This is a genomic window from Dokdonella sp. (assembly GCF_017744955.1).
In the GTDB taxonomy this organism is placed as follows: Bacteria; Pseudomonadota; Gammaproteobacteria; order Xanthomonadales; family Rhodanobacteraceae; genus Dokdonella_A.
Genome location: NZ_JAGIAG010000002.1, coordinates 456,599 through 511,745, shown reverse-complemented (window position 1 = coordinate 511,745; position 55,147 = coordinate 456,599). Strand labels below are relative to the sequence as shown.

General features: G+C 68.8%; 54 protein-coding genes and 1 tRNA gene (2 of these 55 cut by a window edge). 24 read left to right on the top strand and 31 right to left on the bottom strand.

The window, feature by feature from the left end:
• From J7520_RS07330 to J7520_RS07260, 15 genes are all read right to left on the bottom strand, one after another.
• Window positions 1–364, bottom strand: partial view of a PilZ domain-containing protein gene (locus tag J7520_RS07330; RefSeq protein WP_291186010.1) — the 5' portion only. It extends 2 nt beyond the left edge of the window; 364 of the gene's 366 nt are visible here — the first part of the coding sequence; the start codon lies at window positions 362–364; only part of the stop codon is in view: it crosses the left edge, with 1 base visible at window position 1.
• Between the two features lie 3 nt (window positions 365–367).
• Window positions 368–1,342, bottom strand: coding sequence for a DNA polymerase III subunit delta' (holB, locus tag J7520_RS07325; protein ID WP_291186007.1), 975 nt, complete (start codon window positions 1,340–1,342; stop codon window positions 368–370).
• Window positions 1,339–1,989: a dTMP kinase gene (tmk, locus tag J7520_RS07320; protein WP_291186004.1), complete on the bottom strand. Its 651-nt coding sequence runs from the start codon at window positions 1,987–1,989 to the stop codon at window positions 1,339–1,341. The genes holB and tmk overlap by 4 nt, the downstream gene beginning before the upstream one ends.
• Complete coding sequence (gene mltG, locus J7520_RS07315) at window positions 1,986–3,008, bottom strand: endolytic transglycosylase MltG (RefSeq protein ID WP_291186001.1); 1,023 nt, start codon at window positions 3,006–3,008, stop codon at window positions 1,986–1,988. Before mltG ends, tmk begins: the two co-directional genes overlap by 4 nt.
• 224 nt (window positions 3,009–3,232) lie before the next feature.
• Entirely contained in the window at window positions 3,233–4,579 is a 1,347-nt protein-coding gene (locus tag J7520_RS07310; protein ID WP_291185998.1) for an aminodeoxychorismate synthase component I, read from the bottom strand.
• Window positions 4,580–4,688: 109 nt separating this feature from the next.
• Window positions 4,689–5,927, bottom strand: coding sequence for a beta-ketoacyl-ACP synthase II (gene fabF / locus J7520_RS07305; protein WP_291185995.1), 1,239 nt, complete (start codon window positions 5,925–5,927; stop codon window positions 4,689–4,691).
• Between the two features lie 151 nt (window positions 5,928–6,078).
• Entirely contained in the window at window positions 6,079–6,318 is a 240-nt protein-coding gene (gene acpP, locus J7520_RS07300) for an acyl carrier protein (RefSeq protein WP_291185991.1), read from the bottom strand.
• Between the two features lie 202 nt (window positions 6,319–6,520).
• On the bottom strand, window positions 6,521–7,264 hold the full coding sequence (fabG, locus tag J7520_RS07295) for a 3-oxoacyl-ACP reductase FabG (protein ID WP_291186549.1): 744 nt from the start codon (window positions 7,262–7,264) through the stop codon (window positions 6,521–6,523).
• 98 nt (window positions 7,265–7,362) lie between these two features.
• Window positions 7,363–7,794 carry an SRPBCC domain-containing protein gene (locus J7520_RS07290; RefSeq protein ID WP_291185989.1) on the bottom strand — a complete coding sequence of 144 codons (432 nt, stop codon included), beginning with the start codon at window positions 7,792–7,794 and terminating at the stop codon, window positions 7,363–7,365.
• A complete protein-coding gene (locus J7520_RS07285) occupies window positions 7,787–8,125 on the bottom strand; it encodes a metalloregulator ArsR/SmtB family transcription factor (protein WP_291185986.1) in 339 nt (112 codons plus the stop codon). Before J7520_RS07285 ends, J7520_RS07290 begins: the two co-directional genes overlap by 8 nt.
• 119 nt (window positions 8,126–8,244) lie before the next feature.
• Window positions 8,245–9,195, bottom strand: coding sequence for an ACP S-malonyltransferase (fabD, locus tag J7520_RS07280; RefSeq protein WP_291185983.1), 951 nt, complete (start codon window positions 9,193–9,195; stop codon window positions 8,245–8,247).
• A gap of 1 nt (window position 9,196) precedes the next feature.
• On the bottom strand, window positions 9,197–9,442 hold the full coding sequence (locus J7520_RS07275; protein ID WP_291185980.1) for a hypothetical protein: 246 nt from the start codon (window positions 9,440–9,442) through the stop codon (window positions 9,197–9,199).
• 11 nt (window positions 9,443–9,453) lie between these two features.
• Window positions 9,454–10,467 (bottom strand): beta-ketoacyl-ACP synthase III, encoded by a 1,014-nt coding sequence (locus tag J7520_RS07270; RefSeq protein WP_291185977.1) that lies wholly within the window; start codon window positions 10,465–10,467, stop codon window positions 9,454–9,456.
• 66 nt (window positions 10,468–10,533) lie between these two features.
• Complete coding sequence (gene rpmF / locus J7520_RS07265) at window positions 10,534–10,728, bottom strand: 50S ribosomal protein L32 (protein ID WP_291185974.1); 195 nt, start codon at window positions 10,726–10,728, stop codon at window positions 10,534–10,536.
• Between the two features lie 67 nt (window positions 10,729–10,795).
• Window positions 10,796–11,299: a YceD family protein gene (locus J7520_RS07260; protein ID WP_291185971.1), complete on the bottom strand. Its 504-nt coding sequence runs from the start codon at window positions 11,297–11,299 to the stop codon at window positions 10,796–10,798.
• 121 nt (window positions 11,300–11,420) lie between these two features.
• Here J7520_RS07260 and J7520_RS07255 point away from each other — a divergent pair, with 121 nt between their 5' ends.
• The 6 genes from J7520_RS07255 to yeiP all read left to right on the top strand — a co-directional run bounded on the left by J7520_RS07255 (window position 11,421) and on the right by yeiP (window position 17,355).
• Window positions 11,421–12,011: a Maf family nucleotide pyrophosphatase gene (locus J7520_RS07255; protein WP_291185968.1), complete on the top strand. Its 591-nt coding sequence runs from the start codon at window positions 11,421–11,423 to the stop codon at window positions 12,009–12,011.
• A gap of 145 nt (window positions 12,012–12,156) precedes the next feature.
• A complete protein-coding gene (locus tag J7520_RS07250) occupies window positions 12,157–13,107 on the top strand; it encodes a MoxR family ATPase (RefSeq protein ID WP_291185965.1) in 951 nt (316 codons plus the stop codon).
• The gene (locus J7520_RS07245; RefSeq protein ID WP_291185962.1) at window positions 13,107–14,078 is read left to right on the top strand and encodes a DUF58 domain-containing protein; all 972 of its coding nucleotides are present in this window, start codon (window positions 13,107–13,109) and stop codon (window positions 14,076–14,078) included. The genes J7520_RS07250 and J7520_RS07245 overlap by 1 nt, the downstream gene beginning before the upstream one ends.
• Window positions 14,075–16,054 carry a DUF3488 and transglutaminase-like domain-containing protein gene (locus J7520_RS07240; RefSeq protein ID WP_291185959.1) on the top strand — a complete coding sequence of 660 codons (1,980 nt, stop codon included), beginning with the start codon at window positions 14,075–14,077 and terminating at the stop codon, window positions 16,052–16,054. The genes J7520_RS07245 and J7520_RS07240 overlap by 4 nt, the downstream gene beginning before the upstream one ends.
• Window positions 16,055–16,119: 65 nt before the next feature.
• Window positions 16,120–16,695 (top strand): Slp family lipoprotein, encoded by a 576-nt coding sequence (locus J7520_RS07235; RefSeq protein WP_291185956.1) that lies wholly within the window; start codon window positions 16,120–16,122, stop codon window positions 16,693–16,695.
• A 96-nt stretch (window positions 16,696–16,791) separates the two neighbouring features.
• Complete coding sequence (gene yeiP, locus J7520_RS07230; RefSeq protein ID WP_291185953.1) at window positions 16,792–17,355, top strand: elongation factor P-like protein YeiP; 564 nt, start codon at window positions 16,792–16,794, stop codon at window positions 17,353–17,355.
• Window positions 17,356–17,372: 17 nt separating this feature from the next.
• On the opposite strand, the gene J7520_RS07225 is transcribed toward yeiP, so the two are convergent.
• Together J7520_RS07225 and J7520_RS07220 are read right to left on the bottom strand one after the other, a co-directional pair.
• The gene (locus tag J7520_RS07225; protein ID WP_291185951.1) at window positions 17,373–19,934 is read right to left on the bottom strand and encodes a prolyl oligopeptidase family serine peptidase; all 2,562 of its coding nucleotides are present in this window, start codon (window positions 19,932–19,934) and stop codon (window positions 17,373–17,375) included.
• Window positions 19,935–20,053: 119 nt separating this feature from the next.
• Window positions 20,054–20,512, bottom strand: a complete 459-nt coding sequence (locus J7520_RS07220; RefSeq protein WP_291186546.1) for an NUDIX hydrolase — start codon at window positions 20,510–20,512, stop codon at window positions 20,054–20,056.
• A gap of 283 nt (window positions 20,513–20,795) precedes the next feature.
• On the opposite strand from J7520_RS07220, the gene J7520_RS07215 reads away from it, so the two are divergent.
• The 3 genes from J7520_RS07215 (at window position 20,796) to J7520_RS07205 (ending at window position 24,668) form a co-directional block, all read left to right on the top strand.
• Entirely contained in the window at window positions 20,796–22,304 is a 1,509-nt protein-coding gene (locus tag J7520_RS07215) for an amino acid permease (RefSeq protein ID WP_291185948.1), read from the top strand.
• A gap of 88 nt (window positions 22,305–22,392) precedes the next feature.
• Window positions 22,393–23,835 (top strand): amino acid permease, encoded by a 1,443-nt coding sequence (locus J7520_RS07210; protein ID WP_291185945.1) that lies wholly within the window; start codon window positions 22,393–22,395, stop codon window positions 23,833–23,835.
• Between the two features lie 5 nt (window positions 23,836–23,840).
• Entirely contained in the window at window positions 23,841–24,668 is an 828-nt protein-coding gene (locus tag J7520_RS07205; RefSeq protein WP_291185942.1) for a trypsin-like serine protease, read from the top strand.
• A 15-nt stretch (window positions 24,669–24,683) separates the two neighbouring features.
• On the opposite strand, the gene J7520_RS07200 is transcribed toward J7520_RS07205, so the two are convergent.
• Window positions 24,684–26,117 (bottom strand): M20/M25/M40 family metallo-hydrolase, encoded by a 1,434-nt coding sequence (locus J7520_RS07200; protein ID WP_291185939.1) that lies wholly within the window; start codon window positions 26,115–26,117, stop codon window positions 24,684–24,686.
• Between the two features lie 182 nt (window positions 26,118–26,299).
• Here J7520_RS07200 and J7520_RS07195 point away from each other — a divergent pair, with 182 nt between their 5' ends.
• Window positions 26,300–26,800, top strand: a complete 501-nt coding sequence (locus J7520_RS07195) for a Rid family hydrolase (protein ID WP_291185937.1) — start codon at window positions 26,300–26,302, stop codon at window positions 26,798–26,800.
• A 70-nt stretch (window positions 26,801–26,870) separates the two neighbouring features.
• Here J7520_RS07195 and J7520_RS07190 read toward each other — a convergent pair whose 3' ends face one another.
• From J7520_RS07190 to J7520_RS07180, 3 genes are all read right to left on the bottom strand, one after another.
• The gene (locus J7520_RS07190) at window positions 26,871–27,938 is read right to left on the bottom strand and encodes a hypothetical protein (protein WP_291185934.1); all 1,068 of its coding nucleotides are present in this window, start codon (window positions 27,936–27,938) and stop codon (window positions 26,871–26,873) included.
• 35 nt (window positions 27,939–27,973) lie between these two features.
• Window positions 27,974–28,687, bottom strand: a complete 714-nt coding sequence (locus J7520_RS07185) for a helix-turn-helix domain-containing protein (RefSeq protein WP_291185932.1) — start codon at window positions 28,685–28,687, stop codon at window positions 27,974–27,976.
• Between the two features lie 72 nt (window positions 28,688–28,759).
• Window positions 28,760–29,473 carry a pseudouridine synthase gene (locus J7520_RS07180; protein WP_291185930.1) on the bottom strand — a complete coding sequence of 238 codons (714 nt, stop codon included), beginning with the start codon at window positions 29,471–29,473 and terminating at the stop codon, window positions 28,760–28,762.
• A gap of 140 nt (window positions 29,474–29,613) precedes the next feature.
• On the opposite strand from J7520_RS07180, the gene J7520_RS07175 reads away from it, so the two are divergent.
• Window positions 29,614–30,036 carry a YbaY family lipoprotein gene (locus tag J7520_RS07175; protein WP_291185928.1) on the top strand — a complete coding sequence of 141 codons (423 nt, stop codon included), beginning with the start codon at window positions 29,614–29,616 and terminating at the stop codon, window positions 30,034–30,036.
• Between the two features lie 12 nt (window positions 30,037–30,048).
• Here J7520_RS07175 and J7520_RS07170 read toward each other — a convergent pair whose 3' ends face one another.
• Both J7520_RS07170 and J7520_RS07165 read right to left on the bottom strand, forming a co-directional pair.
• Window positions 30,049–30,525 (bottom strand): glycine zipper 2TM domain-containing protein, encoded by a 477-nt coding sequence (locus J7520_RS07170; RefSeq protein WP_291185926.1) that lies wholly within the window; start codon window positions 30,523–30,525, stop codon window positions 30,049–30,051.
• Between the two features lie 111 nt (window positions 30,526–30,636).
• Window positions 30,637–31,308, bottom strand: coding sequence for a hypothetical protein (locus tag J7520_RS07165; protein ID WP_291185923.1), 672 nt, complete (start codon window positions 31,306–31,308; stop codon window positions 30,637–30,639).
• Window positions 31,309–31,681: 373 nt separating this feature from the next.
• Here J7520_RS07165 and J7520_RS07160 point away from each other — a divergent pair, with 373 nt between their 5' ends.
• From J7520_RS07160 to phoU, 8 genes are all read left to right on the top strand, one after another.
• Window positions 31,682–34,174, top strand: coding sequence for a winged helix-turn-helix domain-containing protein (locus J7520_RS07160; RefSeq protein WP_291185921.1), 2,493 nt, complete (start codon window positions 31,682–31,684; stop codon window positions 34,172–34,174).
• 186 nt (window positions 34,175–34,360) lie between these two features.
• Entirely contained in the window at window positions 34,361–35,959 is a 1,599-nt protein-coding gene (locus J7520_RS07155) for a hypothetical protein (RefSeq protein WP_291185918.1), read from the top strand.
• Between the two features lie 249 nt (window positions 35,960–36,208).
• Entirely contained in the window at window positions 36,209–39,181 is a 2,973-nt protein-coding gene (locus J7520_RS07150) for a hypothetical protein (RefSeq protein ID WP_291185915.1), read from the top strand.
• 443 nt (window positions 39,182–39,624) lie between these two features.
• A complete protein-coding gene (gene pstS, locus J7520_RS07145) occupies window positions 39,625–40,608 on the top strand; it encodes a phosphate ABC transporter substrate-binding protein PstS (protein ID WP_291186543.1) in 984 nt (327 codons plus the stop codon).
• An 89-nt stretch (window positions 40,609–40,697) separates the two neighbouring features.
• Complete coding sequence (gene pstC, locus J7520_RS07140) at window positions 40,698–41,687, top strand: phosphate ABC transporter permease subunit PstC (protein ID WP_291185912.1); 990 nt, start codon at window positions 40,698–40,700, stop codon at window positions 41,685–41,687.
• Window positions 41,684–42,580: a phosphate ABC transporter permease PstA gene (gene pstA, locus J7520_RS07135; protein WP_291185910.1), complete on the top strand. Its 897-nt coding sequence runs from the start codon at window positions 41,684–41,686 to the stop codon at window positions 42,578–42,580. Before pstC ends, pstA begins: the two co-directional genes overlap by 4 nt.
• 73 nt (window positions 42,581–42,653) lie before the next feature.
• Window positions 42,654–43,397: a phosphate ABC transporter ATP-binding protein PstB gene (pstB, locus tag J7520_RS07130; RefSeq protein WP_291186540.1), complete on the top strand. Its 744-nt coding sequence runs from the start codon at window positions 42,654–42,656 to the stop codon at window positions 43,395–43,397.
• Between the two features lie 88 nt (window positions 43,398–43,485).
• A complete protein-coding gene (gene phoU, locus J7520_RS07125; RefSeq protein ID WP_291185908.1) occupies window positions 43,486–44,217 on the top strand; it encodes a phosphate signaling complex protein PhoU in 732 nt (243 codons plus the stop codon).
• Between the two features lie 177 nt (window positions 44,218–44,394).
• Here the strand turns inward: phoU and J7520_RS07120 are convergent, their stop codons facing one another.
• The 5 genes from J7520_RS07120 to rlmB form a co-directional block, all read right to left on the bottom strand.
• Window positions 44,395–44,961, bottom strand: coding sequence for a hypothetical protein (locus J7520_RS07120; protein ID WP_291185906.1), 567 nt, complete (start codon window positions 44,959–44,961; stop codon window positions 44,395–44,397).
• Between the two features lie 36 nt (window positions 44,962–44,997).
• Window positions 44,998–45,354, bottom strand: coding sequence for a hypothetical protein (locus tag J7520_RS07115; protein WP_291185903.1), 357 nt, complete (start codon window positions 45,352–45,354; stop codon window positions 44,998–45,000).
• Window positions 45,351–46,028 carry a sigma-70 family RNA polymerase sigma factor gene (locus tag J7520_RS07110; protein ID WP_291185901.1) on the bottom strand — a complete coding sequence of 226 codons (678 nt, stop codon included), beginning with the start codon at window positions 46,026–46,028 and terminating at the stop codon, window positions 45,351–45,353. Before J7520_RS07110 ends, J7520_RS07115 begins: the two co-directional genes overlap by 4 nt.
• A 90-nt stretch (window positions 46,029–46,118) precedes the next feature.
• Window positions 46,119–47,216 (bottom strand): acyltransferase, encoded by a 1,098-nt coding sequence (locus J7520_RS07105; protein ID WP_291185898.1) that lies wholly within the window; start codon window positions 47,214–47,216, stop codon window positions 46,119–46,121.
• Window positions 47,217–47,241: 25 nt separating this feature from the next.
• Window positions 47,242–47,979: a 23S rRNA (guanosine(2251)-2'-O)-methyltransferase RlmB gene (rlmB, locus tag J7520_RS07100; protein WP_291185896.1), complete on the bottom strand. Its 738-nt coding sequence runs from the start codon at window positions 47,977–47,979 to the stop codon at window positions 47,242–47,244.
• Between the two features lie 218 nt (window positions 47,980–48,197).
• Here rlmB and J7520_RS07095 point away from each other — a divergent pair, with 218 nt between their 5' ends.
• Window positions 48,198–49,034 carry a sterol desaturase family protein gene (locus J7520_RS07095; RefSeq protein WP_291185892.1) on the top strand — a complete coding sequence of 279 codons (837 nt, stop codon included), beginning with the start codon at window positions 48,198–48,200 and terminating at the stop codon, window positions 49,032–49,034.
• A 67-nt stretch (window positions 49,035–49,101) separates the two neighbouring features.
• On the opposite strand, the gene rnr is transcribed toward J7520_RS07095, so the two are convergent.
• Window positions 49,102–51,264 carry a ribonuclease R gene (rnr, locus tag J7520_RS07090; protein ID WP_291186537.1) on the bottom strand — a complete coding sequence of 721 codons (2,163 nt, stop codon included), beginning with the start codon at window positions 51,262–51,264 and terminating at the stop codon, window positions 49,102–49,104.
• Window positions 51,265–51,541: 277 nt separating this feature from the next.
• Here rnr and J7520_RS07085 point away from each other — a divergent pair.
• From J7520_RS07085 to J7520_RS07075, 3 genes are all read left to right on the top strand, one after another.
• A tRNA-Leu gene (locus tag J7520_RS07085) sits at window positions 51,542–51,626 on the top strand.
• Window positions 51,627–51,990: 364 nt separating this feature from the next.
• Entirely contained in the window at window positions 51,991–52,995 is a 1,005-nt protein-coding gene (locus J7520_RS07080) for an RNA polymerase subunit sigma-70 (protein ID WP_291185890.1), read from the top strand.
• A 105-nt stretch (window positions 52,996–53,100) separates the two neighbouring features.
• On the top strand, window positions 53,101–53,685 hold the full coding sequence (locus tag J7520_RS07075; RefSeq protein ID WP_291185887.1) for a dihydrofolate reductase family protein: 585 nt from the start codon (window positions 53,101–53,103) through the stop codon (window positions 53,683–53,685).
• Window positions 53,686–54,132: 447 nt separating this feature from the next.
• Here J7520_RS07075 and J7520_RS07070 read toward each other — a convergent pair whose 3' ends face one another.
• Together J7520_RS07070 and J7520_RS07065 are read right to left on the bottom strand one after the other, a co-directional pair.
• On the bottom strand, window positions 54,133–54,507 hold the full coding sequence (locus tag J7520_RS07070; RefSeq protein WP_291185884.1) for a GFA family protein: 375 nt from the start codon (window positions 54,505–54,507) through the stop codon (window positions 54,133–54,135).
• A gap of 52 nt (window positions 54,508–54,559) precedes the next feature.
• Window positions 54,560–54,877, bottom strand: coding sequence for a putative quinol monooxygenase (locus tag J7520_RS07065; protein WP_291185882.1), 318 nt, complete (start codon window positions 54,875–54,877; stop codon window positions 54,560–54,562).
• A gap of 107 nt (window positions 54,878–54,984) precedes the next feature.
• Here J7520_RS07065 and gcvA point away from each other — a divergent pair, with 107 nt between their 5' ends.
• Window positions 54,985–55,147 carry the 5' end (the start) of a transcriptional regulator GcvA gene (gene gcvA, locus J7520_RS07060; protein ID WP_291185880.1) on the top strand. The gene runs 734 nt beyond the window's last position, so the window shows 163 of its 897 coding nt (coding positions 1–163); it begins with the start codon at window positions 54,985–54,987; its stop codon lies off the right edge, out of view.

The window sequence follows — 55,147 nt, the reverse complement described above, 5'->3', positions numbered from 1 at the left end:
ACATCGTATGCGTCGGCCGTTCCTGGGTCAGGATGCCGGCCAGGATGGATTCGATCTTGGTGCGCGCAGTGTCGCCGTCGGAGGAATCGTTGAACTGCACGCCGATGCCGGCGAGGCGATTGCCTTGCGCGCCGCTCGGGGTGATCCAGACCACCTTGCCGGCGACCGGCAGGCGATCCTTCTCGTCCATCAGCGAGAGCAGGATGAAGACCTCGTCGCCGAGGCTGTAGCGCTTGGTCGTCGGCACGAACAGGCCGCCGCCGCGCACGAACGGCATGTAGGCGTTGAACAGCGCGCCCTTGTCCTTGATCGCCAGCGACAGGATGCCCTGCCGCGGTGCGCCGCTCGATGCCGGTGTCGCCATCTCTCACCCTCTCCCCGGATTCGCCCGCATCGGCCAGGTGCGCAACAGGTCCAGCAGGACCAGTTCCGGACGCAGCGGCGTCGCGAGTAGGCCGCGCGCACGATTCGCGCGGCCGAACCACGCGGCAAGCTTGGGGATTTCGCCGCGTGCGGTCAAGCCGAACGCGCCGGTTTCGCCACGTGCGAGGCGGTTCGCTTCGTCGCGCGCCAGCGCGGCGGCGAACCACAGGCGTAACTCCGGCCGATCGGCCGTCCAGCGCTCGGCGATCTCGTAAGCCGTGCGCCGCCCGCGCGCCAGCGCGGCGAGATCCTCGGCGCAGCCTTCGCGCAGATCGAGCGTCGCGTCGGCGAGCCATTCCAGCGCCAGCCCGGGGTTGCCGAGGCTCGCCTCCAGCGCGGCCTGCGCACGCCCGGCGTCGACGCGCTGCGCGTGCAGCCACGCCAGCGCCTCCTCGCGCGACGGCGGACGCACGTCGATGCGCTGACAGCGGCTGCGGATCGTCGCCGGCAGGCGTGCCGCCTCGTCGGCGACGAGCACGATCACCGTCGCCGGCGTCGGCTCTTCCAATGTCTTCAGCAGCGCGTTCGCCGCCGCGGCGTTGAGGCGATCGGCCGGATCGATCAACGCGATCTGCAAGCCGCCGAACTGGCTCGACATCGCCAGCCGCTGCGACAGCGCGCGGATCTGGTCGACGGTGATCTCGGTACGGGTCTTGCCGTCGTCGCGCAGCTCGAGCGCGACACGCACGAAATCCGGATGCGAGCCGGCGGCGAGCAGCTGGCAGCCGCGGCAGCGGCCGCAGGCCCGGCCTTCCGCGTCGCGCTGCGTGCACAGCGCCGCGGCGGCGAACGCCTCGGCCAGCGCGCGCTTGCCGTAGCCGGCCGGCGCGACGATCAGCAAGCCGTGATGCAGGCGCTGCGCGGCGAGCGCACCGGCGAGCACGCGCCAGCTGTCCCCGAGCCACGGCTGCAAGCTCATCGGAATTCCCCGGCGCGATCGACGAAGGCGTCGACCGCCGCACAGGCCGCCACGCGCACGACGTCGACCGGCTGGCTCGAATCGATCACGCGGAAACGTTCCGGATCGGCGGCAGCGCGCGCGCGATAGGCGTTGCGTACGCGCTCGAAGAAATCCTCCGTCTCGCGCTCGATGCGATCGGCCTCGCTGCGCGCGCCGGCGCGCGCGAGACCGTCGGCGACCGGCAGATCGAGCAGCAAGGTCAGTCCGGGCTTGATCGGCGCGGCCCAGCTTTCCAGTTCGGCGATGCGCGCCAGCGGCTGGCCGCGGCCGCCGCCCTGGTAGGCGTAGCTCGCGTCGGTGTAGCGGTCGGACAACACCCAGCGGCCGGCCGCGAGCGCCGGCTCGATCACCTCGCGCACGTGTTGCGCGCGCGCGGCGAACATCAGCAGCAGCTCGCTCTCGGCGCATAGTTCGCCGCGCGCCGGATCGAGCACCAGTGCGCGCACCGCCTCGCCGAACGGAGTGCCGCCGGGCTCGCGCGTGACGACCACGTCGATGCCGCGCTCGACCAGGCGCGCGCGCAGCGCCGCGAGCACCGTGCTCTTGCCGGCGCCCTCGCCGCCTTCGAGCGTGATCAACGTTCCTCGGCGAGTCCGCGCGTTCATGGATTTCGACGCAACTGGTACTTCTGCACGGCGCGGTTGTGCTCGTCGAGCGTCGGCGTGAATTCGTGGCTGCCGTCGCCGCGCGCGACGAAGTACAACGCGTCTCCCGGCGTCGGGTGCATCGCCGCTTCCAGCGCCGGCACGCCGGGCAAGGCGATCGGCGTCGGCGGCAGGCCGTCGCGCGTGTAGGTGTTGTACGGCGTGTCGGTTTCGAGGTCGCGCTTGCGGATGTTGCCGTCGTAGCTCGCGCCGAGACCGTAGATCACGGTCGGATCGGTCTGCAGGCGCATGCGGAATTGGAGCCTGCGCAGGAACACGCCGGCGATCAGCGGCCGCTCGTCGGGACGGCCGGTTTCCTTCTCGACGATCGAGGCCAGGATCAGCGCCTGGTACGGACTGTCGAGCTTCACGCTGCCGGCGTCGCGCCCGGCCCAGGCCTTGTCCAGCGCCTTCTTCATCGCGGCATGCGCGCGGTTGAGCACGTCGACGTCCGCTTCGCCCTTCACGAAGGAATAGGTTTCCGGCAGGAACCAGCCTTCGGGATTGCCTTCGGCGACGGCGAATTTCTTCGCGATGTCCTCGTCCGACAGCGTCGGCAGCGTCTGCGCCAGGCCGGTCTCGTTCGCCAAGGCGACGCGCAGCTGCTTGAACGTCCAGCCGTCGATGATCGTGAAGCGGTGCTGCACGACCTGCCCCGCCTCCATGCGGCGCAGCAGCTCGCGCGGCGTCAGCCCTTGCGGCAAGGCGTACTCGCCGGCGTGCAGGCGGCCGGCGACGCCGAGTTCGCGGCCGAGCGCACGCCAACGCAGGTCGTCGAGCGTACCGGAGCCGGCCAGGCCCTCGCGCCGCAACTGGGCGAGAATGTCGCGATAGCTGGCGCCGCGGGCGACGTCGATGGTCGCGTCGGCGCGCGCGATCGGCAGCGGCGAATCGGTGAAGCGGCGGTAGTCGTACCAGCCCACCGCGGCTGCTGCGGCGAGGAGGCCGAGCAGGACCAGCGCGAGCAGCAGCCACAGCATCGCGCCGCCGCGAACGGCGCGTCTGTCGGGAAGGAATGTCGAGATCGGCATGACGCGCCAGCTTAGCCGGATTCGGTGTCGCAACCCATCGGGGAACTGCGAAAACCCGTCTTCCCGGCGATTTTCCGATCGCCGGGCGCGAACCGCGTTCGAGTGCCGCTCCCGCGACCGGCCGCTTCCTCGCGGACACCGCGGAGCGTTCGAAGCGTCCGCGCCGCGCATCGTCATGCGTCGGCCCCGAGCGCGCGCAACAGCCCGCGCGCCTTGGCGCGCGTCTCGTCGAGCTCGTGCAGCGCGTCCGAGTCGGCGACGATGCCGGCGCCGGCGCGGAAGCGAACGCCGGCGCCGTGCAGGGTCAGCGTGCGGATCAGGATGTTCAGATCCAGGTCGCCGTCACGGTTGAGGTAGCCGAGCGAACCGGTGTAGGCGCCGCGGCCGACGCCTTCCAGATCGGCGATGATCTGCATGCAGCGCACCTTCGGGCAGCCGGTGATCGTGCCGCCCGGAAACACCGCGCGGATCGCCTGTCCCGGCGTGACGCCGGCGCGCAGGCGGCCGCGCACGTTCGAGACGATGTGGTGGACGTGCGCGTAGCTCTCGACCGACATGATCTCGTCGGCGACGACGCTGCCGGGCGCGCAGACGCGGCCGAGATCGTTGCGTTCGAGATCGATCAGCATGACGTGCTCGGCGCGTTCCTTCGGATGGCCGACCAGCTCGCGCACGCGCGCCGCGTCGTCGTCGCCGGCGAAGCGCGCCCGCGTGCCGGCGATCGGGCGCGTCTGCGCGTGCTCGCCGTGGACTTCGATCAGGCGCTCGGGCGAGGAACTCGCGATCGCCCAGTCCTCGTATTGCAGTAGGCCGGCGAACGGCGCCGGGTTGGCGCGGCGCAATGCGTCGTACAACGCCGCCGGCGCCGGCGGTCCGGCGCAGCGCGCGCGCCATTCGCGCGACAGGTTGACCTGGAACACGTCGCCGGCGCGCAGATGCGCGTGCACGCGTGCGACGCCGTCGACGAAATCCTGCGGCGCGTCCTCCTCGAGCGCATCGACGACGAGCGGCCGCGGCGAGAACCGCGCCGCCGTGTCGAGGTCGGCCTGCATCGCATCGAGCAGGGACTCGCAGCCGGGCTCCGCGACGAGCAGAGTGCGATCGCGCTCGTGGTCGAGCAGGATCGCCGCGGGGCAGCGCAATGCGAGCGCAGTCGGCAACGCCGCGTCACGCGGCGGCGGCAGACGCAGGCTCGGTTCGACTTGCCGGGCGAGTTCGTAGCCCAGGTAGAGCAGCCAGCCGCCGCGGAACGGCGGTGCGTCGTCGTCGCTGCGTGCGCAGGATTCCGCGCGCCAGGCCACGTCGAGCGCGTCGAGGAAATCCGCGGCGGGACGATTGCCGTCCAGTCCGCCCTCGTCCAACCGCAGCGCCTGCTGCGGAAACGCGAACAGGATGTCGAAGCGCGCGCGCGCATTGCCGCGCGCGGCGCTTTCGAGCAATCCGGGATAGCGCTGCGGATGGGCGGCGGCGAGCGCCAACAGGTCGCGGCTGCCGGCGAGTTCGCGAACGATGCAGCTCATGGGAAAGGAGCCGGACGCGGATCAAGGCGGATGAACACCGATAAAGCTTTTCTGTATTTATCCGTGTCGATCCGCGTCCAAAGTCTTCCACGCTCGGCGGCAGCCGAACTCACATGCCGCGGAAGACCAGGGTGCCGTTGGTGCCGCCGAAGCCGAACGAATTCGACAGCGCGACGTCGATCTTCGCCTCGCGCGCCGTATGCGGCACGAAATCGAGATCGCAGCCTTCGCTCGGCTCGTCGAGGTTGATCGTCGGCGGCAGCACGCCGTCGCGCATGGCGAGGATCGAGAAGATCGCCTCCACGCCGCCGGCCGCACCGAGCAGATGGCCGGTCATCGACTTGGTCGAGCTGACCGGAATCTTCTTCGCCGCGTCGCCGAAGCAGGCCTTGATCGCCTGCACTTCGGCGATGTCGCCGACGCCGGTCGAGGTCGCATGCGCGTTGATGTAGCCGACCTGGTCCGCGTTGAGCTTGGCGTCGGCCAGCGCGGCCGCCATCGAGCGGCGCGCACCGTCGCCGTTCTCCGACGGTGCCGTCATGTGGTAGGCGTCGCCACTCATGCCGAAGCCGGCCAGCTCGCAGTAGATGCGCGCGCCGCGCTTGACGGCGTGGTCGTAGTCTTCGATGACCAGCACGCCGGCGCCGTCGGACAGCACGAAGCCGTCGCGGTCCTTGTCCCAGGGACGGCTCGCCTTTTCCGGCTCGTCGTTGCGCGTGGACATCGCGCGCGCGGAGCAGAAGCCGCCCATCGCGGTGCCGACCGTAGCGTATTCGGCGCCGCCGGCGATCATCACGTCGGCGTCGCCGTACTGGATCATGCGCATGGCGAGACCGATGTTGTGCGCGCCGGTGGTGCAGGCGGTCACGCAGGCGATGTTCGGCCCCTTCAGGCCGAGCATGATCGACAGCTGCCCGGATGCCATGTTGATGATCGAGCTGGGCACGAAGAACGGCGAGATCTTGCGCTGGCCCGACTCGTGATACGTGATCGCGGTCTTCTCGATCGTGTAGATGCCGCCGATGCCGGCGCCGACCGCCACGCCGATGCGTTCCTCGTCGTGCTCGTGCGGATGCAGTCCCGCGTCCGCCAGCGCCTGCACCGAGGCGGCGATGCCGTAGTGGATGAACGGGTCCATCTTCTTGACGTCTTTCGCGGCGACGAACTGCGCCGGATCGAAATCGCGGACTTCGCCGGCGATGCGCGTCGGGAACGAGGACGCGTCGAAATGCGTGACCGGGCCGATGCCGCTCTTGCCGGCGGTGATGGCGGCCCATGCGGTGGCGATATCGTTGCCGACGGGGCTGACGATGCCGAGACCGGTGACGACGACGCGACGTTTGGTCATGAGTGAAACCTGCCTGTTCTGTTCCGATCGTCTGATGAGAATGCTACCCCGCCCCGCGGGCGGCGATCGCATACGCCGGCGTGTGTTGCCGATCGCAAAAACGAAAGCTGCGCCTCTTGGGCGCAGCTTCGTACAAAGCTTGGAACGCGGATCAGACCTTGACGTGAGCCTTCACGTAGTCGATCGCCTGCTGCACCGTGGTGATCTTCTCGGCCTCTTCGTCCGGAATCTCGCACTCGAATTCCTCTTCCAGCGCCATCACCAGCTCGACCGTGTCCAGCGAGTCGGCGCCGAGATCGTCGACGAACGAGGCGTTCGGCGTCACTTCCTCTTCCTTCACGCCGAGCTGCTCGACGACGATTTTCTTGACGCGTTCTTCGATAGTGCTCATGTGTCTCTCTTGCCTCCCGATGGGAATTCGTGCGGTACGCGGAGTGCAGCGCGGCCCGCGGCGGGCGCCGTGCCCGAAGCCGCGGCATTGTAGTGGAAGCCGGGGCCGGGAACTACTGCGGCGGTCCCGATCCGCTTTCGACGGCCGCGGCACCCGAGCCGGCGCGTTCGCGGCCGGCGCGGGCGCGACGGCAACGCCCGCCTCAGGGCATGTACATGCCGCCGTTGACGTGCAGCGTCTCGCCGGTGACGTAGGCCGCCGACGGCGAGGCCAGGAACGCGACGGCCTTGGCGATGTCCTCGGGCGCACCGAGGCGCCCGAGCGCGATCTGGCCGAGCAGCGCGTTGCGCTGTTCTTCGGGCAGCGCGCGCGTCATGTCGGTGTCGATGAAGCCCGGCGCGACCACGTTGACGGTGATGCCGCGCGAGCCGATCTCGCGCGCCAGCGATTTGGAGAACGCGATGATGCCGGCCTTCGCCGCGGCGTAGTTGGCCTGTCCCGGATTGCCGACCAGGCCGATCACCGAGGCGATCGAAATGATGCGGCCCTTGCGCGCCTTCATCATGCCGCGCAGCACCGCCTTGCTCGTGCGGTAGACCGAACTCAGGTTGGTGTCGAGGATCGCCTGCCAGTCCTCGTCCTTCATGCGCATCAGCAACTGGTCGCGCGTGATGCCGGCGTTGTTGACGAGGATCGAGACGGCGCCGAACTCCTTCGCGATAGCGTCGATCAGGGCCTCGACCGCGGCGCCGTCGGTCACGTTCAACTCGCGCCCGACGCCGCCGTTCGCCGCCAGGCGCTCGCCGATCGCCTGCGCGCCGGCCGCCGTCGTCGCCGTGCCGATCACCTTCGCGCCGAGCGCGGCGAGTTCGTCCGCGATCGCAGCGCCGATGCCGCGGCTCGCGCCGGTGACCAGCGCGACCTCACCTTCCAGGAGCTTGCCCATCTGTCCGCCCGTGTATTTGCGATCGTCCATGATCGCAGAAGACCGGACGGCCATCCACGACGACGCCCCGAATCGAGAGCGGCGCTCCGACGGAGCGGCTACAAACGTTCGACCAGCAAGTCGAGAAAGCCGGACCAGCCTCCATTGTGGCTCTTCGCCCATTCCTCGGTCGGCAGGCCCTCGTGACGCAGCAGCAGCTCGGTCCGCTCACCGCGCGGCGTGAGCTCGATCGTCACCACCGATTCCTTGCCGAGCGTGCCCTCGCTGACCCAGGTGAATTCGAGCAAGGTCGGGCGCTCGATGCGCAGGTAGCGGCCGTAGTGCGGGTAGAAGCGTCCCTCGTGCGGCATCTCGATGTAGAACAGGCCGCCTTCGCGCGCGTCGACGCTGGCATTGCCGTCGTGCGCCAGCCAGGCCTTGACGCTGGCCGGCTCGATCCAGGCGTCGAACACGCGCTCGACGCTGGCGTCGAGCGTCCTCGGTACCTTGGTGTGGAACGGCCCCATCGCGGCCGTATTGCGCTCAATCATCGGATTTCTCCTCGTCGGCGGCCGTCCCGGCCAGAAAAACCTCCAGCGCGTCGAGGCGCTGGTTCCAGAACCGTTCGTATTGAGATGCCCAGCGCACGATGTCGCGCAGCGGCAGCGCGCGCAGCTGCAGATAGTGTTCGCGGCCGTGGCGATGCCGGCGCACGAGCCCCGCGCGTTCGAGCACCTTCACGTGCTTGGACACCGCGTTCAGCGACATCTGGAACGGCAGCGCGAGATCGGTCACGCGGACCTCGCCGCGCGTCAGCCGCGCGACGATGCGGCGGCGGGTCGGATCGGCAAGGGCGGCGAAGGCGAGATCGAGTGTCGACACGGCGATCCAGATCCAATCGGTTAAATTCAACCAGATGGTTGAATGATACGCCAGCGAACGGGCGCGTCAAGCGCGCCCGTCCACTCCTGGTTCAGTCCTCGGCGACGCGAAACCGGGCGTCAGTGGCGCCAATCGGCCAGCGCCGACTCCAGTTCGCCCGGCGTGCCGAGCGCGCGCCCGTCGATGGACTTGTCGATGCGCTTGACCAGCCCGATCAGCACCTTGCCCGGACCGCATTCGGCGACGCGCGTCGCGCCGGCCTTGGCCAGCGCCTGCACGCATTCGGTCCAGCGCACCGGCAGGTACAGCTGGCGCACCAGCGCCTCGCGGATTTCGGCCAGACCCGCATGCGCGCGCGCATCGACGTTCTGGATCACCGGAATCGCCGGCTCGCTCCAGTGATACGCCTTGATCGCTTCGGCCAGCCGCGTCGCCGCCTCGCGCATCAACGGCGTGTGCGAAGGCACGCTGACGGCAAGCTTGACCGCCTTGCGCGCGCCGCGTTCGGCGAGCTTCGCCAGTGCGGCGTCGACCGCCTGTGCATGGCCGCCGATCACGATCTGCCCCGGCGAGTTGTAGTTCGCCGGCGCGACCACCTGCTCGCCGGAGACCTCGCGGCAGACCTCTTCGACCACGGCGTCGTCCGCGCCGAGCACGGCGGCCATCGCGCCGACGCCTTCGGGCGCGGCGTCCTGCATCGCCTGGCCGCGAATGCGCACCAGGTGCGCGGCGTCGCGCAAGGCGATCGCGCCGGCCGCGACCAGGGCGGTGTATTCGCCGAGGCTGTGCCCGGCCAGATGCGACGGCTTCGCCCCGCCCTGCTGCTGCCAGACGCGCCAGGCGGCGACGCCGGCGGCGAGCAGCGCCGGCTGCGTGTACTCGGTGCGATTGAGCATCGCCTCGGGCCCACCCTGCGACAACGCCCACAGATCCGCGCCGGCGCCTTCCGACGCCTCGGCGAACGTGTCGCGCACGCCCGGATGCAGTTCGGCGAGTTCGGCCAGCATGCCGACCGACTGCGAACCCTGGCCGGGAAAGACGAAAGCGAGCGCGGAAGAGGACGTATTCATCTCAGGCGGTTCCCGTTGCGAAATGGTTGTGAAGTGCGATGCCGCACCAGATCAGCACCAACACCAGAATGCCGGCCGCGCTGATGCGGCCGGCGTGTGCCTGCAGGGAGCGCCCGCGCGGATAGCGGCCGGCGGTCGCCAGCAGCAGCGCGGCGCGCCCGAGGTGGAAGAGTACGAAATCCCAGACGAACGCGACGAAAACGTTGCGCAGAACTCCGAAGGCAAGATCGGAGAGCTCCGGCAGCACGCGCGCCCGGATCAGTACTTCAGCAGCGCCGACGACCAGGTGAACCCGCCGCCGAAAGCCTCCAGCAGCAGGGTCTGCCCGCGCTGCACCTTGCCCGAGCGCACGGCCTCGTCGAGCGCCAGCGGCACCGAGCCGGAGGAGGTATTGCCGTGGCGATCGACGGTGACGATGACGCGGTCCATCGACAGCTTCAGGCGCTTGGCCGTCGCCTCGATGATGCGCAGGTTGGCCTGGTGCGGGATCAGCCAGTCGACGTCGGACTCGTGCATGCCGGCCGCTTCGAGCGTCTCGCCGACGATGCGGTCGAGCGTCTTCACCGCGACCTTGAACACCTCGTTGCCGGTCATCATCACGCGGATGCCGTGGTTCGGCTCCTGCTCGTTGAAGCCGGCCGAGACGCCGACCGGGTTGTACAGCAGGTGCTTGTACGCGCCGTCGGCGTGCAGCTTGGTGGTCAGGATGCCGGGCTCGTTCGACGCCTCGAGCACGACGGCGCCGGCGCCGTCGCCGAACAGCACGCAGGTCGAGCGATCGGACCAGTCGAGCATGCGCGACAGGGTTTCCGAGCCGACCACCAGTGCCTTCTTGACCTGGCCGCTGCGGATGAACTGGTCGGCCACGCCGAGCGCGTACATGAAACCGGAGCACGCCGCGTTGACGTCGAAGGCGGCGCAGCCGTTCGCGCCGAGGCGATGCTGCAGCAGGCAGGCGGTCGACGGAAAGATGATGTCCGGCGTGGTCGTGCCCAGCACGATCAGGTCGATCTCGCTGGCCTTCACGCCGGCGGCCTCGAGCGCGTGCGTGGCCGCGTAGAAGGCCAGGTCGCCGGTGGTCTCGCCGTCGGCGGCGCGGCGACGCTCGCGGATGCCGGTGCGCGAGGAAATCCACTCGTCGGTGGTGTCGACGACCTTTTCCAGGTCGGCGTTGGTGACGATCTTTTCCGGCAGATAGCTGCCGGTGCCGGCGATGCGTGAGTAGATCAGAACCGTTCTCCCGGCAATGTCGTCAATGCCGCCGCGCGGCATCGGCCGCGGCGGCGATCACGAAGAGAGGCCGCGCGCCATGCGCCGCGGCCCCGCCTGCGAGGAAGATCAGTCTTCTTCGCGAACCGGCGTCTTCGAGTCGATGACCTTCTTGCCGCGGTAGTAGCCGTCCTTGGTCACGTGGTGACGGATGTGCACCTCGCCCGAGGTCGGGTCGGTGGCGAGCTGCTTGGCGCTCAGCGCATCGTGCGAACGACGCATGCCACGGGTGGACGGGGTTTTGCGACTCTTGGCAACTGCCATGACACTCTCCAATGATGATTCGTAACGGCACGCTTTTCGTTCGTGCCCGGCGGTCCAGCGGACCGCCTCAGTGCTTCTTCAACGTGCCCAGCACCGCGAACGGATTCGGGCGTTGCTCCTCGACCGCCTCGTCGGCGGCGTCGCTCCATTCGAGCGGCGCACCGGGCTTCAGCGGCACCACCGGCAGGGCGAGGATCAGCTCGTCCTCGATCACGTCGGCGAGATCGAGCTGTCCGTCCACCACCAGCAGCGGCTCGTAGCCTTCCGGCAGCGAGGCCTCTTCTTCTTCCCGCGCGATCAGGCCGAGGCGCTGATCGACCGCCACCCGATGCACGAAGATGTCCAGCGTGCGCTGGCAGACCAGCGGCAAGCCGGCCTCGACGCGCAACTCGAGGTAGGCGACGCCCAATCCGTCCTTGCCGAATTCGATCGTGTAGCGCGCCTCGCCTTCGGTGCTGGCGAGACTGCCCCGCAGGCGCCGCATCGACGCCAGCGGCAGCGTGCCCTCGAACACCCGCCTCGCCTGCACCTGGCGCGCTACATCCACGCGATCTGGCAGGGCTGCTGACATGGGCGCGCGATGGTAGGTGCGGACCCCTGCCCTGTCAACCGGAATCGGCTCCAGGCTGCCGTTTCGCCGCCTCCCGAGGGCGCCGGCTGACGGCCGCGCACGAACGTGCTATCCACCGTCCATGAACGCTCCCGTCGACCTCGTCCTCGCCTCCACCTCGCGCTACCGGCGCGAACTGCTGTCGCGCCTCGGCCTGCCGTTCCGCGCCGTCGCACCCGAGGTCGACGAAGCGTCGCATCCCGGCGAAACGCCACGCGCACTGGCGTGCCGGCTGGCGCAGGCGAAGGCGGAAGCGGTCGCCGCGCGCTGCCCGGGCGCGCTGGTCATCGGCAGCGACCAGGTCGCCGAACTCGACGGTCGCGCGCTCGGCAAACCCGGCTCGGTCGCCGCCGCCGAGGCCCAGCTCACGGCCAGCGCCGGCCGCAGCGTACTGTTCCACACCGCGCTGTGCCTGGTCGACACGCGCACCGCGGCCGCCGTCCCGGCGCTCGCCTGCGACCTGACGCGGGTCGTGTTCCGCCCGCTGGCGCACGCGGAGATCGCGCGCTACGTCGCCGCCGAACGGCCGCTCGACTGCGCCGGCAGCTTCAAGGCCGAGGGTCTCGGCATCGGCCTGTTCGAGCGCATCGAGAACGAAGATCCGACCGCGCTGATCGGCCTGCCGCTGATCGCGCTGGCGCGGATGCTGCGCGCGGCCGGCGTCGCGGCCTGAGCCGTCGCGGAACCTTGCCGGCGGCGGGCGCTCCAATCGCAGACCGCGTCGCGGTCGGCGGCCGATGGTCGCCGCTACACTCGAAATTCAGCGGGCTGACCGCCACATCCAGCCTCCCGTCGCCTCGCCAGCCTGCAGGGCTTCCATGATCGAATCGCCGAAGACCGCCGTCCCGAACGAACTGCGCGACTCGCTCGCGCGCGCGATCGCGCAGGTCAACACCGTCGTGCTCGGCAAGCGCCGCGAAATCCGCCTCGCCTTCGTCTGCCTGCTCGCCGGCGGGCACCTCCTGATCGAGGACCTGCCCGGCGTCGGCAAGACCACGCTCGCGCACGCGCTCGCCGCGACCCTGGGCCTCGGCTTCCAGCGCGTGCAGTTCACCTCGGACCTGCTGCCCTCGGACATCATCGGCGTCGGCATCTACGAGCGCGAGGCGAACCGCTTCAAGTTCCATCCCGGCCCGCTGTTCACGCAGCTGCTGCTGGCCGACGAGATCAATCGCGCGATGCCGAAGACGCAGAGCGCGCTGCTCGAAGCGATGGCCGAGGAGCAGGTCACCGTCGACGGCACCACGCACCGGCTGGCGCCGCCGTTCTTCGTCGTCGCCACGCAGAATCCGCTCGACTTCGCCGGCACCTATCCGCTGCCCGATTCGCAGCTCGACCGCTTCATGCTGCGCATGAGCCTCGGCTATCCGGACCGCGAAGCCGAACGCGCGATGCTGGCCGCGGCCGACCGCCGTGGCGTGCTCGAAGCGCTGTCGCCGTGCCTGACGCCGGAGCAGATCCTCGAACTGCGCCACGCCTGCACGTCGGTCTTCGCCAGCCCCGCCCTGATCGGCTACGTGCAGGCGCTGCTCGACGCCAGCCGCCAGCACGCCGATATCCGCATCGGCCTGTCGCCGCGCGCCGGCCTCGCCTTGCTCGCCGCTTCGCGCGCGCACGCCTTGCTGGCCGGGCGCGCGCACGTGATGCCGGAAGACGTACAGGCGGTGTTCGCCTCCGTCGCCGCGCACCGCCTCGGTCTGGGCGCGAGCGCGCGCGTCGATCGCGACAAGCTCGCGCTGCAACTGCTCGAATCGACGCCGGTGAGCTGATGAGCGCGGCCGCCACGCTGCGCGCCCGCCTGCTCGCCGAGGCTGAACGGCGGCTGCCGGCGTTGACCCGCCTGCGCCGCGCCGAAGCCTTGCCGGTCGCGCTCGATCGCCGCCGCATCTACGTGCTGCCGACCGGTTTCGGCGCCGCGTTCACGCTGCTGCTGTTCGTGATGCTGCTCGGCGCGCTGAACTACTCCAACAATCCGGCCCTGCTGCTGACCTGCCTGCTCGGCGCGGCCGCCGGCGCGAGCCTGTTCTTCGGCTTCCGCATGCTGAGCGGGCTGGCCCTGGTGCAGGTCCGCGCGGACGAGGCGCACGCGGAGCAGCCGCTCGATCTGCATCTGCGCTTCGCGCCGGGCGGGCGCCCGCGCGCCAGCCTGCGCCTGCGTCGCGAAACGGCCGAGACCGCGTTCGTCCTGCCCGCCGGCGGCGAGCAGGAGATCGCGCTGCGCATCGAGGGCACGCACCGCGGCTGGTTCCGGCCGGGCCGGCTGCGCGTGTGGACCGAGTATCCATTGGGACTTTTCCAGATGTGGAGCTGGCTGCATCCGCGCGCGGAGTTCCTGATCTACCCGGCGCTCGAATCGCCGCCACCGCCGCTGCCGGCCGGCGACGGCCGCCTCGGCGAACAGGCCAGCGCCGGCGCCAGCGAGGAACACGCCGGCCTGCGCGAGTACCGCGCCAGCGATCCGTCGCGGCTGATCGCCTGGAAGCCATCGGTGCGCCACGACACCTTGCTCGTACGCGACGTCGAGCGCCGCGCCGGCGAGGCGCTGACGCTGGATTGGTTCGCCCTGCGCGACCTCGACACCGAAGCGCGCATCCGCCGCCTCGCCGCCTGGGTCTGCGCTGCCGAAGCCGCGCAGCGCGGCTACACGTTGCGCCTGCCCGGCGAGACCATCGGCCCCGGACTCGGCGCCTCGCAGCGCCAGGCCTGCCTGCGCGCGCTCGCCCTGCTGCCGAGCGCATGAGCGACCGTCTCACCACACGCCAGTTCGATCTGCTCGCGCTGACCGTCGCGGCGACGCTGGCGACGCACCTCGCGCATCTGCCGGCGTGGTTGTCGCTGTCGCTGGCGTTGATCGTGCCGCTGCGCGTATGGACGCGTCGGCGCGGCGCCCCGCCGGTCGGCGTGTGGATCCGCCTGCCGTTGACCGCGGTGCTGCTCGCGCTGGTGATCGCGAACTTCGGCAACGTGTTCGGCCGCGAACCCGGCAGCGTGCTCGGCGCCGGCTTGCTCGGCCTGAAGCTGCTCGAAACCGAACGCGTGCGCGATGCGCGCGTCGCGCTCGGCTTCGCCGCCTTCGTGCTGATGAGCGCGCTCCTGTTCGCGCAATCGCTGCCGTTCACGCTGGCGATCTGCGCGGTGCTGGTGCTGCTGCTGGCGAGCCTCGCTTCGCTGCAGCCGGCACCACTGCCGGCGCGCAAACCGTTGCGTGCGCAGCTGCGCATCGCCGCGGCACTGCTCGGTGCCGGCCTTCCGCTCGCCGCGGCCGCCTTCGTGCTGGTGCCGCGGCTCGGTTCGCCGCTGTGGGGCGCGCCCGGCAACGACGCCAGCGCGCGCTCGGGACTCAGCGAGCGCATGGCGCCGGGCGAGTTCGGCGAACTGCTGCTCGACGACACGCCGGCGTTCCGCGTCGACTTCGGCGGCGCCGTACCGCCGCCGTCGCAACGCTACTTCCGTACGATCGTGCTGTGGGATTTCGACGGCACCGCCTGGACGCGCGAATGGCGCCGCGGCGCGCGCGAGATCGAAGTCCTGCAGGAGCAAGGTCCGACGCTCGACTACCGCGTGACGCTCGAACCGACCCAGCGTCCCTGGCTGCCGATGCTGGACCTGCCGCTGGACGCTCCGACGAACGCGCGGCTGGGCTCCGACCGCGTCGCGGTCGCGCTCGCGTCCGTCGCGCAAGCGCGCGAATACCGCGGCCAGTCGGTCACCCGCTATCGCCTCGCACCGACGCTCGACGGAGCGATGCGCGCCCGCGCGCTGGCGCTGCCGGACGGCTTCAACCCGCGCACGCGCGCGCTGGCCGAGCGCTGGCGCGGCGAAGGGCGCGACGACCAGGCCGTCGTGCGCGCGGCGCTCGACCTGTTCCACGCCAGCTTCAGCTACACCCTCAGCCCTCCGCTGCTCGGTCGCGACTCGGTCGACGATTTCCTGTTCGACACGCAAAAGGGATTCTGCGAACACTATTCGTCGGCCTTCGTATTCCTGATGCGCGCCGCCGGCATTCCGGCGCGGGTCGTCACCGGCTACCAGGGCGGCTGGTGGAACGCCGCCAGTTCGTACCTGCTGGTGCGCCAGTCCGACGCGCACGCCTGGGCCGAGGTCTGGCTGCCGCAGCAAGGCTGGCTGCGCGTCGATCCGACCGCCGCGGTCAGCCCGGCGCGGATCGAGCGCGGCGCGGCCGCCGCGCACGAGGCGACCGGCTGGATGCAGGCGGACTGGCTGCGCGAGCTGCGCAACCAGCTCGACGTCGTCAACCGGCTCTGGTCGGAGGGCGTCATCGGATTCAACGCGCTGCGTCAGAAAGGCCTGCTGACGACCTTCGGAGTGCCGGAAGCCAACCCCGGCGACCTGGTGCTGGTGCTGTCGGCCGCGCTCGGCATCGCCATGCTGATTGCCACCTTGTGGGCGATGCGCGGCAGCGCGCCGACGCGCGGCGACGCGCTCGATCGGGCCTGGAGCCGCCTGCGCCGCCGCGTCGAGCACGCCGGCTTTCCGGCCCAGCCGCAACACGGCCCGCTGGATTGGCTGCGGCAGATCCGGCTGCGCGATCCCGCACTGGCCGACGGCTTGGCGCCGCTGGTGGAAACCTACGCCGACCTGCGCTACGCGCGCGCCGCGCCCGCTCCCGCCGAGGTCGACGCCTTCGCGCGCCGCGTGCGCCGCCATCGCCTGCAAGGACGTGTAAAGAAGTTCACCCGACGCGACGGCGCGTAGCCGAGCGTCGTCGGAGTACTATCGAAACAGTGCATCTTTCCGCCTGTCGAACGCTCGAGGTCCGTATGAACAAGTCCATCCTCCAGCTCGCCGCGACCGCGCTGCTCGGCGCCTCCCTCGGCGCCTGCGTCACCGTGCCCAAGCCGCTGCAGGGCCAGTATTCCAACGCGACGCCGCGCGACGCGGCCGCCGCCGACGGCGGCCAGGCGGTGCGTTGGGGCGGCGAGATCATCAAGGTCGAGCCGAAAGCCGACATCACCTGCTTCGAGGTGCTCTCGCGCAAACTCGACGCCACCGCGCGGCCGATGACGCGCGACCCCAGCGAAGGACGCTTCATCGCCTGCCGCAGCGGTTTCTACGATCCGGAGGAATTCGAGCGCGGCCGCGAGCTGACGATCGTCGGCCGGGTCACCGGCACCGACCGCGGCAAGGTCGGCGACTACGACTACAGCTATCCGCACGTCGCCGCCGACGCGATCTACCTGTGGCCCAAGCGGCCGCTGGTCGTGCGCGAGCCCTACGACCCGTGGCGCTACGGCTACGGTCCGTACGGTCCGTGGGGCTGGGGTCCGTACTGGGGCCCGTACTGGGGCGGCAGCGTGATCATTCGCGAACGCTCGCACCCGCGGCCTCCTCGCTGAGCATCGGCGGACTCGTCCGGCACGTTCGTGCCGGCGCGCGGGAATCGGCGGATCGGTCATAATCCGCCGCTTCCTCCGTCCATCAAGTTGATTGCAATGCGCGCAGCCGAGATCAAGAAAGGGAACGTCGTCGAGCACGAAGGCAAGGTCTACCAGATCCGCGACATCGAGCGCAGCTCGCCGCAGGGCCGCGGCGGCAACGTGACCTACCGCTTCATCATGTATTCCGTGCCCGGCGGACAGAAGCTCGACATTTCGCTGCGTGCCGAGGACGACCTCAAGGAAACCGAACTGACGCGCCGCGCCGTCACCTACTCCTACAAGGACGGCGACGCCTACGTGTTCATGGACAGCGAGGACTACACGCAGTACACGCTCGACGCCAGCGCGATCGGCGACGACGCCGGCTACATCGTCGACGGCATCGAGGGCTGCTACGTGCAGCTGATCGACGACGCGCCGGTCGCGTTGCAGCTGCCGCAGTCGGTCGTGCTCGAAGTGGTCGACACCGCGCCGGAAATGAAGGGCGCGACCGCGACCAAGCGGCCGAAGCCGGCCAAGCTGTCGACCGGCATCGAGATCCTCGTGCCGGAGTACATCACGACCGGCGAGAAGATCACGGTCAATACGACGACCGGGGAATTTTCCGGCCGGGCCTGATCGACTCTCCGCACTTACTACGGCCGCCGCGACGACGCGCCGGCGGCCGTGGCAGCAGTGCCGTCGGCGGCCTTCGCCGCTGCCGGCGCGCCTGCCGGCACTGCGCCGAGATGCTGCCGCAGGAAGCCGGCGATGCCGCTCCATTCCGCATCCAGATTCTTCGCTTCGCCGATGCTGTGCCCTTCGTCGTCGAAGCTCAGCGCCACCGGCGGACGCCGAACGAGATTGAGCATTCGTATCAGCCGGCGCGTGTGCTCGAAGTCGACGCGCGCGTCCTCGCGGCCGTGGACGAGCATGATCGGCAGCGTCAATTGGCGGTACTGGTACAAGGGCGAGGTGGCGATCATGGCTTCGAGATCCGTACGCGGATTGCCGATCCAGCGCTCCAGCGCTTCACGCCCCTGCCGCGTGGTGCCGCCGTCACTCGCCGTGAAGAACAAGGTGCGATCGCTGACACCGGAAATGGAAACGGCGCAACGGAAGCGTCCCGGCCAGCGGAACGCCGAATAAAGGGCCGAATAACCGCCGTAGCTCGCACCGAGCACGCACATGCGCTCCTTGTCGAGCGGAAACCGCTCGAGCGCCGCCTGCAAGGCCGCGTCGATGTCGTCCTCGATGCCGCGGCCGTACTGGTAGCGCCCCGCCTCGCGGAAGGCGCGGCCGTAGCCGTCGGAGCCGCGGAAATTGACCTGCAGCACGGCATAGCCGAGCGAGGCGAGGAACTGCACGCCGCGATCGAAATGCAGAGCGTCCGCGACGCCGATCGGCCCTCCATGCGGCATCACGACCAGCGGCCGTTTGCCGTTGCCGTCCGGAATCGTGACGAACGCGTCGATCGGCATTCCAGCCGCGTTCTGCAGCTTCATCAGCTCGGTCGGCACGAACTTCCTCTTCTGCAGCTCCGGCATCGCCTCGTCGATCAGCTGTGCTTCGCGCTTCCCCGCGTCGAAATAGTAGAGCTGCGCCGGCTGATCGCTGCCGTCCACCCAGAGCAGCATGCGGTCCGCCGCGCGATTGCGATCCACGATCGCCACCGAGCGTCGCGGGAACGCGTTCTGCAGCATCGCCTCGATACTGCGATTGCGCCCGTCGAAATACTCGCTGACCAGTCGCCCGTTCTCGTAGTAGCGCACGCCGATCGGTTCGCGCCGATCGCCGAACAGCGCCGCCGCCACGTCCACGCCCGGCTTGCTGTACAGCGTCTTGGTGATTTTCCCCTGGGCAGGGTCGTAGACGACGAGGTCGCGTTGCGCGCGTCCCTGATCGCTCAGGGCATAGATGACGTTGCCGTCGTAGGAAAGCTTCAGCGGCGTCAGTCCGTCGTCTTCGCTCAAGCGCAGAATCGGGCTGAACTTGCCGTAGCTGCCGTGCATCAGCACGCGTTCGCCGTCCTTCTTCGCCACCGCCGCACGCAAGGCGCCGTAACCGTCGGCGTACCAGGCCAGGTCGTCGTCGACACCCTTGTTGAGCCGGTTCGCGATGCTGGTCTTCGCGAACCCCTGCATGGCCCGGCGGCTTGCGACTTCGAGCCTGTGCACGACCAGCGTGCCCTGCCGAACGCGCGCCTCGTAGAGGATTTCGCCGGGATAGTCCGGCAGCAGATCGACGATGCGGCCGCCGGCCGGACCTTCGAGATGCTCGAAACGACGCGCCTCGCCGGAACGCTCGCCGAGCACGAATGCGTGCAGCTGATCGCCTCCGAGGCTGGGTAGATTCGCCAGCAGAGTGCGCTCGTCCTTCCATTGCACGTCGCCGATGCCCAACGTCGACTTCACCAGGGCCTGGCTGCTGCCGGCGTCGACGTCGATCAGCCGCAGCCATTGCGTGCCGTCGCTCTCGTGCACCACTTCCGCCATCAGCGCACCGCTGGGACTCAGCACGGCGGTGTCGATGCGGCCCGATGCCCACAGGATCTTCGGGGGCAGCGCGAGCTCGCCGGGTTCCGGCGGTGCGCGGACCGCATCGAGATCGGCCGGCGGATCGGCCGCCGCCGCGCGTTCCTTGCGGTAGAACTCGGGAAACGGATCGGGATAGTGTCCGCTGTAGACGAACGGATAGCGCTCGTAGAGCGCCGGAAACTTCTCTCGCAGCCAATCGATCACCGGCAGCGAACGATTGGCGACGCGAACGCCCGACGTGAACCACCCCCGCGGCCGCAGGACGAGTTCGCCGGCATAGGTGATCTGCCCGGCCTTGACCTCGAACGCGTACTCCGGATCGTCCTTCAAGGTCAGGATCGAACTCCAGTTGTAGGCGTCGACCAGATTCACCTTGACCCATTGGTAGCGTCCGGCCGGCACCACGTACAACTGCATCGTGCGTCCTACCGGCACGTGAGCGAGGACGTCGCCGCCGAAGAACGTCCCGACTCTGAGGAACTTGACGCTGCCGAGCGCCGCGCTCGTGTCGACGGACACCGCGAGCAGTCCTTCGTCTTCCTTCAGAGTCGGCGCCTCGCCGGGATCCAGGCGATCGATCGCGTGCGCCAGGAGACACCACGCGAATGCCAGGATCAGGAAACCGCCACGAACGAAACCTGCGAACCGATACCGCGGCTCGACGCGATCAATCCCTTGCATAGCCCCTCACTCCCCTGCAACCCCCATCGGGCAGGATAGCGCAACAAGGAAATCGCGACTCGCCGATTGCCGATACCGATCCGCCTCGCCATGTGCGGGGCGTCGATGGATTCCTTCGATCAGAACGCAGGCCTTTTCAGCCACTTGCGCGCCATCCGCCGCAGCGACTCGTCGACCCCGTCCCCTTCGGCCAGCTCGGCGACGTCGCGCCAAGCCAGCGCATGCGATTCTTCGCTGACGACGAACGCTTCGTTGCCGGCCGCGCGCACGACGTAGCGCACGTCGTAGTGCCAGTGCTCGGCGACTTCGCCGCGCGCCGGGATGCGATGGCGGTCGAGGTCGAAGATCGCCGGTTCCACGATCAGGTCGACCAGACCGGATTCCTCCTCCGCCTCGCGCAGTGCGACACGCGCGAGATCGACGTTGCCGTCGGCATGGCCGCCGAGCTGCAGCCAGCGGTCGAGCTTGCGGTGATGCGTCAGCAGCACGCGACCGCCGTCGGCGCTGACCAGCCACGCGCTGCCGGTGAGATGGCCGCTCGCCAGTTCGCGCGATGCGGCGTCCGCACGCTCGGCCATGAAGGCGCGGAACAGCGCGATGGTGTCGCCCTCCTCCGCGTGCAGACGCGCATAGCCGCCGAGCGCGGCGAGCCAGCGCTGCTGGTGCGGCGGCAAATTTTGCGGCGAAGCAGCATTTTTTTCGTGCACGAGTTTGCTTGCCGCTCCGTCGGGGGTCGCGTATTTTACCGGCGCACTCGTGCCGGCGAACGCCGGAGCGGGCGACCTCCACGACGGCGGCAGCGGCTTGAAAATCCTGTCCCGTACCACCGACCTGCACCGAGCAATTTGCTAAGGGGACGCGATGATTTTCTGGCGAGTCAAACCGCTTGATCAGATTCTTGAAACGGCAGAAAAGAAATCGCTGAAACGACAACTCGGCGCACTGCAGCTGACCCTGCTCGGAGTCGGCGCGGTGATCGGCACGGGCATCTTCGTGCTGACCGCCGAAGCCGGACAGAAAGCCGGTCCGGGCATGATGATCGCATTCGTGATCGCCGCCACGGTGTGCGCGCTGGCCGCGCTCGCCTACGCCGAACTGGCCTCGATGCTGCCGGTCTCCGGTTCCGCCTACACCTACACATACGGTGTTCTCGGCGAATTCGTCGCCTGGATCGTCGGCTGGGCGCTGGTGCTGGAATACGCGATCGGCGCATCGGTGGTGTCGGTCGGCTGGTCCGGCTACATGAATGGCCTGCTCGCGCACAGCGACATGTTCGGCCTGGTGCAACCCGGCGCGTTGGCGCTGCCGGAATTCCTGCGCAGCGGCCTGTACACCGGCGGCACCTTCAATCTGCTCGCCTTCTTGATCTCGCTGGCGGTGACCTTCCTGCTCGTCATCGGCACCTCGAAGAGCGCCCGCGTCAACTCGGTGCTGGTCGCCATCAAGATCGTCGCGCTGACCGTGTTCATTCTGATCGCGGTGCCCGCGGTGAAAAGCTCGAACTTCGAACCGTTCCTGCCCGGCGGCTGGGGCAGCCCGCTCGGCGGTGTCGGCGTGCTCGGCGCCGCGGCGTCGATCTTCTTCGCCTACGTCGGCTTCGACGCGGTGTCCACGGCCGCCGAAGAAACCAAGAATCCGAACCGCAACATCCCCATCGGTTTGATCGGCTCGCTCGGCATCTGCACGATCTTCTATCTGCTCGTCGGCTACGGAGCGGCGGGTTCGGTCGGTGCGCAGCCGATCCTTGGCCCGGACGGCATGCCGCTGGAACCGGGCAGCGACGCGATGGCCGCCGCCTGCGCCGCCTCCGAGGCCCTGGTCTGCAGCAAGGAGCCTCTGGCGCACGCCTTGCGCATGCTCGGCTTCTCCACGATCGGCAACTGGATCGGCGTCGCCGCGATCCTCGCCCTGCCGTCGGTGATCCTGATGATGATGTTCGGCCAGACGCGCGTGTTCTTCACGATGTCGCGCGACGGCCTGCTGCCCGAAGCGCTGTCGAAAGTGCATCCTCGCTTCCATACGCCGCACGTGATCACGATCATCACCGGCCTCGTGGTCGCGTTCTGCTCGGCTCTGTTCCCCGTCGGCAAGCTGGCCGACACGTCGAACTCCGGCACCCTGCTCGCCTTCGCGATGGTGTCGATCGGCGTATTGATCCTGCGCAAGCAGCAGCCGGACCGCAAACGCCCGTTCCGCACGCCGCTGGCGTGGCTGGTCTGCCCGCTCGCCGTGTTCGGCTGCCTGCTGCTGTTCGTGAACCTCAGCATGACCGCGAAGATCGTGTTCGTGACCTGGGCTGCCATCGGCCTGGTCGTGTACCGGCTCTATGGCTATCGACGCAGCCAGCTGGCCGCGTCGAACGCGGCCTGAGCCGTGCGCTGCGTGCATTCCTGACTGCGAAGCCGGCGCCACGCCGGCTTCGCGCGCCACCCTGCGCAACGCGCACGACGGAAGCCTCATGCTCGATCAACTGCTCGCCAAGAAGACCGATTTCTCCGGCTACGACAGCGGCGACGGCCCGGCGCTGAAGCGCACGCTCGGACCCTGGGGCCTCACCGCGCTCGGCATCGGCGCCGTGATCGGCGGCGGCATCTTCGTGATCACCGGCCAGGCCGCGGCCGGACACGCGGGGCCCGCGATCATCCTGTCCTTCGTGCTCGCGGCGATCTGCTGCAGCTTCGCGGCGATCTGCTACGCCGAGTTCGCCACGCTGATCCCGATGTCGGGCAGCTCCTATTCCTACGCCTACGCCACGCTCGGCGAAGGCGCGGCCTGGTTCATCGGCTGGAACATGGTGCTCGAATACGGCGTGTCGGCCTCGGCCGTCGCGGTCAGCTGGACCGGCTACTTCAACAGCCTGCTGCAGCACTTCGACATCGTGCTGCCGCCGGCGCTGACGAATGCGCCGATCGCGTTCCAGGACGGCCACCTGGTCACCACCGGCGCGCTGTTCAACCTGCCTGCGGTGGCGATCGTGCTGGCGCTGACCTGGCTCTGCTACGTCGGCATCCGCGAGTCGAGCGGCGCCAACATCGCCATGGTGATCCTGAAGATCGGCCTGATCCTGATCGTCATCATCGCCGGCTGGCAGTACGTCAATCCCGACCTGTGGCACCCGTTCATTCCGGAGAACCAGGGCGGCGACAAGTACGGCTGGTCCGGCGTGCTGCGCGCCGCGTCGATGGTGTTCTTCGCCTACATCGGCTTCGAGGCGACCTCGGTCGCCGCGCAGGAAGCGAAGAACCCGCAGCGCGACCTGCCGATCGGCACGATCGCCTCGCTGGCGATCTGCACCGTGCTCTACATCGCCATGGCCGCGGTGCTGACCGGTCTGCTGCCGTACGCCCAGCTCGGCACCACCGAGCCGGTGGTGACCGCGGTCAGGGCGCATCCCGAACTGGCCTGGCTGCGTGTGGTGGTCGAACTCGGCGCCCTGATCGGCCTGTCCTCGGTCGTGCTGGTGATGATCATCGCGCAGCCGCGCATCTTCATGATCATGGGCCGCGACGGCCTGCTGCCGCCGGTGTTCGCGAAGATCCATCCGCGCTATTGCACGCCGCACATCAACACCGTCATCACCGGCATCGGCATCGCCCTGCTCGCGGCGGTGTTCCCGCTCGACGTGCTCGGCGAACTCACCTCGATGGGCACGCTGATCGCGTTCTGCGCGGTCTGCGCCGGCGTCTGGATCCTGCGCCACACGCAGCCGGACCTGCCGCGCGCGTTCCGCGTGCCGTGGGCGCCGGTCGTGTGCACGCTCGGCATCGCCAGCTGCCTGCTGCTGCTCAGCACGATGAGCTGGTACAACTGGAGCCTGCTGCTGGCCTGGACCGCGATCGGCGTCGCCGTCTACCTCGGCTACGGCTATCGCAACAGCCGGTTGCGGCGGACGGGTCGCTGAGCATCGTGCGTGGCGGGAGACTCGCTCTCCTCCTGCTGCTGACCGCGGCGTCCGGCGCCGGCGCGATCGTGATCCGCGACGACGTCGACGACGCGGCGTACCGCGTGCCGGCGTCCGAACTGCCGGCCCTGGCCGACCTGCCGGGCGAAGGGCACGGCGTGCTGATCGCGCCGCAATGGATCGTCACCGCCGCGCACGCCGTCGGCGGGCACGAGCCGGAGAAGATCACCGTCGCCGGCACGGCCCGGAAGGTCGAGCGCGTGGTGGTCCATCCCGGCTACAAGCAGCTGCCGCAGACGCTGGTCGACCAGGCCATCCGCGACGGCGATGCGACGGGCGTGATCGACTTCCTCGCCGCCTCCGACGACGTCGCGCTGATCGAACTCGCGGCTCCCGCCACCGACGTCGCGCCGGTCCCTCTCTACAAGGGCGGCGACGAACTCGGCAGGACCGTCGAACTCGTCGGCAAAGGCGCCACCGGCACCGGCGCCCGCGGGCACGATCCGCAAGCCCCGCACCGCACTGAATTGCGCCGCGCGTTCAACCGGATCACCCGCGCGGACGAGCGCTGGATCTGCTACCTGTTCGACAAGCCGCCGGCGGCGCTGCCGCTCGAAGGCATGCTCGGCAACGGCGACAGCGGCGGCCCCGTTCTGATCGAGGTCGACGGCCGGCGGCAACTGGCCGGGCTGGCGTCGTGGAAGATCCTGCAAGGCAACCCCGTCACGGTGCGCCCCGGCGCCTACGGACAGAGCGGCTGCAACGTTCGCCTGAGCCGCTACGCTGGCTGGATCGAGGCCACGATCGCCGCGGGCCAGCCGCGCCGCCGCTGAGCATCCGGCGGCACGTCAGTTCGTCGCGGAGTCGCCGTCTGTCGCGTAGCGCTTGACGATCTCGTGGAGGAACCGGCGTCCGTCGAGCAGCGACTTCACGCGGATGCGCTCGTTGAGGCCGTGCGCACGACTGCCCTCGGCGTCGTGGAACATGCCGGACAAGCCGTACGTCGGCGTACCCGCCGCATTGAGGAAACGTCCGTCGGTGGCGCCGGTCGACATCGTCGGCACGACCGCGACGCCCGGCCAGATCGTTTCGGCGACCTGGCGCACCGGCTCCAGCATCTGCGACGTCAGCGGCGGCACGCGCGATTTCGCGCCGGGATCCTCGATGCCGCTGATCGCGATGCCGTCGTCGCCGATCACATGGACCAGCGTGTTCTTCACCGTCTCCATCGGCACGCCGGGCAGGATGCGGCAGTTCACGTTCGCGCGCGCGCGTTGCGGCAACGCATTCGGCGCGTGCCCCGCTTCGACCATGGTCGCCACGCAGGTCGTGCGCAGCATGCTGTTCCAGGCCGGGTTCATCGCCCACAGTCGCGCGGCCGCGGCTTCGTCCGGCGGATCGCGCAGCACCGCCTTGATGTCGTCGACGGCGGCGCTCGGCGCGAGTTCGAGCTGTGCCTTGAAGTAGGCGCGCGTGATCTCGTTGAGCTGGATCGGGAAACGATACGCGCCGATCTTGTCGAGCCCGGCGGCGAGGCGGTAGATCGGGTTGGTCGGCTTCGGGCGCGAGCTGTGCCCGCCCGGATCGGTGATCTCCAGCGTGAAATCCTGGTACGCCTTCTCGCCGGCCTGAATCTGCAGCGCGACCGGCTTGCCGTCGGCGCCGAGTTCGCCGCCGGCGCCTTCGTTCAGGGCGAAGGCGGCTTTCAATGCGTCCGGATGATGCTCGATCAGCCAGGACACGCCGTTGAAGGTTTCGGAGGTTTCCTCGCCGCAGGTCAGCGCCAGCTTGATGTCGCGGCGCGGCTTGAAGCCTTCCTTGCGATAGCGGATCAGGCTGTCGACGAACACCGCCGCCATCGCCTTGTCGTCGCTGGCGCCGCGCGCGTAGAACCAGCCGTCCTCTTCGGTGAGCTTGAACGGATCGCGCTGCCAGTCCTCGCGCCGCGCTTCGACCACGTCGATGTGCGCGAGCAGCAGGATCGGCTCCGCCTTCGCGTCGCTGCCGCGATAGGTCGCGATCAGGTTGCCGTCCTTCGGCCGCTGCGGCGGCACCAGTACCTGCACGTCCGCGGCGGCGAGGCCGCCGGCGAGCAGGCGCTTCTTCATCGCGTTCGCCGCCTCGGTGCAGCTGCCGACCGACAGCGTCGTGTTGATCTCGACGAGTTCCCTGTAGAGCGAGCGGAATGCCGCCTCGTCCGGCGCCGGTCCGCTCGCCGAAGCCGGCAAGGCCGCGACGGCGAAGAAGGCGGTCAGCGCGGAAACCAGGCCATTCTGCTTCATGAAGACGTCCTCGAATGCGGGAGCCGCAAGCATGGTCGGTCGCCGCGATCACGACAAGTCATCGCTCCGTCCGCCGACGCGCGAGTTCGCCGCAAACATCGACGCGAGCCCTGCTGATAGGTTCGCACCTTGCCGTCCGTATTGGGGAATGTTCCACGACCATCCATTCCGACAGGATTCCCATGCGCCTCCTGCTGTTGCTGCTCCCGCCCCTGCTGTTCGTCTCCGGCTGCGCGACGACGCGCGCTCCGGCGAAGACGATCGTGATCCCGCCGCGCCACGAGCGCGCCTACGACGACTACCACTACGCGCCGGCGGTGCGCGTCGGCGACACGGTGATCGTGTCGGGCATTCCGGCCGGCCCCGGCGAGGACTACGACGCGCGCGTGCGGGCCATGTTCAAGCGCCTGAAGACGACGCTGGAGGCGGCCGGCGCGACGCTCGACGACGTGGTCGAGATCGACACCTTCCACGTCGACGCGAAGGACCCGCCGACGTTCCAGGCCGAGTTCGCACGGTTCCTGGCGATCCACAAGGAATACTTCCCGACCGGCTACCCCGCCTGGACCGCGGTCGGAACGACGGCGCTGCTCGCCGACGGCGCGCCGGTGGAAATGCGCGCCGTCGCCGTGGTCGGCTCCGGCAAGCAGCTCGTCGTGCAACGTCCGCCGGCCGCGCAGTAGTCAAGCCGGCGTTCGACCGCATCGCAGTCCGACGCTCGAATGCCGATGCCGGACTGCGACACCGGCCCACTCACGGCTTGGCGATGTCCATCCGCCGCTTCGAATCCGCCAGCAGGACGTCATGTGCGGCCGCTCGCACGGCATCGGCCGGTGCGTCGGAGAGATCCGGCTTCGTCGCGGCGATTCCGCGCGTTTCCAGCTGGGCGCGCAGCGCCGCCAGCACGCGCTTGTTCGCGTAGGTGTGCGGCGAATCCTTGTCGTCGCTCTGGCTGGCGGCGAAACGGGCCAGCAGCTCGGGCAGCGTCGAACGCGCCATCCACGTCTCGGTGAACTTCGCGCGGTACTCCAGTTCCCACGCCTCCAGCTTGGGGAAGCGCTTCAGATCGGAGAAATGCTGGGTCTCGTGGCCGAGCAAGCTGGCGCGAAAGCGATCGGAATCCAGGTTGCCGTCGAGCCACGGAACGACCGCGTAGATGCGGTCGTCCGCCGCCCAGCCGCCGGCGGAACCGCGGCCGCAACGGGCGTAGTAGCTCCAGCCGCGGCTGACGAAATCGTCGAGCAGTTCGACGTCGACCTGGTATTCGCTGTCGGGCAAGGCGACGCGGTAGGACTTGGAGGTCTGCTTGTGCCAGACCATCAGCTCGCGCAGCGGCGGCGTGCGGCCGGCCAGCGCGTAGTAGCCGCGTTCGCGCAGACGATCGGTGAGACGCTTCTCGACCACGTCCCAGTCCTCGTCCGCCGGCGCACCGATCAAGCTGCGCAGCCGCAACAGCAACGCCGCGTCGAGCGAGTCGCGCGACGCCGGCGCCGACAACGCGTGCCACCAGTAGTCCTGATACGTCGTCAGCAGTTCGCGCGCGAACGCATCCTCGATCGACGGCGCCAGATACGGCGGACCGCTGCGCTCGAAGCGGCCGAACAGGCAAGCCCGGTAGTCGGCGTCGACGCCGACGAACTGCTCCGCCGGCACCGACCCCACGGCTTCGAGCGTGCGCCGCGCGTCGCCTTGCAACGCCGCGCTGGTCGAGGCGTCGATCGCCTGCCGGGCGGCGGGCGTACTCGCCTCCGCGGCGGCGCTCGCGACCGACGGGCACAGCAGCGCCATCATCATTCCCAGCAGGGGCGACGTGTATCGCATCGTTGGTTCTTCCAGCATGCCTTCCGGCGTCGCGGCTATTGCAGCGCGGTCGGGCCGGTCGCGTCTTGAACGCATTTGATCCCGGCGACGTGGCGGCGCAGCGCCGACGGCGGCAACCCCGCATGCGCGCGCGCGATGCGCGTGAAGTGGCTCTGGTCGGCGAAGCCGGCGTCGACGGCGATCTCGGCCAGCGGCGCCGGCGTGGCGAGCAGAGCCAGAGCGCGCCGCCAGCGGAATTCCCGCCGCAGCGCCTGCGGCGACATGCCGTAGGAAAGACTCAGCGCGCGGCTGGCGTGCTCGGCGGAAACGCCGAATTCGCGCGCGATGTCGGCGATCGGCCGGTCGCTCGTCGCGAGCGCCTCGACGACGCCGCGCTGCCAGGCCGGAACGGCGGGGAGTTCGTCGTCCAGTGGACACGCCGCGCGCAGCTCCTCGAAACGCTCGGGAGCGCGACGGAAGATCGCCATCGCCTCGCGCAGGTCCGGCACCACACGCGCCTGCGCCTGCGCGAGGTCTTCGCGCGCCGGCAGGACCAGATTGATCACGCGCGCGCCGGAGCGTTCGAAGCGATTGCCATGCGCGTGATACGCCGGATGCAGCAGCAGCACACCCGGCCGCAACGGCAGCGGGCCGTCGGCGCTGTTCTCCTCGTAGCTGCCCTCCACCACCAGCGCGGCATAGGCCGTGCGATGCCGGTGCGTCGGCAGCGCGTCGCCGCGGTCGTGGCGGGTTTCGTAGCAGGCCGGCATGCGCTCAATCTAGCTGCCGGTCGGGAGCGGCGACAGCGCCATTGGTCATCGGTGGCGGGCTTCCGGCGGCGTTCACCACGACGTGCGTTCGGGCAGCAGGCCGCGCAGCTCGGCCTCGGTCAGATTGCGCCATTGCCCTACCTTCAGCGCGCCGAGCTTGACGTTGACGATGCGCACGCGGCGCAGCTGCGTCACGCGATAGCCGAACGCGGCGGCCATCAGGCGGATCTGCCGGTTCAATCCTTGCGTCAACACGATGCGGAAACCGAACTTGGCGATGCGCGTGGTCTTGCACGGCTTGGTCATCTCACCGTGCACGCGCACGCCGCGCGCCATGCCGGTGAGGAATTCCGGCGTGACCGGCCGGTTCACCGCGACCAGGTATTCCTTTTCGTGGCGGTTCTCGGCGCGCAGGATCTCGTTGACGATGTCGCCGTTGCTGGTCAGCAGGATGAGTCCTTCCGAATCCTTGTCGAGGCGGCCGACCGGAAAGATGCGCTGCTGGTGATCGACGAAGTCGACGATGTTGCCGCCGACCTCGCGCTCGGTCGTGCAGGTGATGCCGACCGGCTTGTTCAAGGCGATGTAGACGTGCTTGCGCGTGGCGCTGGCGGCGCGTCGCGCCAGCAGCGGCTGACCGTCGACCAGCACTTCGTCGCCCTCGACGACCTGGGTGCCGATGCCGGCGACGACGCCGTTCACCTGGACACGCTTGGCGGCGATCAGCCGGTCCGCTTCGCGGCGCGAGCCGTAGCCGGTTTCTGCGATGTGTTTGTTGAGACGCATCCGGCGATTCTAGCCGGCCGGCCGTCTCCGGCGGAGCCACCGACGCACGGCGCGTGAACGACTCTGCCGCCGTGCGCACGTGCAAGTTGCGAGCGCAGCGTGTAAAACGCGCCCTTGCTCGAGTTTCCCGGATGCGCACCATGCGTCAGCTGCTGTCGTTGTTTCTCGCCCTGGGGCTGGTCGCCTGCCAGTCCGCGCCGCGCCCGAAGGCGGCGACGCTCTCGCCCGCATCGACCACCACGGCCATCCTCGGCCAGGCGACCTATCTCGAACGCATCCGGCTCGCACCCGGCGCGACGCTCGACGTGCAGCTGATCGACGAGGAGGGAAACACGATCGCGCAGCAATCCTTCGCCGAACTGCACGGGCCGCCGTACGATTTCGCCCTCCCCTACGACACGACCAGGATCCTCTCGACGCACCGCTACGCGCTGCGCGCGACGCTGCGCAACGCGAGCGGGCACCTCGAGTTCGCGACCGATACCCGCGTCGCGGTCACGCCCGGCGGCACGCAGCGCGTCGAGCTTCGGCTCGTACGCGCCGCGGCGGCCAATCCGCGTTAGACGGTCGCTGCCTCAGCGCAGCAGCATCAGGCGGTTGTCGCGGATCATCACGCGGTCGCCCGGACGCAGGCCATCGTTGTCCCACTGCGTGACGGTGGCCCAGCGGCCGTCGTCGAGGTTGACACCGAACTGCCACGCTTCGCGGCCGCCGCCGTCACCCTGATTGCGCTCGATCGCATTGCCGGCGAAACCGCCGGCGACGGCGCCGGCCACCGTGGTCGCGGTGCGGCCGCGGCCGTGGCCGAGCGTGTTGCCGAGCACACCGCCGATGATCGCGCCGAGCACGGCGCCGCCGCCGGTCGTCGCGTTGTCGCGCACGTAGACGCGGTCGACTTCGCGGATCACGCCGCATTTGTGCGCGCAATCGAAACGCGCACGCCGCTGGTAGTAGTCATCGTCGTAGCGCGCGCGCGGCGCAGTCGCGACGCAACCCGCCATCGAAATCATCACGGCGCCGATCAGGGCCGTCGAGAGCCATTTGCTGGTCATTGCTGAACTCCGGTTTTGGGTGGGACGACTGCGCACATGCTCGCGCGCCGATGGTAAAGAAGCCATGAATGCGGGGCACGTGCCTTCCAGCACGGTGCGCGCCGCGGGTGGTCAGCGGGCGAAGGCGAGATTGAAGCCGAGGGTCAGCCAGGGACCGGTGCCGAGGCCGGCTTCGTGGCCGACGAGCAGGTCGACCGAGACGTCCTCGCCGAACGACCGGCGCAGCCCGAGCTGGCCGGCCGCGGTGCCGTGGGGGTCACCGTAGACTTCGGCGAGCAGGCGCCACGCCTCGTCCAGCACGAACTCCGCCCCCACACCGCCGGTGACGGTGCCGACCTTTCCTTCGGCCTTGCCCCAGCCGAGGTTGGCGTGCAGGACGAAGCGCTCGTCGTCGTCGAAGGCGATGCTCGCCGGCAGACTCAGCGCGCCGGCGACCCAGCGGCCGCGGCGTGCGTCCCAGCTCGCGCCGAGCGAGAAGCCGACGCCCCACTGCCGGACGCCGGCGTCGCGGAACACGTGCTTGAGGCCGGGCGACCACAGGCGCGTCGGGCCCGGCGCGGAGAACTGGCTGAAGCCGAGCGAGAACTCGTTGCCGGCCGCGCTGCACGCCGGCACCAGGGTCAGTTCCCGCGACGGAAAGTACGCGCGCGCCCACGACTCCACCTGGCACTGGCCGGGCGGCGTGACGGCCGCGTCGTCGACGTACAGGCTGGCGCCGGCGTGCGCGCGTCCCGCGCAAGCGGCCAGCAACACCGCGACGACGAATGGATGCTTGAAGGACATCGGCGCTCCCCGAATGAAACGGACGTGCCAAGGACCTTCCTCCCGGAGTCCGGACGACGCGTTGCTTCCGATGACGCGAGGCGGTGCGCGAGTACTCGCTCGCGCCGGCGCCCCGTCCCGAGCGGACGGAGCGCGACCTTGGGGTCAGGCGTTCCGTCGGCTCGAGGAGCCGCAACGAGATCGACTGGAACTGTCCAAGGTGGCAGGGCCTCTGGAATGGGATGTACGCAGCGGCGCGCACTGTAGTCGCGCTGCTGACGCGGATCAATCTCCACGCGCCTGTCCGGCCGGCGGGACCGCCGGTCGCCCGCCTCCGTCCATCGACGCCCCGGATCGGGGTAAATCGGCGACCGCGCACGCTAAACTGACGGCGATGGCTCATCCGATCTACCGCTTCGGCGATTACCGCATCGATCCCTCCGCGCGCGAACTGCAGCATGCAGGCGAGCTCGTGGTGCTGTCGCCGAAAGTGTTCGACAGCCTCGCCTATCTGATCGAGCATCGCGACCGCGCGATCGGCCGCGACGAATTGATCGCCGCGGTGTGGGGCAAGGCCGACGTCTCCGACACCCTGCTCGGCCAGACCGTGCTGAAGGCGCGCCGCGCGGTCGGCGACACCGGCAACGAACAGAATGCGATCCGCACGGTGCCGCGCTTCGGCTATCGCTGGATCGCGCCGATCCAGCTCGAGGCGCCACCGGCCGACGCGCCGCCGATCGAAACCGCGAGCGAGGACGCATCACCGCCAAGCCACGAGGCGACGACGGGACCCGCGCAGGTCGTCCCGATCGAAGCGACGCCCGAGTCGGAAACGCCTGCTGCCGATGACGCGCCGGCGGCGACGACGGCACCTGCGCCACGGCCGCGTTCGTTCTGGATGTCGGCGCTCGCCGCCGCGATCCTGGCCGTGGCCGCGCTCGGCTTCTGGCGTCATGCGCCGGAGCGCGCGAAAGCGCCCGCGCCGACGACGAGCGTCGCGGCAGAACGCAAGACGACGCCGGACGCCGCCGCCGTGTTGCCGGTCGAGGTCGACGCCGGCGGCGAATGGGCCTGGCTGCGGCTGGGCTTGATGGAACTGATCGCCACGCGCCTGCGCAACTCCGGCCAGGCCGTGGTGCCGGCCGACAACGTCGTCGCGCTCGCGCGCGACGATGCCGGCCGCGGCGAGGCCGCTGCTCTGCGCGTGCGCGAAGCGACCGGCGCACGCCTGACCGTCCTGCCGAGCGCGACGCGCACCGGTAACGAATGGGTCGTGCATCTGCTGCTGCGCAGCGCCGACGGCGGCGACCGCGAAGTCGAGGCACGTAGCGCCGACGTGATCGAAGCCGGCCGCGCCGCCGCCGACCGCCTGCTCGCCGTGCTCGGCAAAGCGATGCCGAAGACGCCGTCGGACACGCCCGACGCGTCGATCGCCGAACTGCTCTCGCGCGCCGAAGCGGCGCTGCTCACCGACGACCTCAACGGCGCGCGACGCCTGCTCGAATCGGCGCCTGCCGAGGCGCAGAAGCAGCCCGACCTGCGCCTGCGCCTGGTGCAGATCGACTTCCGCGCCGGCCAGTTGGAGCACGCGCGCGGCCTGCTCGACACGCTGTTGAAGGAAGTGTCCGCGGAAGCCGATCCGGTGCTGCGCGCGCGCATCCTCAACGGGTCCGGCGCGGTCAACGTGCGCCAGGACAAGAACGCCGAAGCCGAGCGCGACTTCGGCGAAGCGATCGCCCTGCTGGAAAACCGCGATCAGCCGGCCGCGCTCGGACAGGCCTACACCGGGCGCGGCATCGCCTATGCGCAGCAGGTGCGCCTGGATCTGGCCGTGGCCGACTTCTCGCGCGCGCGCATCGCGCTGGAACTCGCCGGCGACACGCTGGCGCTGGCGCGGATCGAGGCCAACGAAGGCATCATCGACGCCAAGCGCGGCCGCTACGCCGACGCGCTGGCCGCGCACGAACGCGCTGCGCAGCGCTTCGAGCGCTTCGGTGCGCTGAACGAGCTGATCCTCACGCTCGCCAACGCGGCCGAGGCGCAGCTCGCCCTGCTGCGCCCGGCCGATGCGCTGGCCACCAGCGATCGTGCCTGGGCGCTGCTCGGACGGCTCGAGAATCCGCGCACGAAGCACAGCTTCCAGATCACGCGCGTCGAAGCCCTGACCGAGAACGGGCGCCTGCTCGAGGCGCGCGCGCTGCTGCGCGAACTGCTGACGGCGATCCCGAACGACGGCGATCCGGTGATGCTGGCGCGCGTGCAGACCGCGCAGGCCGAGGCCGACCTCGCCGACGGCCAGGCCGCGGCCGCCGCAACGCTGGCGTCGGTGGCAGTGTCGAGCCTGGCGAACCTGGACTACCTGCGCGAGCGCGCGTCCGCCTGGACAGTCCTGATCCGCGCCCTGCGCGCGCAAGGCCGCGACGAGGAAGCGGCCGCCGAGGTCCAGCGCCTCAGCACCTGGACCGCCACCATCACGCAGGTGCCGCCACCGCTGGCCGCAGCCCTCGCCGAAGCCGAGCAGCGTTGGGCGGAACGGCAGCTCGACGCCGCGCGCACGGCGTACGAGAAGACCCTGCGCCTGGCCGAGCAGCAGGCGATCCCGGGCGACATCGCCGAAGTGGCGGTCTCCTACGGCAGCAGCCTGATCACCGACGGGGAGCTGCAGCGCGCCGCGGTGGTGGTCGGCCAGGTCGCGCGCTGGGCGGATCGCGACTTCCGCTGCGCCCTGCTGCAGGTGCGCCTCTATCGGGCGCTCGGCCAAGCCGACGCCTGGCGCACCGCCCTGCAGCAGGCCCGCGCCCTGGCCGGCGAGCGCAGCATCCCGGCCAACCTGGCCATCCCGCCCGAACAGCCCGCTGCGAATCGCCGCACCGCGCAAGTTCTCTAGCAAAATCAATGGACTGACGGTACGCGAACGCAGCGCGAATGAAGCGCGAATGCGGTGCCGCCGGCTGCCGCCGACACTCGACCGGACCCGCACCACGCTCGCGGGTTCTCCAATCTTCCGTCTCTCCGCCCCGAACGGCCGGCCTCCGCCACGCCGTCCGTGGGCGCTCTATCCGGATACCCCTACATGCGTTCGATGCTGCCCGCTGCCCTCGCCCTGATTGCCGGCTCCGCCCACGCCGGTACGCTCTACGACCTCGCCACTCCCGGCGCGCAACTGACCGCCCTGTCGCAGAACGGCCGCATCGCCAGCCTCTACGGCGTCGACACCGGCTGGCGCTGGGCCAAGGACATCGGCGTCACGGAAGTCGGCAACTTCGCCGAAGCGTTCGGCGCCAACTCCTGGGGTCAGGCGCTGGCCGGCGGCACCACCGACGCCGACGGCAACCAGGTCGCCGCACTCGCCTACAGCAACAGCGACCTCCTCGACGGTCCGATCGTCATCGGACCGTGGCCGGGCGGCATCGCCAGCGACGGATTCCTCAGCAGAGCCTTCGGCGTCTCCGACAACGGCGTCGCCGTGGGCCTGGCGATCGACGATACCGGCAAGTACTTCGCCTTCCGCTGGAGCGCGGCCGAAGGGATGAGCAAACTGCCGGTGAACCGGCCGCAGCGGTCCTCGCGCGCCAACAAGACGAGCGCCGACGGCAGCGTGATCGTCGGCTGGAACGACCAGGAAAGCGGCTTCCGCAGCGGCGTGATCTGGAAGGACGGCGCCGCCATCGATCTGGCCGATTCCGACGGCGTCCCGTCCGGTGAGGCCATCGCCGTTTCGCGCGACGGCCGCGTCGTGGTCGGCGAGCGGGCCTTCAACACCACCACGTTCAAGTACGAAGGCTGGCGCTGGACCGAAGAGACCGGCGTGCAGCGGATCGGCTGCCTGCAGGGCCCGTTCGGCTGCGACCCGTTCTCGCCGCGCGCGGTCAGCGACGACGGCTCGGTGATCGTCGGCGACGCGGTCGTCGGCGGCAGCTACGTGGCGGCGGTGTGGACGCAGAAGGGTGGCGTCCAGAACCTCGCCGACTACCTCGCCGCGCAAGGCCTGGCGCCGGACGGCTGGGCTCTGCGCAGCGGCGGCGCCATCTCCGGCGACGGTAAGACCATCGGCGGCTGGGGCGTCAATCCGAACAACGTATTCACCTCGTACGTCGCCGACCTGCACGAGGCGCCGCCGACCGAGGCGATCGTCGAGGTGCACGGCACGGTCAACTGGAACGACCTGCCGGAAGGTCCGTTCGCCGGCATCGCGGTGGACACGCCGGTGACGATGAGCTTCCGCGTGACCACGGTCGACGCCGCCGAAATCGATCCGGGCATGCACACCGCCTACATCATCGAACTCGACACCTTCCGTCTCGACGCCGACGGCGCCAGCGACACGCTGGTTCCGGCCACCTTTGGCCCTGCCCTGCGCATCGCCAACGACTACCCGCTGTCCGACGGCATCCATCTGTTCGAAACGCCGATGGCGACCGCAGGACAGATGATGGAACTGGAGCTGTTCGGCACCAGCGAAGGCCCGCTGGCCGGTGGCATGTTCGACTCCGACGACCTCGACCGCATCAACCGCACGTTCGGCCCGGAGTTCTTCAACAAGACCTCGTGGGTCATCACGCAGCAGGGCGGCAGCTTCGGCATGTACATGTCGCTGCAGTCGATCAGCATCAACGACTACGTGCCCGGCGACGACGACACGATCTTCGCCGACGGTTTCGAGTCGCGCTGATCCCGCCGCTCCGATCTCGCTTCCCAAGCGGTACCCGCCGTCCGGACTCTCTCGCCGGCGGCGGGTTTTTTATTGGCGCGGTCGTTCGCCAGGCTGCGCGCAGATCCAGGCGACGATCACACGCCGAATGCCCTCGTGCAAAAACGTTCGCCAGTAGTTCAATAAAATTAGTACCTTACGCGGAAAATCTCAAGTAAACCCTGTTAGGTTCCAAAGGCTTCACTGGCAACCTTCATGGGGAATTCGTTCATGCGTAAAAGCACCATCGCTATCGGCATCGCGGCTGCGTTGTCGGCACCCGCCTTCGTCGCGCACGACGCCGTAGCGGCAACAGGCAAGAACACCAGGACGTCCAAAGCCGCCGGCCCGGTCCATTCGGCCAACCGCTTCGCCTATCCGCGCCACGTGCAGCCGAACGGCAGCACGGTCCTCTACTCGCAGACCGCAGGCACCTACACCAGCGGCCCGGTTTCGTCCAACTCGCTCTCCACGGACGATTTCGATTCCTTCGGCGCCGACGACTTCACCGTCACCGACGCCGCGGGATGGACCGTCAGCGGCTTCAACTTCCCGGTCACGTTCGCCAACGGCGAGCCGGACGACGGTACGACCTACGACGTCGACGTCTACGCCGACGCGTCGGGCAAGCCCGACGACGGCACCGCACCGCTGTGCAGCGCGAACGGCGTCGCCGGGACGCTGGATGCGAGCAGCACCGCGCTCAGCATCGCCCTGCCGGCCACGTGCTCGCTGCCGCCCGGCCACTACTGGGTGACGCTGCAGGGCAACGTCGACTTCGGCATCTCCAACAACCAGATGTACTGGTCGGCGTTCTCGCCGGCGACGCTGCCCGGCAGCATCGCGCAGTGGAAGAACCCCGGCGGCGGCTACGAGATCGGCTGCACGTCCTGGACTGCGCTCGACAGCTGCGGCGACTTCACCGACACGTCCTTCGGCTTCGAAGTCGTCGGCGCGGTCGGTGCCGGTGACGCCTGCCCGGCTGACGGCATCTGCCTGAGTGTGACGCTCGGCACCGACACGAGCGCCGGCGCGTGCGGCACGGCCGATTCGCTCGACGTCACCGTCGGCGACCAGGTCAACTTCTGCTACACGGTCGAGAACCGCACCGCGCAGCCGCTCGACTACCACTCGCTCGGCGACAACATCGACGGCGAGTTCTTCCGGCTGATCAACCAGCCGCTGGCCGCCGGCGCGAGCTACCAGTACAACCGCGTCGTCACAGCCGGCGCGACCAGGACCCACACGGCGACCTGGACCGCACAGGACGTGCCGCCGGGCTACGCCGCCACCGTCGTCACCGGCGGCCCGGCGGTCACCGACCGCCTCTTTTGCGACGGCTTCGACGCCGCCGCCTGCGGCGGCGGCTTCATCGACATCAGCGGCACCGGTACCGCGCTCGATCTGTGGAATGACGGCGCGGAAGCGGTGACGATGCCGTTCTCGTTCAACTTCTACGGCAACACCTCGAACCAGATCTGCATCGCCAACAACGGCTTCATCCTGTTCGGCACCGCGTCCTGCCCGCTCGGCGGCTACTACGACAACCTGCCGCTGCCGACCGCCGACCTGCCGGTGCCGCTGATCGCGCCGCTGTGGGACGATTTCGATTCCACCAGCGGCGGCGTCTTCCACGCCACGCAGGGCACGGCGCCGAACCGCAAGTTCATCGTCGAATGGCACCAGCGCGCGCACTACGACGGCGCCAGCAATACCGACACGGCGACGTTCGAGGTCGTCTTCGACGAGGCGACGGGTACGCTCTCGTTCCACTATCTGGATGTCGCCTACACGGCGATCGGCGCCGTCGAAGGCGGCGATCCGGCGAATTGCGACGACGGCATCTGCGCCACGATCGGTCTGCAGGCCGATTCCACCCTGGCCAGCCCGTTCTCGTTCAACCAGGCCTCGATCGGCGACGGCACCGGCATCGAGTGGAACGCACGCGCACCGGCGATCTTCACCGCTTCCGACACGGTCACAGTGAACGTCGGCGCACCGGACATCCAGGTCGCACCGACCTCGATCGCCGCCACGGTCCCGGCCGACGGCTCGGCGACGACGCTGCTGGACATCGCCAACGTCGGCGATCGCGATCTGCAGTGGACGATCGGTGCATCCAGCCCGACCGCGCACTTCCCGATCGGCCCGCGCTACGTCGCGACCACGCGTGCGCGCGGCGAACGCCTCACGGGCGCCGTGCATCCGGAAGGTCCGCACGCCCGCCGGCAGGCCACACCGCGACGCGCGCAGCCGCAGCCGCTGGGCGGCGCCGCCGTGCCGGCCTACGCCTTCAGTCTGCAGTCGTCCACCGAAGGCAACTGGGTTTCCTTCGACGCCACCGCTCCGGGCACGCTGAACCTGCTCGCCTCCGTCGACGAACTATCCTTCAGCGGCGAATTCGTCGCCGACGACTTCAGCAAGGAATACTTCATCGCCTATCCGTCGGGCGATCTGAAGACGGTCGACACCGCGAGCGGTGCCATCGCCACCATCGGGCCCACCGGCCTCGACTATCGTCCGCGCGACCTGGCCTGGGACTTCACCACCAACACCTTATTCGGCACGGTCATGGACGGCGGGGTCGGCTCGGATCTGTACAAGTACGACCTCGCCACCGGCACGCCGACGCGGGTCGGCGCGATCAGCGGCATCGGCGCCAGCGGCTATTCGCTGGTGATGGGTCTGGCGGTCGACAGCAACGGCCTGATGTACGGCGTCGAGATCGCCTCCAGCTCGCTGGTCGCGATCGACAAGACCACCGGCGCGGCCACTACGATCGGCGCGCTCGGCGTCTCCGCGCGTTTCAGCCAGTCGCTCTCGTTCGATCCGGAGACCGGCACGCTGTACCTCCTCGAAGGCCAGTCGAACAGCCTGTACACCGTCGACCCCGCGACGGGCGAAGCGACGCTGATCGGCGCCGTCGGCGGAGAGGCCGACGCGCAGGTCGCCGCGTTCGCGATCGCGATCGGGCACGGGCCGTGCGCGCAGTTGCAGGACCTGCCATGGCTGTCCATCGCGCCGGCCGGCGGCACGACGCTGCCGGACGGCACTGATCCGGTCACACTCACGCTGGACGGCGCGGGGCTCGCCGACGGCGAGGTCAGGGACGGTACGCTGTGCGTGCGCAGCAACGATCCGGACAGGTCGCTGGTCAGGATACCGGTGCGGATGAACGTCGGCGCGCCATCACCGGCGCGGTGACGGCGGGCGCCGCAGCGGCGATCCCGATCGCCTGAAGAAGCCGGCATGTGTCGTTTCGAGGCGGGGGAAACCCCGCCTCTTTTCTCGCAAGTGCGTGCCTGGTCGTCGCGAACGGGAGCCGGATCGTGCCTCGAACGACCTTCATTTTCGGCATCGGCACGGCATCCGATAGGCCGGACGCGTGGGTTGCCGTCATATTGCAATCCCCGACGAAACGGTCGCAAGTCATTGATCTCGAAGAAACCGCACCGGACGAATCTGTGACCGAGCGCACCGATGCAACATTACTGAAATAAAACTCTCATCGTTTCGCAATCTCGCGGGCCTACAAAGCGCGGAGCCGGCCGGACCCTGAACGGGTTCCGAGCCGCCTTCGCTTTCCCACTGCTTTGAGGAGTCTCCGCGTGCTCACCTCGATCAAGACCCGCTTCGTCGCCGTTGGTCTGGCGACCGTCCTCGGGGCCGCCTCCGCGCAGGCCGCCGACATCACCGGCGCTGGCGCCACCTTCATCTATCCGATCCTGTCGAAGTGGTCGGACAGCTACAACAACGCGACCGGCAACAAGATCAACTACCAGTCGATCGGCTCCGGCGGCGGCATCACGCAGATCAAGGCCGGCACCGTGTCGTTCGGTTCGTCGGACAAGCCGCTGACCCCGCAGGAACTCGACGAAGCCGGCCTGGCGCAGTTCCCGTCGGTCATCGGCGGCGTCGTGCCGGTCGTCAACGTCGAAGGCGTCGAAGCCGGCAAGCTGAAGTTCACCGGCCCGCTGCTCGCCGACATCTACCAGGGCAAGATCAAGAAGTGGAACGACCCGGCGATCGCGCAGGTCAACCCGGGCGTGACGCTGGCCGACGCGAACATCACCGTCGTGCACCGCTCGGACGGTTCGGGCACCACGTTCAACTTCACCAACTATCTGTCGAAGGTCTCGCCGGAGTGGAAGTCGAAGGCCGGTGAAGGCACCACGGTGTCGTGGCCGGTCGGCGTCGGCGGCAAGGGCAACGAAGGCGTCGCCGCCTACGTGAAGCAGATCAAGGGCTCGATCGGCTACGTCGAACTCGCCTACGCGCTGCAGAACAAGATGACCTACACCGCGCTGCAGAACTCGGCCGGCCAGTTCGTGCTGCCGAGCCTGGCCAGCTTCCAGGCCGCGGCCGCCAGCGCCGACTGGAAGAACGCGAAGGACTTCCACCTGGTCATCACCAACGCGCCGGGCGAGAACTCCTGGCCGATCACCGCGACCAACTTCATCCTGGTCTACAAGCAGCCGAAGGATTCGGCCGCAGCCAAGTCGGTGCTCGACTTCTTCAAGTGGGCCTACGAGAACGGCGCCAAGCAGGCCGAGGAGCTGGACTACGTGCCGCTGCCGAAGTCGCTGGTCGAGCAGATCGAAGCCTACTGGCAGGCGGAAGTGAAGCTCTGATCGTCCGCTGCTGCTGACGACCGCAACGCCGACGCGCGCATCCCGACGATGCGCGCGTCTTTGTCCGGATATCTCCTAAGGATCGAGTGATGGCCGCTTCCTCGCCTGCCGCCGCCCTGCCCGCCGCCGTCATCGATGCGAGCCGGCGCGCCGAGCGCGACGCCCGCGCCGACAAGCTGTTCCGCGGCCTGCTCGCCGCAGCGGGCATCTTCGTGCTGGTCACCCTGATCGGCATCGCGCTGTCGATGCTGTGGGGCGGCCGCGAAGCGCTCGCCCAGTTCGGCATCGGCTTCTTCTTCTCCGCCGAATGGGATCCGGTCAACCAGAAATTCGGCGCGCTGATTCCGATCTACGGCACGCTGGTCAGCGCGCTCATCGCGATGCTGATCGCGGTGCCGGTCAGCTTCGGCATCGCGCTGTTCCTGACCGAAATCGCGCCGAACTGGCTGCGCGGCCCGGTCGCCTCGGCGATCGAGCTGCTCGCCGGCATCCCGTCGATCATCTACGGCATGTGGGGCCTGTTCGTGTTCGTGCCGCTGGTCGGCGAGCACGTCGCGCCGTGGCTCAACGATCACCTCGGCAGCTGGCCGCTGATCGGCCCACTGTTCACCGGCCCGCCGCTCGGCATCGGCATGCTGACCGCCGGCTTCGTGCTCGCGATCATGGTGATTCCGTTCATCTCCTCGGTGATGCGCGAAGTGTTCCTGACCGTGCCGACGCGCCTGAAGGAATCGGCCTACGCGCTCGGCTCGACCAAGTGGGAAGTGGTCTGGGACATCGTGCTGCCGTACACGCGCACCGCAGTGGTCGGCGGCGTGTTCCTCGGTTTCGGCCGCGCGCTCGGCGAGACGATGGCGGTCGCCTATCTGGTCGGCAACTCGGTCAAGTTCACCCCGTCGCTGCTCGAGCCGAGCACGACGATCGCCGCCCTGATCGCCAACGACTTCAACGAGTCGACCGGCCTGCACCGCTCCTCGCTGCTGCTGCTCGGCTTCGTGTTGTTCGTAGTCACCTTCATCGTGCTGGCCGCCGCCCGCCTGATGCTGCTGCGCCTGTCGCGCAAGGAAGGCAACGCATGAATTCCGCCGTCATCCCCGCTCCCGACGCCGGCAAGGCCGCCGTCGAGCGCCGGTTGTACTTCCGCCGCACCGTGGTCAACCGCCTCGCGCTCGTGCTCGGCTGCGCGGCGGCGCTGTTCGGCCTGGTGTTCCTGTTCTGGATCCTGTGGACGACGCTCAGCTACGGCCTGAAAGGCGTCAATCTCGACCTGTTCACCAAGATGACCCCGGCGCCGATGTCGGCCGGAGGCCTGCTCAACGCGTTCTTCGGCAGCGCGGTGATCTGCCTGATCGCGATCGTGATCGGCTCGCTGCTCGGCGTCGCCGCCGGCACCTGGTTGGCCGAATACGCCGGCAACAAGCGCATCGGCACCGTCACGCGCTTCATCAACGACATCCTGATCTCCGCGCCGTCGATCGTGATCGGCCTGTTCGTCGCGATCGTGATCGTGATGCAGTTCAAGCAGTACTCGGCGCTGGCAGGCGCGATCGCGCTCGCCCTGCTGGTGATTCCGGTGGTCGTACGCACCACCGACGAAATGCTGCGCCTGGTGCCGGGCCAGATGCGCGAGGCCGCGCTGTCGCTCGGCGTGCCGCAGTGGAAGGTCACCATGCAGGTGCTCTACCGCGCCGCGCTGCCCGGCATCGTCACCGGCATCCTGCTCGCGCTCGCGCGCATCACCGGCGAGACCGCGCCGCTGCTGTTCACCGCCTTCGGCAACCAGTACTGGAGCACCGATCTGCTCAAGCCGATGGCCAGCGTGCCGGTGGTGATGTACCAGTTCGTCGGCAGCCCGTACGAATCGTGGCAGACGCTGGCCTGGGCCGGTGCGCTCGTGCTCACGGTCTTCGTGCTTCTGCTCAGCCTGCTCGCCCGCGCCATCCTGCTCAGGAACAAGACCAGCCATGACTGACGCCCGCCTCGCCATCGCCACGCCGATCGTCGGCGCCACCGGCCGCGAGGTCGCGCCGGCCGGCGCGACCAAGATGGCCGCCCGCAATCTGAACTTCTTCTACAACGGCTTCCACGCGCTGAAGGACGTCAACTTCAACATCGCCGAGAAGCGCGTCACCGCGCTGATCGGCCCGTCCGGCTGCGGCAAGTCGACCCTGCTGCGCATCTTCAACCGCATCTACTCGATCTATCCCAAGCTCGAGGCGAAGGGCGAAGTGCTGCTCGACGGCGAGAACATCCTCGATCCGAAGTATCCGCTGAACCGGCTGCGCTCGAAGGTCGGCATGGTGTTCCAGAAGCCGGTGCCGTTCCCGATGTCGATCTACGACAACATCGCCTACGCGATCCGCCACTACGAGAAGCTGTCGCGCGCCGAGATGGACGCGCGCGTCGAGCTGGCGCTGACGCAGGGCGCGCTGTGGGGCGAGGTGAAGGACAAGCTCAAGCAGAGCGCGCTCGGCCTCTCCGGCGGCCAGCAGCAGCGCTTGTGCATCGCGCGCGCGATCGCGCTGCGTCCGGAAGTGATCCTGCTCGACGAGCCGACCTCGGCGCTCGATCCGATCGCCACCGGCAAGATCGAGCAGCTGATCTCCGAGCTGAAGGACCACTACACGATCGCGATCGTGACGCACAACATGCAGCAGGCCGCCCGCTGCTCGGACTTCACCGCGTTCATGTATCTCGGCGAGCTGGTCGAATTCGGCGCTACCGAAACGCTGTTCACGAAGCCGACCAAGAAGCAGACCGAGGACTACATCACCGGCAGGTTCGGCTAATCGTCGTGAGCGGGCAGCGGTGAGCGGTGAGCGGAAAAAGCTCGCCTCCTCCGCTCACCGCTCACCGCTCACCGCTCAAGAGATCCCAATGAACGCAAACGCCCCCACCAGCGAACACATCGTCAAGAGCTACGACGAGGAACTCAACCGCCTGACCGGCGAGATCCAGCGCATGGGCGAGATCGCGCTCGCCCAGCTCGACGCCGCGATCGACGCGGTGCTCGAACGCGACAGCGACTCCGCGCGCAAGGTCGTGCAGTCCGACGCGGCGATCGACACACTCGAACACGACGTCAGCCACGACGTCGTGCGCCTGCTCGCGCTGCGCCAGCCGATGGCGCGCGACCTGCGCGAGATCCTGGCGGCGCTGCGCATCGCCGCCGACATCGAGCGCATCGGCGACTACGCGGCGAACGTGGCCAAGCGCTCGATTGTGCTGAACCAGTCGGCGCCGGTGCAGCTGGCCTACGCGCTGCCGCGCCTGGCGCGCCTGGCCGAGAACCTCGTGCGCGAAGTGCTCGCCGCCTACCGCGACAACGATGCCGACCGCGCGCTCGACGCCTGGACGCGCGACGAGGAACTCGACGAGCAGTACACCGGCCTGTTCCGCGAACTGCTCACCTACATGATGGAAGATCCGCGCAACATCACGCCGTGCACGCATCTCCTCTTCATGGCGAAGAACCTCGAGCGCATCGGCGACCACGCGACGAACATCGCCGAGAACGTCTACTTCCTCGTGCACGGCGCGCACATCGCGCAGGTGCGCCGCAAGGGCGACACGACGTCTTCGCTGCTGCCGGTCGACGATCCGCGCTGAAGCGGACGGGCGCGCGACGGGAGCGGAGCCCACGCCGGGATCTCGCTCGCGCCGCCACCTCCGCGCCCGCCCGTTCGCGACGACGCACGCAGAAGGCTCCATGCGGACCAACGAAAAAGCCGCCCGAAAAGGCGGCTTTTTCGTCGACGGAGCGAGCCGATTCGCCGCCCTGGCGCGTCACTGCGAAAAGTCGAGATTCACCGGCTCGCGAGTGAGCTTGCGCAGGTTCCCGCCGGTGACCGGCACGTCCGGACCGACCACCTCGAGCTGGAAATCGTCGGCCCAGATCTCGCCCTTGCCCGACAGCAGAAAACCGAACGCGATGTCGATCGCGCCGTCCGGCACGTCGAGCACGATCTCGTAGCGCTTCCAATCGGTGTCGCCGACCAGCGCGCGATCGTCCATGTTGTCGAAGCCCAGCGAGCGCTCGCCGGCACCGTCGACGCGCATCCACATCTGGCCCCTGCCGGCCTGCTCCGTGCGCAGGAAGCCGGACAGGCGCACGCGTTTGCCGCGATACGCTTCGGCGTCGATCATCTGCGCCATGGTGCCGAAACCGGCGCTGTCGCCCTTGGCGCGAATGAAGCCGCTCTTGTCGCCCGGATGGCGTTTTCCGGCCACGCTGCCCATCTCGTAGTCTCTGGCGGCCGAACCGGTGGCGCTCCAGCCGGCGGGGATGTCGGCGTGGGCTGCGCCGGCCAGCGCGCAGCCGATCAACCACGCCAGGCAGAGGGATTTCTTCACGATCGTTTCTCCAGTTCGGATGGGAAGAAGTCGACGTCACTCGTCGGCCAGGAAGGTCGCCCGCGACGCATGGGTCAGCAGGTATTGCGCGACGGGAGAACGCGGCGGACCGACGTCCATGCGCATCAGGTAGGCGGCGATGCGCCCCTCGTCGTATCCGGCGGCCGCGCTCGCCATCGGCGGCGGCGGTGGCGGCGAAACCCGCAACACGTAGCAGACGATTCCGATCAGCACGCTGGCGGCGAGCGCCGCCGCCTTCCAGATCCAGGCGCCGCGCGCGGCGTGCGTGCGCGCGGCGGTGCGCAGGATGTGCGCGTCGACGCGCGCCGCCGGCGCTTCGCGTGCGCTGCGCCGGTAGAGCGCGACCAGATCGTCGATCGAGTCGTCGTTCATCGCCATTCCTCCAGTGCCGCCCGCAGCCGATTCTGCGCGTAGCGCAGCCGGCTCTTGACGGTCTCGCGCGAAACGCCGGTCGCCGTGGCGATGTCCTCGAGGCTCAGGTCGCCCTCGGCCTTCATCAGGAACGCCTCGCGCTGCGGCAGCGGCAGCTGCTGGATGGCGTCGAGCAGCGCCTGGCCGAGCGCCTCGTTGCCGCTGCTGCGCTCCGGCGTCAGCGTGACCGGCGGCAGCAGTTCCTCCCACGCGTCGGCGTCGCCGTCGGCGCGATGGTGCGCGTCCGGCGCATGCCGGCCGAGTTCGCGCCAACGATCGGTCGCACGCCGGTGCGCGATCGAGAACAGCCAGGCGGCGAACGGCGCGCGCGGCTCGTAGCGCTCGCGGCCGCGAATGATCGAGATCCAGACCTCCTGGAACACTTCCTCGGCTTCGTCCGCATGCGACGCGAGGCGCAATAGATACCGATGCAGCTTCTCGTGATAACGCAGGTAGAGCGCGCGGAACGCGTGCGAGTCGCCGCGACCGTAGGCGGTCATCAGCGCCTCGTCGGCGACTTCCTGCACGACGGCGGGCCGTGTCGCCTTGCGCTCCCGCCAGGGCAGATGCGCGAACGCGAAGTCCAGTAGCTCCAGGCAGGTTCCGTCGCTCGGGGTGATGGCGGCTGCGCGCATGATGTCCGGCTGTGGGAGTGACGATTCCATCATCGCCGGAAGCCGGGGAAAAGGGTTAAGCGCTGTCGCGGACAGCGCTCCGTGGCGCCGTCAGGCCGTGTTGCCGGCCGCCTTGGGCGCGACGACGTCCCGCCACCGGAGCAGCGGCCGCTCGTAGACGCGGTAGATCAACGCGGCCAACGCGATCGCCATCGCGACGAAGGCCAGCGCCTGCATCGAGCAGCCGGCGAAGCTGTCCCCTTTCCAGCCGAAACCCGACACCAGCACGCGCAGCAGAGCCAGCTGGCACACGTAGAGCGCATACGACCACAGCGCGAGCTTGCGCGTCGCCAGATCGAGCAGCCCGGGCCAGCCGCTCCGCTGCCACAACGCCGCGAACGGCAGGAACGCCGCGAAGCTGATCGAGATCAGGTTGAACAGGAACGTGCGCGCGAAGAAGCTCTGGTCGCGCGGCAGCAGCAGATAGGCGGCGATGCAGAAAGCGAGGCCGAGCGTACCGAGGAGCGCGATGCGCGACGCGGTCCGCAGCGACGGCCGGGCGCTGCGGAACCACAGCACCGCGACGACGCCGTAGGCGATCGCGTCGAGCCGCAGGAGCGCCACCTTGCGGATGCCTTCGTCCCAGTCGGGCTGGTAGTGCGCGACATAGGCGATGCGCACCAGCGTGAACAGCGCGATGCCGGACAGCACCAGCGCAGTCGGCCGAACGGCGCGCAGGAACGGAACACGCGTCACCGCGAGGATCAGCAAGGGCGCGACGAAGTAGAAGATCTCCTCGATCGCGAGGCTCCACGACTCCACGTAGAACATCGGCACCGGCCAGGCCAGGTTCTGCGCGAACACCAGATAGGCCGCGGCGGACGGCCACGTGCCGCTGACCCAGCGCTCGATCAAGACGTTGATCAGCAGGAACAGATAGTAGTTCGGCAAGGTGCGCAGCCAGCGCCGGAGCCAGAACCGGCGGACGTCCAGAGCGCCGGCCTGCGCCTGGTCGGCGAGGATGCCGCCGATCAGGAATCCGCTGAGCACGAAGAACAGCTCGACGCCGAAATGGCCGAGCATCCACCAGGCCTCGAAGGCCTGAAGATCGTGCGTGAGCGGCAGGAAGAAAAAACTCGCGTGCGAAACCAGCACCATCGCGATGGCGATCGCGCGCAGGAGATCGAGGCCGAAAACGTGCCCGCGCATGCGCGTGCCGTCGCTCGGAACCCGCTCAGGCACGCTGCCGCAGCGCCTCGAACAGCACGATGCCGGTCGCGACCGACACGTTGAGGCTCTCGACCTGACCGCGCATCGGAATGCGCGCGAGGAAATCGCAGGCCTCGCGCGTCAGGCGGCGCAGCCCCTCGCCTTCGCTGCCGAGCACGAGCGCGATCGGGCCCTTCAGGTCGACCGCATGGATCGACTGCTCGGTCTCGCCGACCAGGCCGACCAGCCAGACACCGGCGTCCTTCAGCGATTTCAGCGTGCGGGCGAGATTGGTCGCGGCGACGATCGGCACGCGATCGGCCGCGCCGGCCGAGGCGCGCCGCACGGTCGGGGTGACGCCGACGGCGCGATCCTTCGGCATCACCACCGCGGTCACGCCGGCCGCCTCGGCGCTGCGCAGGCAGGCGCCGAAGTTGTGCGGATCGGTGACGCCGTCGAGCACCAGGAACAGCGCCTCGCCGCCCGCCTTCTCGGCCAGCTCAGCCAATGCCGATTCCGGCAGCGGCGCCGGCGCGTTGTAGCGCGCGACCACGCCCTGATGACGGGCGCCGCCGGTCATCCGGTCCAGCGCGGCGCGATCGCGCGCGTGCGGCTTCACGCCGAGTTCGCGGGCGCGTTCGCCGAGCTCCTTCACGCGCGCGTTCTGCGATCCGGTCTCGATGTACAGCTCGACCAGATTGCCGACGTCGTGGTTCAGCGCGGCCTCGACCGCGTGGATGCCGATCAGGAGTTCGTTGCTCATCGAAGGCCGGAATTGGGGATGGGTATGGGAGGATCGGTGGAAGCCGGATCGCGCGGCGTCGCCGCGCCGGCACGGAACGGAATCGGCGGGCGGCTCGGACCACGCGCGAATCCCCTGCGAAAAGAAGCGCTTGCGGCTTGCTCGACGCCTGCTCCCGAGAGGGTGCACAGCGGCGTATTGTACACTTCGGCTCCTGACGTCTCCGCCTGCTTCGCCTCATGCAGTATTTCCACGACAGCTTCACCACGGCATGGCAGGCGTTCCAGTGGATCTGCGTCGTCTACTGCATCGGGCTGGCGATCGAGCAGTTGCGGCCGGCCGAGTCGCAGCAGCCGCTGCGCCGCATCGGCTTCAACATCGCCTACACGTTCGTGTTCCTGCTGCTCACCAACCTGCTGCTGCCGCCGCTGCAGGCGGTGACGAAGCCCTGGATCGACCGCTTCGGACTGGCCATTCCCGTCGCCTTCCCGGACGGCCCGCTCGGGCAGGCCCTGCAGGTGTTCGCGTTCTTCTTCATCATCGATTTCTTCTACTACTGGTTCCATCGCGCGCAGCACACGTTCGGCTGGCTGTGGATGCAGCACAAGCTGCATCACTCCGAGCTCTCGCTGAACATCACTTCGGGCAACCGTCACCATTGGCTGGAAGAGCCGATCCGAGTGTTCGCGATGTGGCTGCCGATGGGACTGCTCTTCCAGCAGAAGCCGATTTCGATGGCGCTGCCGTGGAGCGTGCTCTTTCTGTGGGGCTACTTCATCCACATGAACGTGCGCTTCTCGATGGGCCCGCTGACGTCGGTCATGTGCGGGCCGCAGCTCCACCGCATCCACCACTCCGATCTTCGCGAACACCGCGACAAGAACTTCGCCGCCGTCTTCCCGATCTTCGACATCCTGTTCGGGACGTACTGCAAGCCCGCCAAGGACACCTACCCGAGCACCGGACTCGACGACGGCGAGGATCTGAACGGCCTCGTGCGCTCCAGCCTCGCGCCGTTCCGCGGCTGGCGCGAGCAGCTGGCATCCGCGTTCAAGTCGCCGCGCGCGAAGGCCTGAACCGGATTTCTCGCCGACGCGAAGGCGCGCCCGGATCGGCGATTCGCCGAAGCCGGGCGGCACTCCGTCATTTCGTCGGCACGAGGCGGAAATCGATCTTGCGGTCTTCCAGACTCGCGCGCAGCACCTGCACGCGCACGGCGTCGCCGAGACGGAACTTTAGGCCGCGCCGCTCGCCGGCGAGCAGGCGCCGCGTCGCGTCGAAGTGGTAGTAGTCGTTCGGCAGCTGGCTGATGTGCACCAGGCCGTTGATCTTCGACTCGGCCAGCTCGACGAACAGGCCGAACGAGGCGACGCCGGAGACGATGCCGTCGAACTCGCTGCCGACGTGCTTTTCCATCCACGCGCACTTGTAGCGCTCGTCGACGTCGCGTTCGGCCTCGTCGGCGCGGCGCTCGTTGTGCGAGCAGTGCACGCACAGGCTCGCCATCGCGCTCGGGCTGTATTCGTAGCCGGCCGGCTTGCCGCCGCCGAGCGCGTAGCGGATCGCGCGGTGCACGAGCAGGTCCGGATAACGGCGGATCGGCGAGGTGAAGTGCGTGTACGACTCCAGGCCGAGACCGAAGTGGCCCGGATCGGTCGCCTGGTACACGGCCAGGCTCTGCGAGCGCAGCAGCACCGATTCGATCAGGCTGGCGTCGGGGCGCTTGCGCACCTTCTTCAGCAGCGCGCTGAAGTCGCCCGGCGTGACCTGGTCGTGCGGCGGCATGCTCAGCTTGAATTCGCGCAGGAATTCGAGCAGGTCCTCGTACTTCGACGCCGGCGGCGGCGCGTGCACGCGGAACGGCGTCGGGATGCGCTTCTTCTGCAGGAACTTCGCCGCCTCGACGTTGGCGGCGATCATGCATTCCTCGATCAGCTTGTGCGCGTCGTTGCGCTCGTAGGCGCCGAGCTGTACGACCTCGCCGCTCGGCCCGAGGCGGAATGCGACCTCGCTGCTCTCGAAGTCGATCGCACCGCGGCGCTGGCGCGCCTTCGCCAGCAGCTTGTAGAGCTGGTGCAGGTGCTTGAGCTGCGGCAGCACGTCGGCCAGTTCGGCGCGCGCGTCGGCGTTCTTCTCGCCGATCGCCTGCCACACGCGCGTGTAGGTCAGGCGCGCGTGCGAGCGGATCACCGCCGGGTAGAACTTCGAGCGCGCGACTTCACCGTCGCGGTCGACCTGCATCTCGCAGACCATCGCCAGCCGCTCGACCTTCGGATTGAGCGAACAGATGCCGTTCGACAGGCTCTCCGGCAGCATCGGCACGACGAAGCCCGGGAAGTACACCGAGGTCGCGCGGTTGTACGCCTCCTCATCCAGCGGTGTACCCGGCCGCACGTAGTGCGAGACGTCGGCGATCGCGACGATCAGCTTGAAGCCGTCCGCGTTCGGTTCGGCGTAGACGGCGTCGTCGAAGTCACGCGCGTCCTCGCCGTCGATCGTCACCAGCGGCGTCGCGCGCAGGTCGACGCGGCCCTTGATCTCCGCAGCCGAGACTTCCGGCGCGACATTGGCCGCGTCGCGCAGCACCGTGGCCGGCCATTCGTGCGGCAGGTCGTGGCTGGCGATCGCCATCTCGACCACCAGCGACGGCGTCAGCCGTTCGCCGAGGACGGCGAGCACGCGGCCCATCGGTCCGCGCTGGGTGGTCGGCTGCTCGGTGATCTCGACGATCACGATCTGGCCCGAGCGCGCGCCGCGCTCCTTGCCCGGCGTGATCAGGATGTCCTGGTGCAGGCGACGATCGTCCGGCGTGACCAGGACCAAGCCGTTCTCCTCGACCACGCGCCCGACCAGGCGCGGCGAGCGACGTTCCAGCACCTCGACGATGGCGCCCTGCCGACGGCCGCGGCGATCGACGCCGACCACGCTGGCGAGCACGCGGTCGCCGTGCAGCACCTTGCGCATCTCGGCCGGCGACAGGTACAGGTCCTCGCCGCCACCTTCATCGGGACGCAGAAAGCCGTAGCCTTCCGCATTGGCGATCACGCTGCCGCGAATCAGGTCGAGCTTGCTGGCGACGCCGTAGCCGCCGCGTCGGTTCTGGATCAGCTGGCCGTCGCGCAGCATTGCGCCGAGCCGGCGCGTCAGCGCTTCGAAATCGGTCGGCGCGGTCAGGTTCAGCGTGCGCGCGATCGACTCGACCGTCATCAGCTCGCCGTGCTGCTCGAGCAAGGCGATGATCGCCTCGCGGCTCGCGATCGGGCGCTCGTAACGGCTCGCCTCGCGCTCGGCGTAGGGATCGCGGATCGGCGCTGCGGCCTTGCCGCGCTTGCTCGCCGGCGGTGGCGGCGACGGCAGCCAGCCCGGCAGCGCCTTCTTCTTGTTGTTGCCGGCACGCTGGCCCGGGCCTCGTTTGTTGCGCTCGGCGCCTGAGCGCGAGTCGGTCGTCTTTCTTCGTTTCACATTCGTTCCCTCGTATCTCCCGCAGCGTCGCCGAGCGAGACGCCGATTGCAAGCCGATTCGTTGACAGAGCCTGGCGACGCCAGTATCGTTCGCGCCCCCGGTTGGTCACCCAGCCGGCGGGCCCAGGTGGCGGAATTGGTAGACGCACTAGTTTCAGGTACTAGCGGGTAAAACCGTGGAGGTTCGAGTCCTCTCCTGGGCACCACTTCGACGTCCGACGACGTCCATGCACTTCCAGCAACACTCCGAAACCCCGCTCCTATGCGGGGTTTCTGCTTTTCGGACTTCGCCTTGCCCACGCCGATACCGCTCGGTTGTTCCGAAGGGAACAGCACGGTGCAATGTCCGGTGGCCAGTCCGGGGCGAATCGAAGATTCGATTTCCGAATGAATCTCCCGAGTGAAAAGCCGTTTCGCGTGTGTCGCGCCCTACACCTTGCGCCCGCTTCAATGACGCGCCCCGTGTCGCCGTGCGCTTTGTGAATTCCCGATCTCCCACGATGAAAGCCTCCGGCGTGCGGCGCCGATCGGCCGAACCTGGCGATGCCGGAGCGACGGCTAGAATGAGCGATGGCCCTGCCACAGGATTCCATTGCCGAAACCGAACAGCTGTCGCGCGCACGCGCCGGCGACGCCGCCGCCTTCGACCGGCTGGTGGCCCCGCGCCGTCGCCAGCTACACATGCACTGTTACCGCATGCTGGGCTCGCCCTTCGATGCCGACGACGCGCTGCAGGAAACCCTGCTCGCCGCCTGGCGCGGGCTGGCCAGCTTCGAGTCGCGCAGCACGCTCGACACCTGGCTCTATCGCATCGCCACGCATGTGTGCCTGAGGCTGATCGAGCAGCGTCCGAAGCGCATGACCTCGCCCGATCACAGCGCAGCGCTGCAGGCGACGGCCGAGCTGGGCGAGCCCGTTGCCGGACCGGTGTGGCTGGAGCCCCTGCCGGACGAAGGCACCGGCGAGGATCCGGCGACCGCGCTGCAACGTCGCGAGCAGGTGGCGCTCGCCTTCGTCGCAGCGCTGCAGCACCTGCCCGGCACGCAGCGCGCCGTCCTGCTGCTTCGCGAAGTGCTGGAGTATTCAGCGGCCGAAGCGGCCGAGATGCTCGACACCTCGGTCGCGTCGGTCAACAGCGCGCTGCAACGCGCGCAGAAGACGGTGAGAGAGCGCATGCCCACGGCCGAGCCGCAGCCGCCCGACAAGCACGCAGCCGATGGCCTGCTGCAGCGCTTCGTGAGCGCCTGGGAGCATCGCGACATCGCCGCCATGGTCAGCCTGCTGGCCGAAGATGCCCGCTTCACCATGCCGCCGCTGCCCGCCTGGTTCGACGGCCGCCGCTTCGTCGAGATGTTCTTCGCAGAGCGCGTGTTCCAGACGCCGTGGCGGCTGCAGCCGATTCGCGGGAACGGTCAGCCGGGTTTCGCCTGCTACATCCAGCAGGCCGGCGACGACCGCTTCCGACCGGGCGGCGTGGTGCTGCTGCGCCTGCGCGAGGGCCGCATCGATTCGATCGACAGCTTCATCGACCCGGCCGTCTGCCGGCGCTTCGGCATGCTCGACGAACTTTTCTGAACAAATCGCGGCCGGCACCGATGAATTCGGTCATCGCCCCGTCTCCAACGAGATGACACGCCCCGGATGGACCGGTGGCGTGGTTCGACCTCAGGAGACTTTTTCATGGCCAAGCTCATCGTCAGCATCCTCAGTTCCCTCGACGGCTACTGCGCCGGCCCCGGCGGGGCGCTCGCCGGCCTGCCGATGGATGCCGCCTTCGGCATCCACAATCTCGACTGCCTGCGCCGCGCCGACACGCTGCTCTTCGGCGCCACCACCTTCGCGATGTTCGAGGCCTACTGGCCCAACGTCGACCGCGGTCCCGGCAGTGATCCGGTGCAACGGGAGATCGCCGAGCGCACGATGGCAGCGCGCAAACTGGTCGTCGGCGACCGCGTGGGCGTGCGCCCCGACTCGCCCTGGGCCGACACCGAAGCGGTGCCGCGCGCGCAGGCCCAGGCGCGCATCGCCGAACTCAAGGCGGCGCCCGGCGCCGATCTGCTGATCTACGGCAGCCACCTGCTCTACAACGACCTGCTGGCACGCGGCATGGTCGACGAGCTGCACCTGCTGGCGGGCAACGTGCTGCTGGGTGGAGGCGTGCCCACCTTCGAGCCCGGCCTGGCGCAACGCTGGGTGCTGCTGGATCAGCGCCGCCTGCCGGAGTCGGACACCGTGGCTTTGCACTACGACTGCCGGCCGCGCTGAAGCCACCGGCCGACTTCATCGACTCGCCCGACCGGGTGACAACGACGTTCCAGTGGCCGGCCTGGTTCACACCGCTCGGGTCGTCGAGAAGAAATGCGGCCCTCACGCGTGCAACTTTGCACGCGTGACCGCCGCGCATCGTTCGCTTCCGGGGAACCCGCCTTCCGGCGGGTTTTCATGGATGCGTCCGGCGTACGATCCGCGCGCAGGTTCCCGCGGGGAAAATCGGGAACCGCAGGCCGCAACACCTCGTCCGGCCGTGACGATCTCACAGGGAGTTGCCTCGCTGAAGCTGGGTTGCAGACCCGGCCGCGCCGAGAGCGGCCAGCAACTCGTTGTTTGCCGCTTTCGCGGCGACGTCGTGCTGCGCGCCACCGCTCCTGTGCGGAAGCGAGCTGACGGCTGCTCGGCACGACGGACTTTTCGCGGCAGCCGCGAAACCATTCCCTACCAGTCGACCGTCTCGTCGGTTCCGCCGAACATCGTCGGAACGTCCTTGAAATGCGGCAGGTCGTCCTTCACCGCCACCACGGCCTGCCGGCAACGAATGTGGAACGTCGGCTCGAACCGCTCCGTCGGCAGCAGGAAACCGCTCACGCCACGCATGCCGATACCCGGCGGTTCGCCGAAGAGCAACGTGCCGCATGTCGCGCAGCGGGTTCGCGGCAACGTCTTGTAGGTCCAGGTGAACGTGTCGCCGCCGGTGATTGTGACGGCCGGCGCCGGGAACAGGGCGATGGGCGCCAGCGCACCGCCGGTGACCGCGCGGCAGTCTCCGCAATGGCAATAGAACTGCGCCACCGGCGCAGCATCCAGTCGCATCTGCACTTTCCCGCAGCGGCAGTTCAGCGTGATGGGGCGCACGATCGTCTCCTCAGGCCACCAGGGTTTCGTGCCAGAAGGCGAAGTCGGCTTCGCCGTCCAGGAAGGTTGCGGCCGTTTCGAGAAAGGCCTGCATGTGCGGCTGCTGCATGTGCGGCCCGGTGAATGCCTCCCGGCTGTCCCATCGCTCGACGATCAGCCAGCGCTGCGACTGCTCGGGGTTCTCGTGCACGCGGATGCCGCGGCAAGCGGGCTCGAGGAGCATCACCTTGTCGATGACCGCGGCGAGTTCGCGCCGGGCGACGTCCAGCTTCCCGGGCCGGATGGAACAGGTGATCACGACGGTAACGGGCGATGTGTCGGCGGCCATCTGCTTTCCTTGAGTTATTCTCATAGATTCTCAGGCATTCTGCGCAGCGCTTGCGGCATCCGGCAAACGAATGTTTGTCATCCATTCTTGAGTAACGCTCAATCATCATGTCCCGCAAACTCCCGCCGCTCAGCACCCTGCCCTGTTTCGAAGCCGCAGCCCGGCATCTCAGCTTCTCCAGGGCCGCCGAGGAACTTCATCTCACGCCCGGCGCGATCAGCCGTGCCGTGAAGCATCTGGAGGACCATCTCGACGTGCGGCTGTTCGAGC

What these genes read in the sequence shown, in the direction of transcription:
- holB (WP_291186007.1), bottom strand. Translation starts at nt 1,342, where the DNA reads ATGAGCTTGCAGCCGTGGCTCGGGGACAGCTGGCGCGTGCTCGCCGGT.
- tmk (WP_291186004.1), bottom strand. Translation starts at nt 1,989, where the DNA reads ATGAACGCGCGGACTCGCCGAGGAACGTTGATCACGCTCGAAGGCGGC.
- mltG (WP_291186001.1), bottom strand. Translation starts at nt 3,008, where the DNA reads ATGCTGTGGCTGCTGCTCGCGCTGGTCCTGCTCGGCCTCCTCGCCGCA.
- J7520_RS07310 (WP_291185998.1), bottom strand. Translation starts at nt 4,579, where the DNA reads ATGAGCTGCATCGTTCGCGAACTCGCCGGCAGCCGCGACCTGTTGGCG.
- fabF (WP_291185995.1), bottom strand. Translation starts at nt 5,927, where the DNA reads ATGACCAAACGTCGCGTCGTCGTCACCGGTCTCGGCATCGTCAGCCCC.
- acpP (WP_291185991.1), bottom strand. Translation starts at nt 6,318, where the DNA reads ATGAGCACTATCGAAGAACGCGTCAAGAAAATCGTCGTCGAGCAGCTC.
- fabG (WP_291186549.1), bottom strand. Translation starts at nt 7,264, where the DNA reads ATGGGCAAGCTCCTGGAAGGTGAGGTCGCGCTGGTCACCGGCGCGAGC.
- J7520_RS07290 (WP_291185989.1), bottom strand. Translation starts at nt 7,794, where the DNA reads ATGATTGAGCGCAATACGGCCGCGATGGGGCCGTTCCACACCAAGGTA.
- fabD (WP_291185983.1), bottom strand. Translation starts at nt 9,195, where the DNA reads ATGAATACGTCCTCTTCCGCGCTCGCTTTCGTCTTTCCCGGCCAGGGT.
- J7520_RS07270 (WP_291185977.1), bottom strand. Translation starts at nt 10,467, where the DNA reads ATGCCGCGCGGCGGCATTGACGACATTGCCGGGAGAACGGTTCTGATC.
- rpmF (WP_291185974.1), bottom strand. Translation starts at nt 10,728, where the DNA reads ATGGCAGTTGCCAAGAGTCGCAAAACCCCGTCCACCCGTGGCATGCGT.
- J7520_RS07260 (WP_291185971.1), bottom strand. Translation starts at nt 11,299, where the DNA reads ATGTCAGCAGCCCTGCCAGATCGCGTGGATGTAGCGCGCCAGGTGCAG.
- J7520_RS07255 (WP_291185968.1), top strand. Translation starts at nt 11,421, where the DNA reads ATGAACGCTCCCGTCGACCTCGTCCTCGCCTCCACCTCGCGCTACCGG.
- J7520_RS07250 (WP_291185965.1), top strand. Translation starts at nt 12,157, where the DNA reads ATGATCGAATCGCCGAAGACCGCCGTCCCGAACGAACTGCGCGACTCG.
- J7520_RS07245 (WP_291185962.1), top strand. Translation starts at nt 13,107, where the DNA reads ATGAGCGCGGCCGCCACGCTGCGCGCCCGCCTGCTCGCCGAGGCTGAA.
- J7520_RS07240 (WP_291185959.1), top strand. Translation starts at nt 14,075, where the DNA reads ATGAGCGACCGTCTCACCACACGCCAGTTCGATCTGCTCGCGCTGACC.
- J7520_RS07235 (WP_291185956.1), top strand. Translation starts at nt 16,120, where the DNA reads ATGAACAAGTCCATCCTCCAGCTCGCCGCGACCGCGCTGCTCGGCGCC.
- yeiP (WP_291185953.1), top strand. Translation starts at nt 16,792, where the DNA reads ATGCGCGCAGCCGAGATCAAGAAAGGGAACGTCGTCGAGCACGAAGGC.
- J7520_RS07225 (WP_291185951.1), bottom strand. Translation starts at nt 19,934, where the DNA reads ATGCAAGGGATTGATCGCGTCGAGCCGCGGTATCGGTTCGCAGGTTTC.
- J7520_RS07220 (WP_291186546.1), bottom strand. Translation starts at nt 20,512, where the DNA reads ATGGCCGAGCGTGCGGACGCCGCATCGCGCGAACTGGCGAGCGGCCAT.
- J7520_RS07215 (WP_291185948.1), top strand. Translation starts at nt 20,796, where the DNA reads ATGATTTTCTGGCGAGTCAAACCGCTTGATCAGATTCTTGAAACGGCA.
- J7520_RS07210 (WP_291185945.1), top strand. Translation starts at nt 22,393, where the DNA reads ATGCTCGATCAACTGCTCGCCAAGAAGACCGATTTCTCCGGCTACGAC.
- J7520_RS07200 (WP_291185939.1), bottom strand. Translation starts at nt 26,117, where the DNA reads ATGAAGCAGAATGGCCTGGTTTCCGCGCTGACCGCCTTCTTCGCCGTC.
- J7520_RS07195 (WP_291185937.1), top strand. Translation starts at nt 26,300, where the DNA reads ATGCGCCTCCTGCTGTTGCTGCTCCCGCCCCTGCTGTTCGTCTCCGGC.
- J7520_RS07190 (WP_291185934.1), bottom strand. Translation starts at nt 27,938, where the DNA reads ATGCGATACACGTCGCCCCTGCTGGGAATGATGATGGCGCTGCTGTGC.
- J7520_RS07185 (WP_291185932.1), bottom strand. Translation starts at nt 28,687, where the DNA reads ATGCCGGCCTGCTACGAAACCCGCCACGACCGCGGCGACGCGCTGCCG.
- J7520_RS07180 (WP_291185930.1), bottom strand. Translation starts at nt 29,473, where the DNA reads ATGCGTCTCAACAAACACATCGCAGAAACCGGCTACGGCTCGCGCCGC.
- J7520_RS07175 (WP_291185928.1), top strand. Translation starts at nt 29,614, where the DNA reads ATGCGTCAGCTGCTGTCGTTGTTTCTCGCCCTGGGGCTGGTCGCCTGC.
- J7520_RS07170 (WP_291185926.1), bottom strand. Translation starts at nt 30,525, where the DNA reads ATGACCAGCAAATGGCTCTCGACGGCCCTGATCGGCGCCGTGATGATT.
- J7520_RS07165 (WP_291185923.1), bottom strand. Translation starts at nt 31,308, where the DNA reads ATGTCCTTCAAGCATCCATTCGTCGTCGCGGTGTTGCTGGCCGCTTGC.
- J7520_RS07160 (WP_291185921.1), top strand. Translation starts at nt 31,682, where the DNA reads ATGGCTCATCCGATCTACCGCTTCGGCGATTACCGCATCGATCCCTCC.
- J7520_RS07155 (WP_291185918.1), top strand. Translation starts at nt 34,361, where the DNA reads ATGCGTTCGATGCTGCCCGCTGCCCTCGCCCTGATTGCCGGCTCCGCC.
- J7520_RS07150 (WP_291185915.1), top strand. Translation starts at nt 36,209, where the DNA reads ATGCGTAAAAGCACCATCGCTATCGGCATCGCGGCTGCGTTGTCGGCA.
- pstC (WP_291185912.1), top strand. Translation starts at nt 40,698, where the DNA reads ATGGCCGCTTCCTCGCCTGCCGCCGCCCTGCCCGCCGCCGTCATCGAT.
- pstA (WP_291185910.1), top strand. Translation starts at nt 41,684, where the DNA reads ATGAATTCCGCCGTCATCCCCGCTCCCGACGCCGGCAAGGCCGCCGTC.
- pstB (WP_291186540.1), top strand. Translation starts at nt 42,654, where the DNA reads ATGGCCGCCCGCAATCTGAACTTCTTCTACAACGGCTTCCACGCGCTG.
- phoU (WP_291185908.1), top strand. Translation starts at nt 43,486, where the DNA reads ATGAACGCAAACGCCCCCACCAGCGAACACATCGTCAAGAGCTACGAC.
- J7520_RS07115 (WP_291185903.1), bottom strand. Translation starts at nt 45,354, where the DNA reads ATGAACGACGACTCGATCGACGATCTGGTCGCGCTCTACCGGCGCAGC.
- J7520_RS07110 (WP_291185901.1), bottom strand. Translation starts at nt 46,028, where the DNA reads ATGCGCGCAGCCGCCATCACCCCGAGCGACGGAACCTGCCTGGAGCTA.
- J7520_RS07105 (WP_291185898.1), bottom strand. Translation starts at nt 47,216, where the DNA reads ATGCGCGGGCACGTTTTCGGCCTCGATCTCCTGCGCGCGATCGCCATC.
- rlmB (WP_291185896.1), bottom strand. Translation starts at nt 47,979, where the DNA reads ATGAGCAACGAACTCCTGATCGGCATCCACGCGGTCGAGGCCGCGCTG.
- J7520_RS07095 (WP_291185892.1), top strand. Translation starts at nt 48,198, where the DNA reads ATGCAGTATTTCCACGACAGCTTCACCACGGCATGGCAGGCGTTCCAG.
- J7520_RS07080 (WP_291185890.1), top strand. Translation starts at nt 51,991, where the DNA reads ATGGCCCTGCCACAGGATTCCATTGCCGAAACCGAACAGCTGTCGCGC.
- J7520_RS07075 (WP_291185887.1), top strand. Translation starts at nt 53,101, where the DNA reads ATGGCCAAGCTCATCGTCAGCATCCTCAGTTCCCTCGACGGCTACTGC.
- J7520_RS07070 (WP_291185884.1), bottom strand. Translation starts at nt 54,507, where the DNA reads ATGCGACTGGATGCTGCGCCGGTGGCGCAGTTCTATTGCCATTGCGGA.
- J7520_RS07065 (WP_291185882.1), bottom strand. Translation starts at nt 54,877, where the DNA reads ATGGCCGCCGACACATCGCCCGTTACCGTCGTGATCACCTGTTCCATC.